This window comes from Methylobacter sp., assembly GCF_004322395.1.
GTDB lineage: Bacteria > Pseudomonadota > Gammaproteobacteria > Methylococcales > Methylomonadaceae > Methylobacter_A.
This window is the reverse complement of sequence record NZ_SCTW01000131.1, coordinates 1-45,307: the sequence shown is the minus strand read 5'-3', so window position 1 is coordinate 45,307 and position 45,307 is coordinate 1. Positions and strand designations below refer to the sequence as shown.

General features: G+C 46.8%; 49 protein-coding genes and 2 pseudogenes. 27 read left to right on the top strand and 24 right to left on the bottom strand.

Features of this window, described 5'->3' with window-relative positions; translation table 11 throughout:
- The 3 genes from ispE to EPO18_RS17470 all read right to left on the bottom strand — a co-directional run.
- Positions 1-418 (bottom strand): 4-(cytidine 5'-diphospho)-2-C-methyl-D-erythritol kinase (gene ispE, locus EPO18_RS17480; RefSeq protein WP_292435531.1); only part of this gene is annotated, 418 nt, incomplete at its 3' end.
- The gene (gene lolB, locus EPO18_RS17475; RefSeq protein WP_292435530.1) at positions 399-995 is read right to left on the bottom strand and encodes a lipoprotein insertase outer membrane protein LolB; all 597 of its coding nucleotides are present in this window, start codon (positions 993-995) and stop codon (positions 399-401) included. The genes lolB and ispE, both read right to left, overlap by 20 nt.
- The gene (locus EPO18_RS17470; protein ID WP_292435529.1) at positions 995-2,740 is read right to left on the bottom strand and encodes a tetratricopeptide repeat protein; all 1,746 of its coding nucleotides are present in this window, start codon (positions 2,738-2,740) and stop codon (positions 995-997) included. Before EPO18_RS17470 ends, lolB begins: the two co-directional genes overlap by 1 nt.
- Before the next feature lie 219 nt (positions 2,741-2,959).
- On the opposite strand from EPO18_RS17470, the gene hemA reads away from it, so the two are divergent.
- The 4 genes from hemA to EPO18_RS17450 all read left to right on the top strand — a co-directional run bounded on the left by hemA (position 2,960) and on the right by EPO18_RS17450 (position 6,648).
- On the top strand, positions 2,960-4,219 hold the full coding sequence (hemA, locus tag EPO18_RS17465; protein WP_292435528.1) for a glutamyl-tRNA reductase: 1,260 nt from the start codon (positions 2,960-2,962) through the stop codon (positions 4,217-4,219).
- Positions 4,216-5,301, top strand: coding sequence for a peptide chain release factor 1 (gene prfA / locus EPO18_RS17460; protein ID WP_292435527.1), 1,086 nt, complete (start codon positions 4,216-4,218; stop codon positions 5,299-5,301). Before hemA ends, prfA begins: the two co-directional genes overlap by 4 nt.
- A 6-nt stretch (positions 5,302-5,307) precedes the next feature.
- The gene (gene prmC, locus EPO18_RS17455; protein ID WP_292435525.1) at positions 5,308-6,153 is read left to right on the top strand and encodes a peptide chain release factor N(5)-glutamine methyltransferase; all 846 of its coding nucleotides are present in this window, start codon (positions 5,308-5,310) and stop codon (positions 6,151-6,153) included.
- 72 nt (positions 6,154-6,225) lie between these two features.
- Positions 6,226-6,648, top strand: a complete 423-nt coding sequence (locus EPO18_RS17450) for a M67 family metallopeptidase (protein ID WP_292435524.1) — start codon at positions 6,226-6,228, stop codon at positions 6,646-6,648.
- 434 nt (positions 6,649-7,082) lie between these two features.
- Here the strand turns inward: EPO18_RS17450 and EPO18_RS17445 are convergent, their stop codons facing one another.
- Complete coding sequence (locus EPO18_RS17445; protein WP_292435522.1) at positions 7,083-7,601, bottom strand: DUF1097 domain-containing protein; 519 nt, start codon at positions 7,599-7,601, stop codon at positions 7,083-7,085.
- Between the two features lie 602 nt (positions 7,602-8,203).
- Between EPO18_RS17445 and EPO18_RS17440 the strand changes: the two genes are divergently transcribed.
- Both EPO18_RS17440 and dhaK read left to right on the top strand, forming a co-directional pair.
- Complete coding sequence (locus EPO18_RS17440) at positions 8,204-9,031, top strand: HAD-IIA family hydrolase (protein WP_292435519.1); 828 nt, start codon at positions 8,204-8,206, stop codon at positions 9,029-9,031.
- A gap of 88 nt (positions 9,032-9,119) precedes the next feature.
- Positions 9,120-10,109: a dihydroxyacetone kinase subunit DhaK gene (gene dhaK, locus EPO18_RS17435; protein ID WP_292435517.1), complete on the top strand. Its 990-nt coding sequence runs from the start codon at positions 9,120-9,122 to the stop codon at positions 10,107-10,109.
- On the opposite strand, the gene dhaL is transcribed toward dhaK, so the two are convergent.
- Positions 10,092-10,739 carry a dihydroxyacetone kinase subunit DhaL gene (gene dhaL, locus EPO18_RS17430; protein ID WP_292435516.1) on the bottom strand — a complete coding sequence of 216 codons (648 nt, stop codon included), beginning with the start codon at positions 10,737-10,739 and terminating at the stop codon, positions 10,092-10,094. The genes dhaK and dhaL overlap by 18 nt on opposite strands.
- Before the next feature lie 171 nt (positions 10,740-10,910).
- On the opposite strand from dhaL, the gene lexA reads away from it, so the two are divergent.
- From lexA to EPO18_RS17415, 3 genes are all read left to right on the top strand, one after another.
- Positions 10,911-11,546 (top strand): transcriptional repressor LexA, encoded by a 636-nt coding sequence (lexA, locus tag EPO18_RS17425; RefSeq protein ID WP_292435515.1) that lies wholly within the window; start codon positions 10,911-10,913, stop codon positions 11,544-11,546.
- A gap of 10 nt (positions 11,547-11,556) precedes the next feature.
- Positions 11,557-11,709 (top strand): hypothetical protein, encoded by a 153-nt coding sequence (locus EPO18_RS17420; protein ID WP_292435513.1) that lies wholly within the window; start codon positions 11,557-11,559, stop codon positions 11,707-11,709.
- Between the two features lie 220 nt (positions 11,710-11,929).
- Entirely contained in the window at positions 11,930-12,694 is a 765-nt protein-coding gene (locus EPO18_RS17415; RefSeq protein ID WP_292435512.1) for an inositol monophosphatase family protein, read from the top strand.
- A gap of 178 nt (positions 12,695-12,872) precedes the next feature.
- Here EPO18_RS17415 and EPO18_RS17410 read toward each other — a convergent pair whose 3' ends face one another.
- Both EPO18_RS17410 and EPO18_RS17405 read right to left on the bottom strand, forming a co-directional pair.
- Complete coding sequence (locus EPO18_RS17410; RefSeq protein ID WP_292435510.1) at positions 12,873-14,252, bottom strand: tetratricopeptide repeat protein; 1,380 nt, start codon at positions 14,250-14,252, stop codon at positions 12,873-12,875.
- A gap of 495 nt (positions 14,253-14,747) precedes the next feature.
- Positions 14,748-15,206 (bottom strand): pilin, encoded by a 459-nt coding sequence (locus tag EPO18_RS17405; RefSeq protein WP_472850911.1) that lies wholly within the window; start codon positions 15,204-15,206, stop codon positions 14,748-14,750.
- Positions 15,207-15,459: 253 nt separating this feature from the next.
- Here EPO18_RS17405 and EPO18_RS17400 point away from each other — a divergent pair, with 253 nt between their 5' ends.
- Entirely contained in the window at positions 15,460-15,918 is a 459-nt protein-coding gene (locus EPO18_RS17400) for a tetratricopeptide repeat protein (RefSeq protein ID WP_292435507.1), read from the top strand.
- A gap of 108 nt (positions 15,919-16,026) precedes the next feature.
- Here the strand turns inward: EPO18_RS17400 and gatB are convergent, their stop codons facing one another.
- From gatB to gatC, 3 genes are read right to left on the bottom strand one after another with little or no spacing between them, the layout of a single operon-like run.
- Positions 16,027-17,463 carry an Asp-tRNA(Asn)/Glu-tRNA(Gln) amidotransferase subunit GatB gene (gene gatB, locus EPO18_RS17395; protein ID WP_292435506.1) on the bottom strand — a complete coding sequence of 479 codons (1,437 nt, stop codon included), beginning with the start codon at positions 17,461-17,463 and terminating at the stop codon, positions 16,027-16,029.
- An 11-nt stretch (positions 17,464-17,474) separates the two neighbouring features.
- Positions 17,475-18,926 carry an Asp-tRNA(Asn)/Glu-tRNA(Gln) amidotransferase subunit GatA gene (gene gatA / locus EPO18_RS17390; protein ID WP_292435504.1) on the bottom strand — a complete coding sequence of 484 codons (1,452 nt, stop codon included), beginning with the start codon at positions 18,924-18,926 and terminating at the stop codon, positions 17,475-17,477.
- A gap of 17 nt (positions 18,927-18,943) precedes the next feature.
- Positions 18,944-19,231, bottom strand: coding sequence for an Asp-tRNA(Asn)/Glu-tRNA(Gln) amidotransferase subunit GatC (gatC, locus tag EPO18_RS17385; RefSeq protein WP_292435503.1), 288 nt, complete (start codon positions 19,229-19,231; stop codon positions 18,944-18,946).
- Positions 19,232-19,361: 130 nt separating this feature from the next.
- Here gatC and EPO18_RS17380 point away from each other — a divergent pair, with 130 nt between their 5' ends.
- From EPO18_RS17380 to EPO18_RS17320, 13 genes are all read left to right on the top strand, one after another.
- Entirely contained in the window at positions 19,362-20,405 is a 1,044-nt protein-coding gene (locus EPO18_RS17380; protein ID WP_292435502.1) for a rod shape-determining protein, read from the top strand.
- A 350-nt stretch (positions 20,406-20,755) separates the two neighbouring features.
- Entirely contained in the window at positions 20,756-21,727 is a 972-nt protein-coding gene (gene mreC, locus EPO18_RS17375) for a rod shape-determining protein MreC (protein ID WP_472850910.1), read from the top strand.
- Positions 21,724-22,209 carry a rod shape-determining protein MreD gene (gene mreD / locus EPO18_RS17370; protein WP_292435500.1) on the top strand — a complete coding sequence of 162 codons (486 nt, stop codon included), beginning with the start codon at positions 21,724-21,726 and terminating at the stop codon, positions 22,207-22,209. The genes mreC and mreD overlap by 4 nt, the downstream gene beginning before the upstream one ends.
- Positions 22,210-22,226: 17 nt before the next feature.
- Positions 22,227-24,071, top strand: a complete 1,845-nt coding sequence (gene mrdA, locus EPO18_RS17365) for a penicillin-binding protein 2 (RefSeq protein WP_292435499.1) — start codon at positions 22,227-22,229, stop codon at positions 24,069-24,071.
- Positions 24,061-25,191: a rod shape-determining protein RodA gene (gene rodA, locus EPO18_RS17360; RefSeq protein ID WP_292435498.1), complete on the top strand. Its 1,131-nt coding sequence runs from the start codon at positions 24,061-24,063 to the stop codon at positions 25,189-25,191. The genes mrdA and rodA overlap by 11 nt, the downstream gene beginning before the upstream one ends.
- Positions 25,192-25,339: 148 nt before the next feature.
- Positions 25,340-26,368 (top strand): lytic murein transglycosylase B, encoded by a 1,029-nt coding sequence (gene mltB, locus EPO18_RS17355; RefSeq protein ID WP_292435497.1) that lies wholly within the window; start codon positions 25,340-25,342, stop codon positions 26,366-26,368.
- Positions 26,365-27,171, top strand: a complete 807-nt coding sequence (locus tag EPO18_RS17350; RefSeq protein ID WP_292435496.1) for a septal ring lytic transglycosylase RlpA family protein — start codon at positions 26,365-26,367, stop codon at positions 27,169-27,171. Before mltB ends, EPO18_RS17350 begins: the two co-directional genes overlap by 4 nt.
- A 37-nt stretch (positions 27,172-27,208) precedes the next feature.
- A complete protein-coding gene (locus tag EPO18_RS17345; protein ID WP_292435494.1) occupies positions 27,209-28,378 on the top strand; it encodes a D-alanyl-D-alanine carboxypeptidase family protein in 1,170 nt (389 codons plus the stop codon).
- Entirely contained in the window at positions 28,368-29,213 is an 846-nt protein-coding gene (locus EPO18_RS17340) for a D-amino acid aminotransferase (protein ID WP_292435491.1), read from the top strand. Before EPO18_RS17345 ends, EPO18_RS17340 begins: the two co-directional genes overlap by 11 nt.
- Complete coding sequence (locus tag EPO18_RS17335; protein ID WP_292435490.1) at positions 29,206-29,469, top strand: YbeD family protein; 264 nt, start codon at positions 29,206-29,208, stop codon at positions 29,467-29,469. The genes EPO18_RS17340 and EPO18_RS17335 overlap by 8 nt, the downstream gene beginning before the upstream one ends.
- Positions 29,470-29,735: 266 nt before the next feature.
- Entirely contained in the window at positions 29,736-30,341 is a 606-nt protein-coding gene (gene lipB, locus EPO18_RS17330; RefSeq protein ID WP_292435489.1) for a lipoyl(octanoyl) transferase LipB, read from the top strand.
- Complete coding sequence (gene lipA, locus EPO18_RS17325) at positions 30,338-31,348, top strand: lipoyl synthase (protein ID WP_292435488.1); 1,011 nt, start codon at positions 30,338-30,340, stop codon at positions 31,346-31,348. The genes lipB and lipA overlap by 4 nt, the downstream gene beginning before the upstream one ends.
- Before the next feature lie 259 nt (positions 31,349-31,607).
- Entirely contained in the window at positions 31,608-31,829 is a 222-nt protein-coding gene (locus EPO18_RS17320) for a group II intron maturase-specific domain-containing protein (protein ID WP_292435486.1), read from the top strand.
- Between the two features lie 97 nt (positions 31,830-31,926).
- On the opposite strand, the gene EPO18_RS17315 is transcribed toward EPO18_RS17320, so the two are convergent.
- The gene (locus EPO18_RS17315; protein ID WP_292435485.1) at positions 31,927-32,355 is read right to left on the bottom strand and encodes a hypothetical protein; all 429 of its coding nucleotides are present in this window, start codon (positions 32,353-32,355) and stop codon (positions 31,927-31,929) included.
- 405 nt (positions 32,356-32,760) lie between these two features.
- Here EPO18_RS17315 and EPO18_RS17310 point away from each other — a divergent pair.
- Positions 32,761-33,165: pseudogene (locus EPO18_RS17310) on the top strand (lipoyl synthase); the annotation flags it as partial.
- Between the two features lie 161 nt (positions 33,166-33,326).
- On the opposite strand, the gene EPO18_RS17305 reads toward EPO18_RS17310, so the two are convergent.
- The 12 genes and pseudogenes from EPO18_RS17305 to EPO18_RS20840 all read right to left on the bottom strand — a co-directional run.
- A complete protein-coding gene (locus tag EPO18_RS17305) occupies positions 33,327-33,617 on the bottom strand; it encodes a type II toxin-antitoxin system Phd/YefM family antitoxin (protein ID WP_292435483.1) in 291 nt (96 codons plus the stop codon).
- A 25-nt stretch (positions 33,618-33,642) separates the two neighbouring features.
- Entirely contained in the window at positions 33,643-33,885 is a 243-nt protein-coding gene (locus tag EPO18_RS17300) for a DUF2442 domain-containing protein (RefSeq protein WP_292435482.1), read from the bottom strand.
- A complete protein-coding gene (locus tag EPO18_RS17295; protein WP_292435481.1) occupies positions 33,875-34,144 on the bottom strand; it encodes a DUF4160 domain-containing protein in 270 nt (89 codons plus the stop codon). Before EPO18_RS17295 ends, EPO18_RS17300 begins: the two co-directional genes overlap by 11 nt.
- 187 nt (positions 34,145-34,331) lie before the next feature.
- Positions 34,332-35,282: a hypothetical protein gene (locus tag EPO18_RS17290; RefSeq protein WP_292435480.1), complete on the bottom strand. Its 951-nt coding sequence runs from the start codon at positions 35,280-35,282 to the stop codon at positions 34,332-34,334.
- A 1-nt stretch (position 35,283) separates the two neighbouring features.
- A complete protein-coding gene (locus EPO18_RS17285) occupies positions 35,284-36,423 on the bottom strand; it encodes an AAA family ATPase (protein WP_292435477.1) in 1,140 nt (379 codons plus the stop codon).
- Positions 36,407-37,507, bottom strand: a complete 1,101-nt coding sequence (locus EPO18_RS17280; RefSeq protein ID WP_292435476.1) for a DUF262 domain-containing protein — start codon at positions 37,505-37,507, stop codon at positions 36,407-36,409. The genes EPO18_RS17285 and EPO18_RS17280 overlap by 17 nt, the downstream gene beginning before the upstream one ends.
- Positions 37,508-37,639: 132 nt before the next feature.
- Positions 37,640-37,954: a helix-turn-helix domain-containing protein gene (locus EPO18_RS17275; protein ID WP_292435475.1), complete on the bottom strand. Its 315-nt coding sequence runs from the start codon at positions 37,952-37,954 to the stop codon at positions 37,640-37,642.
- Positions 37,926-38,321 carry a type II toxin-antitoxin system RelE/ParE family toxin gene (locus tag EPO18_RS17270; protein WP_292435474.1) on the bottom strand — a complete coding sequence of 132 codons (396 nt, stop codon included), beginning with the start codon at positions 38,319-38,321 and terminating at the stop codon, positions 37,926-37,928. The genes EPO18_RS17275 and EPO18_RS17270 overlap by 29 nt, the downstream gene beginning before the upstream one ends.
- A gap of 141 nt (positions 38,322-38,462) precedes the next feature.
- Positions 38,463-38,681 carry a ribbon-helix-helix protein, CopG family gene (locus EPO18_RS17265; protein WP_292435473.1) on the bottom strand — a complete coding sequence of 73 codons (219 nt, stop codon included), beginning with the start codon at positions 38,679-38,681 and terminating at the stop codon, positions 38,463-38,465.
- A gap of 85 nt (positions 38,682-38,766) precedes the next feature.
- Positions 38,767-39,963: a Fic family protein gene (locus EPO18_RS17260; protein ID WP_292435471.1), complete on the bottom strand. Its 1,197-nt coding sequence runs from the start codon at positions 39,961-39,963 to the stop codon at positions 38,767-38,769.
- Between the two features lie 296 nt (positions 39,964-40,259).
- The gene (locus EPO18_RS17255; protein ID WP_292435469.1) at positions 40,260-41,297 is read right to left on the bottom strand and encodes an SDR family oxidoreductase; all 1,038 of its coding nucleotides are present in this window, start codon (positions 41,295-41,297) and stop codon (positions 40,260-40,262) included.
- A gap of 527 nt (positions 41,298-41,824) precedes the next feature.
- Positions 41,825-42,589 (bottom strand): annotated as a pseudogene (locus EPO18_RS20840) (alcohol dehydrogenase catalytic domain-containing protein); the annotation flags it as partial.
- A gap of 276 nt (positions 42,590-42,865) precedes the next feature.
- Here EPO18_RS20840 and EPO18_RS17245 point away from each other — a divergent pair.
- The 3 genes from EPO18_RS17245 (at position 42,866) to EPO18_RS17235 (ending at position 44,202) form a co-directional block, all read left to right on the top strand.
- Positions 42,866-43,117 (top strand): DUF4160 domain-containing protein, encoded by a 252-nt coding sequence (locus EPO18_RS17245; protein ID WP_292435465.1) that lies wholly within the window; start codon positions 42,866-42,868, stop codon positions 43,115-43,117.
- On the top strand, positions 43,089-43,526 hold the full coding sequence (locus tag EPO18_RS17240; RefSeq protein WP_292435464.1) for a DUF2442 domain-containing protein: 438 nt from the start codon (positions 43,089-43,091) through the stop codon (positions 43,524-43,526). Before EPO18_RS17245 ends, EPO18_RS17240 begins: the two co-directional genes overlap by 29 nt.
- Before the next feature lie 295 nt (positions 43,527-43,821).
- Positions 43,822-44,202, top strand: coding sequence for a hypothetical protein (locus tag EPO18_RS17235; protein ID WP_292435461.1), 381 nt, complete (start codon positions 43,822-43,824; stop codon positions 44,200-44,202).
- A gap of 193 nt (positions 44,203-44,395) precedes the next feature.
- Here EPO18_RS17235 and EPO18_RS17230 read toward each other — a convergent pair whose 3' ends face one another.
- Complete coding sequence (locus EPO18_RS17230) at positions 44,396-44,743, bottom strand: phenylpyruvate tautomerase MIF-related protein (protein WP_292435458.1); 348 nt, start codon at positions 44,741-44,743, stop codon at positions 44,396-44,398.
- Positions 44,744-45,307: the final 564 nt, after the last annotated feature.

Here is a 45,307-nt window from a genome sequence, read left to right as displayed (position 1 = left end):
GCTCTTCCGATCTCAATTTTTCCGTTGATAACTTTAGCCCCCATAGCTCGTTGAGAACAACCAGTGTCGTTGCCGCATCGGAACTGCCGCCACCAAGCCCTCCTCCCATAGGTAGGTTTTTTTCAACCTCAATACATACCCCATGTTTACAGCCGGTTTCTGTTTGCAACAGCTTTGCCGCTCTAATCGTCAAATCATCGGCTTCCAACACACCAGGTATTGTTCTTTGCAAACTGACCTGCCCATCATCAATCGGATGAAATGTTATCCAATCACATAAGTCTATGAATTGAAACACCGTCTGCAACAAATGATAACCATCATCTCTTTGCCCGGTAATCCGTAACATCAGGTTCAACTTTGCTGGTGCCGGCCATCTTTCTGCCCATGCAGACTGATTAATTTGTTTTTGTATCATTTAAAACCCAGCGATCAATGATTAGCTTTAACTTAACCTGATTATTCATAACAGTCATTTTATGCGGCATAGCCCCATCATTGTTTACAAGTTGCATTTGTTTGTATTCACTCAGCCATCCGGACTGATTAAAACCGACACCGATGTCTGTATATGAATTAGATGGTTCCGGTAAACCTACTACCCAATATCGCAATGAATGCACAGGAACAAACATACCCAATTGTTGATTAATAAATTCTTCCGGTTGCGTTGATGACTGCACATCATCACCACCTCGATCTATAGTGACGACGTTTCCTGTTAATGAAATAACAACCGCTCCTTGTCCCATGGGGCCGGATAACCTTATTCGTTCCGATTCAGGACTATGCTCCCAGCTTATATTGGCTGACCATGAATCATTTTGACCCGTCAATGCCAACCGTCCTTCAAACGACCAATGATCCAACTCATAAAGATGAAGCATTGCAGCCCTTGAGTAATGCATATCAGGCTCAACCTGAACTACGGCACAAGCCGACAGTAAAAATATCAGGCAGCCTATGAACAATCGCTCTATTTTAAAACGTAACACTATTCTGCGCCGCTCAATATTCTTTTTTGAAAGTCCATTAAATATTCATCTTCAGGAGCTTTTTTGATAGCTTTATTAAATATCTTTTTGGCCTCTTCTTTTCTATCTAAAGCCCACAATACCTCAGCAAGATGAGCTGCTATTTCGCTTTCCTGTTGTTTTGCATACGCCCTCTCAAGGTAATCCAAAGCTTGCTCAAGCCTCCCCATCTTAAACTGTAGCCACCCAAAACTATCCATAATTACAGCCTCATTTGGCTGCAATTTAAGCGCACGCTGCAAATACGTTTCTGCCTCGGCATAACGATTAGCATTATCCAGCAAACTATAGCCTAATGCATTTAAAGCCTCGGCATCATCGGAATTCTTAGCTAATATCTTCTTCAGATCAGTCTCCAATACATCCGGCTTATTGATCCGCTCCGCCATCAACGCACGACTGTACAGCAGATCTCTTTGATCAGGCTGCTCAACTAATGCGTCAGTCAACAGATTAAAAGCTTTTTCATATTGTTCTTGCTGACCATAAAGTCCGGCCCGCATCAAAATAATGCGTAGCTTTTGTTTTGGAAATTGGCTTGATAATAGATTCAACTGCGAATCAGCTTCATCAAATCTCTTTTCTTTTACCAATAAAGAAACTGCTGAAATCGCCGACTCAAAAACCAAAGGCCCTTCAGTCACCTTTTCAAACCAGGCCAATGCTTTTTGGGTATGTCCACGCTTTTCTTCTATTTTGCCCAAATAAAAACTGGCTTGGTCTTTCCATTCTGGCTGGTCGAGCAACTGCTTAAAAATGTCTTCAGCTTTTCCGTCACGCTTTAATTGCAAGTGCACCAATGCCAACGCAATCTGACTCTCAACATCCTTCGGATTCGCCAACACAATATTCTTATAAATTTCACCAGCCGCTTCATATTCCGTTGCTTTAATTAAGACTTGCGCCAACAATTTTTTAAGCTTGTCATTTTCCGGATATTTTAGAGATGCATTTTTTAGCAAGGTTTTCGCCTTGTTCAAGTCCCCTGAGAATACCGCTATCTGAGCCTGAAATATTAATGCCTTGTCCCAATCAGGTTGAATAGCCAAAGCTTGCTGTACTTTCTTTTCAGCCAGTACATTATTTTTCATTTCCATAGCCAACAACGACTGCACAAAATAAACCACAGCCTGATTAGGATTTTTCACCGCTACAGCATCCAGCACCTCATAAAAAAATTCCGATTTACCATCCCTTTGCAGAACACTGGCCAGCTCAAGCGCTGTTTTTTCAAATCCAGCCGGATCAATCTTCAGTATTGTATCTAAATGCTCAACGGCCGCCTGCTTATTGCCGGTTCTCAATGCCGATAGCGCGGCAATTTTTCTTGCCGTCAGATTGTTAGGGTCTTGTTTTAACCACAAAGAAACGGCCTCATCCGTTTTATTGCTATCTTTCATATACATAGCAATCTTTGCTGCCCTTTCCGCAAACCGGGGGTCATTAACGCGCTTGGCAGCTTCCATATAACCTTCCAGCGCAATTGCATATTGCCCTCTTTGTCCCGCAATCTCTGCCGCCATCAACATATACATCACATCCGGATCTATTGCTGTTTTAGCTTCGCTTTGTTGCGTTTTTTCCTTGGGTTCAGCTATTTTAACAGGCTCAACCACTTCTTCCAGCGCACTCGGTTTTTCAAGCGAGCTGGCGCAACTATTAAGAAAAACAAGAATTATCACTGAAAATAATCTAATAATTAACACACAATCGTCCTATTTATTTCCTACAAATATTTTGTTATAGATTATCAGAAAAATCGATCGAATCAGACAGCCGATTTATTCCATTTGGATAAAGCCATTATATTTCTTAGAATACACTCACATAATACAGACGTTAAGGCTCAAGGTAAAAGGTTCGCGATTTAAAAAACATCCGGCCTACGTCTTGAACCTTGACCCTTTTACCTTGAACGTAAGCACATGACACTTCTTGCAGTTGGGATTAATTACAACACAGCGCCGGTCTTTATCCGCGAGCGCCTGTCATACCCTGCCGAAATTCTGGGCCCCTCTTTACAGGAGTTGTGGCGCATCAAAGAAATCAGTGAAGCCGCTATTCTGTCGACCTGTAATCGCACTGAATTTTACTGCACCTCAACAACAGCGAACAAACAAGTCCTGATTGACTGGGTCGCTCAAAGCAAACAAATCAGTGCCGCCGATTTTACGCCTTATCTTTATTGCCATACCGATAGCGATTTGATTCGCCACATGTTCCGCGTGGCTTGCGGCCTGGATTCCATGATTCTGGGCGAACCGCAAATTCTGGGGCAAATGAAAACGGCTTATCAAGCCGCCTATGAAGCAGGAACCTTGGGCAAGCGCCTGGGCAGACTTTTCCAGCATACTTTTACTGCCGCAAAAAAAGTGCGCACCGACACCGCCATCGGTTCCAGCCCAGTTTCGGTTGCTTTCGCTGCCGTACAATTAGCTCAGCAAATCTTCGATAAACTCAGCGAACAGACTGCCCTATTAATAGGTGCCGGCGAAACCATAGAATTGACCGCACGGCATTTGTCGCAACAAGGCATAGGCCGCATCATTATCGCCAACCGCACCTATGATAAAGCCCACGCGCTGGCCATGCAATTTAACGGCTATGCGATTGCCCTATCCGAGTTACATGCACATCTGGCCGAAGCCGACATCGTTATCTCGTCAACCGCCAGCCAGCTCCCGATATTAGGCAAGGGCCGCGTTGAAAGCGCTCTTAAAAAACGCAAACACAAACCGATGTTCATGGTAGACCTTGCGGTGCCTCGGGACATTGAAGCGGAAGTTGAGCAACTCAGAGATGTATACCTTTACACCATTGACGATCTGCAAAATACCATAAATCAAAACATGAATTCCCGCCGCCTCGCGGCAGAACAGGCCGAAGAGATAATCGACACTCAAGTTGATCATTTTTTAGCATGGTTACGCGCCCAAGGCGCTCAATCGACCATCCAGGATTATCGCCATAAAGCCGAACAAGCCCGTGACGAAGCCTTGCAAAAAGCCCTGGCTTTACTAAACAGCGGAGTCCCGGCAGAACTTGCCCTTAACCGGCTGGCCTACAGCCTAACCAACAAACTTATCCATACGCCTAGCACCCAAATCAGAGCCGCAGCCGAAAACGAACGCCACGATTTGATTGCCGCAGCCCGAGAAATTTTTAAATTAACCAACTCTCAATGAAACCATCCATACAACATAAACTCGAAAATCTGTGCGAACGCTATGACGAAATTGCCGCCTTACTTTCGGAACCTGAAGTACAAGGCAATCAAAACAAATTTCGCTCGTTAAGCCAGGAATACGCCCAAATCAACCCGCTGGTCGATTGCTACAAACGCTATCAACAAACCTTAGAAAATCTGGCTTCGGCCAAAGAAATGGCCAGTGACAGCGACCCCGAATTAAGGGAAATGGCTAAAGAAGAAGTCAGCGACGCAGAAAACCAGCTGGAAGCAATCGAGCATGACTTACAAGTGCTATTACTGCCCAAAGATCCCAACGATAATCGTAACATTTTTATCGAGATACGTGCCGGAACGGGCGGCGATGAAGCAGCCATTTTCTCCGGCGATCTTGCCCGCATGTACCAACGCTATACCGAACGCAAGGGCTGGCAAACCGAAATCATCAGCGAAAGCCACGGCGACCACGGCGGTTATAAAGAAGTTATCCTGCGCGTTACCGGTAAAGATGTTTATTCCCAGTTAAAATTCGAATCCGGCGCGCACCGTGTGCAGCGCGTGCCTGAAACCGAGTCGCAAGGCCGTATTCACACCTCGGCCTGTACCGTCGCAATCATGCCGGAAGTCGACGAGGTTGACGCCATAGACATAAATCCGGCAGACCTTAAAGTTGACACTTTTCGCTCATCAGGCGCCGGCGGACAGCATATCAACAAGACCGAATCGGCAATACGCATTACTCATATTCCGACCGGCGTTGTCGTGGAATGCCAGGACGAGCGCTCACAACACAAAAACCGCGCCAGAGCCATGTCTTTATTGGCATCGCGCCTGTTATCCGCCGAACAGGAAAAACACCAAGCAGAACAATCCGCGACTCGAAAACTGCAAGTCGGCAGCGGCGACCGTTCCGAACGCATCCGCACCTACAATTACCCGCAGGGACGATTGACCGATCACCGCATCAACCTGACCTTATACAAACTGGATGACATCATGCAAGGAGGGCTGGAACAGGTTCTACAACCGCTAATTAGCGAACATCAGGCCGAATTACTTACCCAGTTGGGCGAAGATTAACGTTAAATGCACAGCATAAAATCCGCGCTGGCAGAAGCCGTTGACACACTAACATCAGTCTCCGATTCCCCCTTACTGGATGCAGAAGTTTTATTATGCCAAGCGCTAAACAAACCACGCTCCCATCTTCGCGCTTGGCCGGATCAGCAGCTACAGCCCGAACAGCTGTCCGCTTTTAAGACGTTGCTCGAACAACGTCAAAAAGGCACACCTATCGCTTATATCACCGGCAACCGGGAGTTTTGGTCGCGGGATTTCCAGGTCACTCCAGACGTATTAATTCCCAGACCCGACACCGAACTGCTTATTGAACTCAGCTTAAAACTGATACCGGCAGATGAACCTGTCAATGTCATCGATCTGGGCACAGGCTCTGGCATTATTGCCATTACGCTGGCCGCTGAGCGCCCGCTAGCACAGATCAGCGCCACCGATTTTAGCTTAGCCGCGTTGCGCATCGCCCAACTTAATGCCGATAAACATCAGATCAACAACATTGAATTTTACCAAAGCGATTGGTTTGCCGATGTTCCCGATACCAAATTCAACCTGATTATCAGCAATCCGCCTTATATTGCAGAAGATGACAGCCATTTACAACAGGGCGATGTCCGGTTTGAACCGAAAACGGCCTTGAGCGCCGCAGAGCAAGGGCTTGGAGACATTAAAATCATCGCCGACATTGCGCGCCGCTACCTGAAACCATGCGGACATTTGTTGATTGAACATGGCTATAATCAACAGCAACAGATTCAAATTCTGTTTAAAGATTTGCATTATGAAAATGTACAAACTTATACAGACTTATCCGGACAGCCCCGTGTGACTTATGGACAATGGAATTCATGCTAAGCTATCCCTGCCTGACACTCTTCGATTTAATGCAAATCTGTTAGGACAGATTGTCAACCTGAGGCCTAATATATGACCCAAGACCATATCCAAATTCCCCGCAAAATCGCTAATCAACTACTGCATCTTGCGCAAATCTCGCCAAACTTTGAAGTATGCGGACTTATCGGCAGTAGAAACGGCCTACCGAGCAGTTGCTATCCCATTAAAAATACTGCCGAACAGCCTCAGCAGCGTTTTCAGCTTGATGCCGAACAGCAAATTTCAGCCATGGCTAAAATGCGCAATCAAGGAGAACAATTATTTGCAATCTATCATTCTCACCCGAGCGCACCGGCAACACCGTCAGCCATTGACCTAGAGCTGGCGTCCTATCCCGAAGCGCTTTACCTGATTATTTCCCTGAATACTAAAGGCATTTTGGAAATGCGCGGCTTTAAAATAGATCATAAATCGGCCCAGGAAATAGCGCTGTCCTTGAACGAAGATGTGTAGTTAGCGCTATTAACTTAGTGGTACGAGTCAAGAAGTTCACGTACGGTTCTGTGAGAAACTGAAAGGGCAGTTCCCCACCGTTTACTCGACCGGTTTCAGAAAGTTTTACATACCCTGAAAACCAAGCTAATAAGTCTAAAACTCGATCTGCGGCTAAACGGCGGTATGAATATATGAGATCTTATCTAAACGTGGGCGACTACACTCAGCTAATGAATATTGTCACCGTTAAACTACGAATCACACAGCACAAAGCTATTTAGACCATGTGCCCGGAAAAGTGCTGACACATCATTTTTAGGAGCATCTTGTTAAATAAAGCACAAGCATAAAAAGCGCCGGCCGCCTCCCATATTGTAAAATAAATACAATGATGAAAGACGTCCGGAAGTGAACAATACTATTGGAAAATCAACTTATAACCGCTGGTTATATTATTTGGTCAGCTTTGCACTCAGCTGTCCCGAAAACTGACCAAAGTAAGTCCCTACGACAATGGAAATGGATATTAAAATTAAAGGATTGTCCAAGGAAGCGCTCAACAGAACATCTTTAGTCAATTTATCGGGAGTCTGTAGCAAATAAGCAAAAGTAGATGAATATCCAAGTACGCTTGCTGGGATTGTTGCAAGTGCTGGAATATTAGCCGCAAGACACATAACCACAACGGAACAAGTTACAGTAACAGCCGCCCAAAGCGGGAAGCCAAGAATTACTGTGGATGGAATATTAGTAAGTTGAATTGCTGCTAACCAAGCCATAAAAACACCGAAAATTCCGCATATGATGGTATTTTTCAAAGCCTCTTGAGTAGCCCCAAGAAAAAAATAGGCTGCCCATGCAATAGTTGCGGCCCATATAAGAAAGATACCGCTAAGAGGTCCTACTGCCAAAAAGGTTGCAAACCCAGCCAGACCGGCAATACTTATTGAAAGCGCTGTAAGATTGTTCATAATATATTTCCATAATTCACCTCACTTATTGTTTAGTTAGATTCCGCATTGAGGTGGTTCTACGAAACTTAACGCTTTGGGTTAACCAAACAACCATACTTAAGTCAGTTGATTTTGGATATTAACAGATATTATTTTCACAATAAATACCAGCTTTCAAAACTATTAATCTCAGGTAATTTTAATTTACCCTATTATTTCAGTCTCATTCTAAAACCGTTCAACTTTAAAGCGTGTTGTAAAGTCGAGTAGCCTGTATTTGCAAATCAGTCATGGGCGAGCCCTGCGCTAATTGCTCCTAAATACGCTCAGCCTTTTCATGCACTGTTAATATAAAGGGTGCAGGAGTCCAGAAAAATTAAGCTTTTTATGTCAAGATTCAAACGAAATCCAGTATGATTAAATAAAGCTTGAATGTTCTATTTCTATTGCTTAAGTCGTCAAAAGATTCAAGAGTCGATAATCAAACCACTAATCCAGAGCTAATCAGACCACTTATAACCGACCCGCATATGTAAGCCAGAACTATGCCCAAGCTGAAGCCCATATAAATATTCGTCTTATACATTATAATAACAACCCCAAATAAGAGAGAAAAATCGATGGAACCTTTTATCAATATACGAGCACTCATCATCGACATGGATGGTGTTTTATGGCATGGGGATCAACCAGTGCCTGGACTGAATGACTTTTTTCAAACCTTACGCGATCAACAAATCCCATTTATTCTGGCCACTAACAACGCCAGACTGACTCAAGAGCAATATGTCGCCAAACTGGCACAGATGGGCGTAGAGGTAAGCCGCGATGAAATCCTGACCTCCAGCATGGCAACGGCACTGTATCTGAGCGAGCATACGAATCCTGCGGAGAGCCGCGTATATGTCATTGGGGAAGACGGGGCCAAACAGCCGCTCATTGAATGCGGCTTTACCTTGACCGGACTCTATGAACTGAATGATGACAAAGATAATCCAAACATGGGTGCCGACATTGTCGTCTGCGGAATGGATAGACATTTGTCGTGGGACAAGCTGGCAACAGCTACCTTGAATATCCGTGCCGGCGCCAAATTTATTGGTACAAATGCCGACACCACACTGCCAACAGAGCGCGGCCTCACCCATGGCAACGGCGCAGTCTTGGCAGCCTTACAAGCCGCCACCGGCGTAGTACCGACCATCATCGGTAAACCAGAACCCATTATCTACCAGCAAGCCCTCACGTTGCTAGGTATTGATCCAGCCCACACAGTGGCTATAGGCGACCGGCTGGAAACCGATATTCTCGGCGCCGTTCGCACCGGCATACGCAGCCTGATGGTTTTATCAGGAGTATCCACCGAAGAAGATTTTGAAACAACGGATTATCGGCCAACATGGGTTATGCAGGATATCCGCGACATTACACAAGCCCTTAAAAGCTAGCCCATGCGACTGCCACGCATTCAAGCTGATTGAACAAGCTGACCGTACCCGCTACCATTAAAACAATTGATCCACCGGAGCCGCTGCAATGAAAAAACTCATCAATAGCGTTGACACCTTGCTTGACGAAAGCCTAAGCGGCTTTGCCAAAGCCCATGCCGATATAGTTCAATTCAACGCCCAACCTCACTTTGTCAAGCGGCTTAAGCCCACCGCGCCGAACAAGGTTGCGTTGATCTCCGGTGGCGGCTCAGGACATGAGCCTTTACATACAGGTTTTGTCGGTTTCGGAATGCTTGATGCGGCCTGTCCAGGTCAAGTGTTCACATCCCCTACTCCCGATCAAATGCTGGCAGCATCTCAAGCCGTGGAAAATGGCGGCGGAGTTTTATTCATCGTCAAAAACTATGCGGGCGATGTAATGAATTTCGAAATCGCCGCCGAAATGCTTGATTGCCCGCACGAAACCGTACTGGTCTGCGATGACGTTTCTTTTCCAAAAACTCACAGCACCGGGCGACGCGGCGTTGCAGGCACGCTGATTGTAGAAAAAATCATCGGCGCAGCGGCAGAAGCGGGCGCTGATCTGACTGCCTGCAAAGCATTGGGCGATCGGGTCAATCTTGTCACTGCATCCATGGGCGTTGCTTTGAGCAGCTGCACCGTACCGGCTTTGGGCCAGCCCACTTTCGACATTGGAGATAACGAAATCGAAATGGGCGTGGGCATTCATGGCGAGCGCGGGCGCGAGCGTATTGCAATCAAAAGCGCGACTGAAATTGTCGACTATCTGGCCGAGATTATTGATGCAGACTTGAAACCGCAACAAGGCCAATCGGCGTTATTGCATATAAACGGCTTCGGCGCGACACCTTTGATGGAACTGCACCTGATTTATGAGCTGGCATCCCGGCACTGGGAAAAACGCGGCATTAACATCTGCCGCTCCTTAGTCGGCAACTATACCACTTCACTTGATATGGCAGGCTGCTCTATCACTCTGAGCTTGCTTGATGAAGAAATGCTCCGTCTATGGGATGCGCCCGTCCATACCGCAGCTTTACGCTGGGGCTGTTAAATGCTCCGTCAACACACCGGCCAGCGCACAAATCATTAACTGACTGGTTTTAGCCCCTGCATCGATATGCCCGCGACTGCGCTCCTCCAGAAAAGAAGCGCGTCCTTTGGTCGCCAGCATATCCCGGGTAGACTCCATTCCGGCTATTGCTGTCTGTGCGACATTTTCCAGAACTACAGGCAATGCAACCGAATCCGCTGCCGCTTGCCGCAAGCTTGCCGCCACCGGAATCAGAACATCCAACATAGTCTTTTCGCCCGCATCCGCCTTTCCCCGCTGCTTTACCGCATCCACACCGCAACTGAATATTTCGGCAAACGCTTGCAGATCCAAAGGCCGGTCGCGAGCAGCCTTGCTCATCGCAACAAACAAGGTGCCGTATAAAGACCCAGATGCGCCGCCTACCGCAGTCATCATGGTCATACCGATTTTCTGCCAGGCCGTTGTCCAGTCAAGTTGCGCCAATTCATCGCTTTGAACCGTCAGCGCCTTGATACCGCGTTGTAGATTAGTCACATGATCGCCGTCACCGATAGCCTGATCCAGAGCCGTCACTTCTTCGGCATTTTTCTCGATTACATGATCTATCGCCTGAATCAGGCTGGGTAATAATGCAGGTACAAGTTGCATGATATCGTCCTCCGGTTTTAATAGTCATTAAGGTGATATGCAATTCACCGATCTGGCGAATCATACCCCAAGCAACGCTCCATAAGGTAAGTTAAAAAATAACTTTAACTTTTTACTTGTTCTTTATTTGTTCTGCTGCTATATTTTTTAAAAACAAATTGAGAACACATTATGATTAAATCACTCACTCGGAAACAGCAGGAAATCTTCGATTTCTTATTGCAGCATCAAGATAGATTTTCACACCCTCCAACACTGGAAGAGCTTTGCGCAAGCATGGGCTTGAAGTCCCGCGGCTCGCTACATAATCACATTAAAGCCTTGATTAGCGAAGGCCTGATTGAAGCACCCGAACGCAAACAGCGCGGCATTCGCCTAACCGAGTACGCCAAACAAATGATCAACTCTTCCGATGATCAAAGTGCACTACCTTTTGTCGGATTTATTGCCGCCGGGAAACCTATCGAAGCCGTCGAAAATATCACTTACATGGCCATTCCTGAACAGCTGAAAACACAAAAGCCCTGTTACGTCCTTAAAGTAAAAGGCGATTCAATGCTTGAGCAAGGCATCTACGACGGCGACTGGGTGATCATTGAACAACGTTGTCATGCTCGTAATGGCGAGATTGTGGTGGCTTTGGTCAATAAATCCGAAGCCACATTGAAATTTATAGAGCAATACCCTCACGAAACATTACTTATTCCTGCTAATTCAACGATGGAAGCAATGCGCTACAATCCGGCGCAAGTGGAAATTCAAGGCGTTTTAGTGGGACAAATGCGTAGTTATACTAAAAATCATTAGGAGAAATATCATGTTACAACAACGAATCCACATGCGCGACCAAGTGACCAATCGAGTTGAAATAATCATGGGGAACGGCAAACCGCCGCTCACTGAACGGCTGGAAGAATTTGCGACTTCCCTGTTATTTGTAACCATCATTATTTTTCTTATTCGTATCTAAAACCGGCCGCAATTTGCTTGTCGGCCAATATAACTTGAAAAAATCATCGACAAAGAATTGGATAAATCGAGATAACAATATATTATTTAAACTTTCTTATCGACTGATCGCTGCATCTTAAACATCCCTGATTTTAGACCATTGATTTCTGGTGCGTGAAATCACTCACGCACCTGGTCTTTTCCAGCATATTTCGAACTTACCTACAAGATTATCTTAAATGCCCATTTCGCTAGCCGTTCTTGAAACGATTATCCGTGACGCCGGATCGATCGCCATGACCCATTTTAAAGACCTGAAAAATTTAGAAGTAACCAAAAAAAGTCCTCGCGACCTAGTCACCGATGCCGATGTAGCGATTGAAGCTTTCCTACAAGAATCTCTTGCCAAACAGTATCCGCAATTCGGTTTTTGGGGAGAAGAAAGCGGACAAAGCGCAAACCAAACCAGCCGTTGGGTCGTCGACCCGATTGATGGCACGCACTCATTTTCTAGAGGCCAGTATTTTTGGGGGATTAGCGTAGCACTTGAAATTAACCAGGAACTCGTATTCGGCGCCATCTATGCTCCCGCACTGGATGACTACTATGCAGCAGAGAAAGGCAAAGGAGCGCAGAAGAACGGCCAGCCGATTAACGTATCCAATGAAAGCAATCTTTCCGATGCAATGATTGCGACCGGATTCGCCTGCTTACGCTCGTACCTAAAAGAAAACAATCTGCAAAGGTTCTGCCGAATAGCCGAAGTAACAACCGGACAGCGCCGTTTTGGCTCTGCGGCAATAGATCTATGCCTCGTTGCGGACGGCCAAGTTGATGCGTATTGGGAACAGGAATTAAACCTGTATGACGTTGCTGCCGGCGCATTGATTGCCAGCGAAGCGGGCGCTACGGTTACCGACTTTCAAGGGAATAAAGGGCTCTTTCCAAAACAGATTCTAGTAACCAACGGGAAAATTCTTAACCAGCTGCTTCCTCTGATGTAAAGCCGGGTCAATGCTATTACATGATTGGATACTCAAAGAATTGGATACTCAAAGACCACACAGAAAAACCACCCAACCTAGTGAAGATTTGGAGGGCTCGCGTTGAGTACGATTTGACAAGTTTATCCATTGTGTGAATAAACAGAAAAGCGCTACCCCCTATTCAGCGCCTTTTTCTCTATGGGTGTAGAAGGTATTCGTTCAATAAATTGACCGGAGCTGCAGATTGTCCCGTTTTTTGGCAGGCAATTGGCAGCCCCAACAAACAAGCTTGCTTATAAGCCTGCATGGCAGCGGTAGAGTCGTTAAGTCCTTCCAAGGTACGCGCTTTACCTAGATAAAGTTTTGCTTTATTCGTCGGCACTAGCTCGATTCCCTTGTTAAAATCGCTTAGAGCTAGCTGATACTGTCGGCTTCCTAAATAGGCCGAGCCGCGGTTTTGATAAGCATATCCAACATAGAGCCCTTTTAGCTCGATTACCTTGCTTAAATCATCTATCGCTTCGGCATAGTGTTCTACTCCGATTAATTCTTTACCTCGATTGTAGAAAATTCTATCGATGCCTGGGCTCTTTCCTTCAACATTCTCGACCCGTCGAGCCGCATCATCCCAAAGTAACAACGGGTGAGAAAAGGTCGTCAAACGCATCCAAGATAAAGGCATCATCAATAGTGCAACAAAGGTCAGAGTAACGGCCGCCTGTTTTGCGCTTAGTTTTTGACATAAAAAAGGCAATGCGGAGAAAGTACCCGACATCCATAAATAACTGCGATAAAGTACAAAAGACTCTTGAATCCTAATAGTTGAAAGCTCAGTGGCAAATAACAGCCACGGACAAAGCAGCGCAAAACCCAGCAAACCTTTTATCCCTTTTTGCAGCAGCAAGCGAATAGCAACAATGGGGTAAAGTATAAACCCGATCAAACCAGCAACTTCCGGCCAAGACCATAGACTCCTTGCAAAGTGTTGAGGCATATCAACCGACATCCACGCAGGGCTTGGCACAATCCATACCCATAAATATTTAAAAAACAAGAACGACTGTGTCAGCATCGACATAGGATAAGCCAGATCATCATTGAATCCAGATCCCAGCAAGGACATATAACTTTCGGCTATTGGTTCATAAGCCTGCCCCAATATATGACTAGCTTTGATCTGGAGAACTACGAATCCACCAATCAAGCCATAGAGTACAAAGGTTGGCCAAACCATCATCAATCGTTGCCGGATCGGGTGGTTGTTGACTAGAAACAGCAGGGCTATGGTTACCGCTGGCGTCATGATCGCATGTTCTTTCGAGAATACAGCCAGAAAGTAAGTGATGGCCGATGCCAGCAGCCAGCGGCAGTTGTCTCTGATCAAACCTTCAAGAAACAAACGCCAAGTTAATAAGGCGAACAACGTTGCCATCAAAGTGGAACGCTGAATTAAATAGGCGGCCGCATAAACAGAGGCCGGGTGTAAGGCGAAAATCAATGCACCAAAAAAGGCCAACCAGTGTGGGGGCAAGGTCTTGCTGCTTTCAGCATTAGAAGGAAGAATTCGTTCAAACAATCGACGCAAGAATAGAAACAAAGTGATAGTCGTGGCAAGATGTAACGACAAGTTACCTAGTCGAAACCAGATCAGCTCAAAACCGAACAGCGCACGCGTCCATTCAAACGTAGCATAAGGTAACCAGCGCAAATCAAAGCTGAATACCTTACCTAGATATTGCTCATGTACCGAGCCGTCGAAAAAATGAATATCATCAAAGACGACAGGGTTCCAAAAAAACTGGCTGTAAAGCAAGGCAACCGGAAAACATAAGGCCAATATGGAAAAAAAAGTATTCATGCGTTACCTTAATTTTCAGTCAAGTGTATTACTACTGACTGTTAAAAAAGCTGTAATTGCGGCCGGGCAGCACGGTTTAATCCACCCAACCCGGACAGCATAAATAAAAAACCACCCAACCCAGCGAAGGATTGGATGGTTTGAACACGATTTGATAGCAAAGTAACGGGTAAGCAAAAAGCGTTATCTTCCCTACCTAGCTGAATAGGTCTATTATTTGTCTATTACCTGAGCAACAAGCGGCTCGGCAGATGCACCTGTACCGCCGATAGTCCATTTGACAGCTGTATTACCAAAACTTGGCGTCCATGTTACCGTTTTAGTATCAACCGTAGATTTAATGTTCTGCAATGTCGCTGTGATTACCCCGGATGTTGATACTGAAATACCAGTAACCTCATTAGTTGGTGTAGGAGCCCCTGGTAACCCCATCGAAGTCCAAGCATCGGCCGCTAAAAATGTTACCGAACCACCATGCTCTTGACCAAATTGAGCAATAGCAAGTTTGACTGGATCCGCTGCTGTGGCAACTTTACTTAACTTTGCCTTGACTACGTAATCCTGATAAGCCGGAATCGCAATCGCCGCTAGAATACCAATGATCGCAACCACGATCATTAATTCGATTAAGGTGAAACCTTGTTGTGCTTTTTTAATAGATAATGCATTCATGAATAAATCCTCTTTGAAGTAAAAATAAACTACAACATGAGCTATGCAGAAGCCATGCCAAATCACAAGTCCATTTTCAGAGCGGCCTATCACCGCGGTTAAAATAGGGAAATAGCCTCTATCCGGCAAAAATAAATCGTGTTAAAAAAGCTGACAGTAACAGAACTGCCCCCCCAAAAGCTCTGCCATGATAGAATGCCTTCTAAAAAACCCTGCCAAACACATTGTACTCATTTGAATTTAAGGGGATAACATGCAGCACGTCAGTCTTCAAGCCGCCACTACTTTAACTGAATGGAGCATGCGCACCATACGACGGCGCCTTGCCGACGGCACTTTACGGTGCGCTGCCGATAATGAAGCCTATCACAAGACAATGATCTGTTTCGATTCAATCAAACACGAAATATGCGTTGCGCTAGCTCCAGAGGATATTGAGCTGATTGAAAGCGCTGACGCCGGAAATGTAACCGCGCAAAATGATTTGGCACTGCTTTTTTTGGAACAAAACAAGCCTAAAAGCGCCGTTTATTGGCTGGAATTGGCAGCCAAGCAGCAAGCCGCCGATGCGATGCACTTGCTGGGCAATTGTTATTTAACTGGCAACGGCTTAGCCAAAGACGATAATCTCGCGATGATGTGGATTGCCAAAGCCGCTTCGCTGGGGCATTCGATTGCGCTCTCACAAATTCAGTCGATACATATGAATTAACTGAGAAAAAACTGAATAGTAACTAAAAACTCATTTACACTTTACGCAAAGGGCAACCGGCGAATTCCTTGGTTGCCCTTCACTCAAGTTATTTAGTTTTTAATCCGTTTACTTTAATTTTTCTTTAAGCATTTTATTTACTTCGCCGGGATTTGCCTTGCCCTGCATTTCTTTCATTACCTGCCCAACGAAAAAGCCGAAGACTTTATCTTTACCGCTACGGTATTGCTCAACCTGATCCTGGTTGTCGGCGATAATTTTATCGATGATAGCTTCAATCGCACCGGTATCGGTGATCTGTTTCAAGCCTTTGGCTTCGATAATTTCATCCGTTGTAGCGGTGCCCTGCCACAGCTCCTCGAACACCTGCTTACCGATTTTTCCGGAAATGGTGTCGTCGCTGATACGCTTTAACAGCCCTGCCAAACGCTCATGACTGATCGGCGAATCGGTAATTTCAAGGTCGGCTTTGTTAAGTGCGGCTAAAAGATCACCGGTCACCCAGTTGGCGCACATTTTTGCTTCGCAGCCCGACGCTTTGACTACCGTTTCAAAATAGTCCGCCAGCGAACGGGAGGATGTCAGTATCGTGGCACTCTCTTCATCCAGGGCATAGTCATCTTTAAAACGCTGTTTTTTCGCTTGAGGCAATTCAGGCAATTGAGCTTTTATTTGCGACTTAAAGCTTTCATCAATCAATACAGGCAGCAGGTCGGGATCAGGGAAATACCGGTAATCATTGGCTTCTTCCTTACTGCGCATCGAACGGGTTTCATCCTTGACCGAATCGTATAAGCGGGTTTCCTGAACCACCGTGCCGCCGCTTTCTATCAGCTCTATTTGCCGCTCGACTTCGTGATTGATAGCTTTTTCAACAAACTTGAACGAGTTGATATTTTTAAGCTCTGCTCGTGTGCCGAATTCTTTTTGGCCTTTGGGGCGCACCGATACGTTGGCGTCGCAGCGGAACGAGCCTTCCTGCATATTGCCGTCGCAAATCCCTAGGTAGCGCACCAGTTCATGCATTGTCTTCATATAGGCCACAGCTTCCTTGGCTGAACTCATTTCCGGCTCGGATACAATTTCCAGCAGCGGAGTACCGGCACGATTTAAATCAATCCCAGTCAAGCCGTGAAAATTCCCATGCAATGATTTACCCGCGTCTTCTTCCAGATGAGCACGAGTGATGCCGATACGCTTGCTGACTCCGTCAACATTAATATCCAAATGACCGTTACCGACAATCGGCAGGTCCATTTGGCTGATTTGATAGCCCTTAGGCAAGTCCGGGTAAAAATAGTTTTTTCTGGCGAACACCGAATACGGTGCAATATGCGCATCTATAGCCATGCCGAAGATGACCGCCATGCGCACGGCTTCTTCGTTCAATACCGGCAGTACGCCCGGCAAACCTAAATCGACGGCGCAGGCCTGAGTATTGGGTTCCGCACCGTAAGCGGTGGACGCCCCGGAAAATATCTTTGATTTGGTGGCGAGTTGGGCGTGAATTTCCAAGCCGATTACTGTTTCCCATTGTTGGCTCATCTGTTTGCTCCTTACTCAAAACCTTTAGGTGTATATGTATGCCAATCGGTAACTTGCTGATACTGATGGGCGATATTCAACAATTTGTCTTCCGCAAAATAATTGCCGATGATCTGCAAGCCTACGGGCATGCCTTTAGCAAACCCTGCCGGAACCGACATAGCCGGAACGCCGGCAAGATTTATCGCAATTGTATAAATATCGGATAGATACATTTCAATCGGATTGCCGATTTTCTCGCCGATACCGAACGCGGTTGACGGTGTTACCGGCCCCATAATCACATCGACTTCAGACAACGCTCTTTTAAAGTCTTCGCTGATCAGGCGGCGGATTTTTTGCGCCTTAATATAATAAGCGTCGTAATAACCTGCCGACAGCGCATAAGTTCCCATCAAAATGCGGCGCTTAACTTCTTTACCGAAACCTTCGCCTCGCGAACGTGTATATAAATCGGTCAAATCCACTGGATTTTCACAGCGGTAGCCAAAACGCACGCCGTCAAAGCGCGACAAGTTCGCTGAGCACTCGGCCGGAGCAATGACGTAATAAGCGGGAATGGCCAGCTTAAGCGTGGGCATGGAGACTTCCGTTACTATCGCGCCTAATTTCCGGTATTCGTTGATCGCGACTTCAAGCGTTGCCGCCACATCGCTGTTTAGCCCTTCGCCGAAAAACTCTTTGGGTAGACCGATTTTTAAACCTTCGAGGCTGTTGCTTAACCCGGCCGTATAATCGGGGACAGGCAAATCGACGCTGGTTGAATCTTTTTCATCAAAACCAGCCATAGTTTGCAGCATGATAGCCGCATCTTCGGCACTGCGGGTCATCGGGCCGCCTTGATCCAAACTGGATGCATAAGCAATCATGCCAAAACGGGATACCCGGCCATAAGTCGGCTTTAATCCGGTAATGCCGCAAAGGGCCGCAGGTTGACGGATCGAGCCGCCAGTATCGGTGCCAGTCGCACAAACCGCAAGCCGCGCCGCAACAGCCGCCGCCGTACCGCCTGACGATCCGCCCGGAACCGTATTAACATCCCAAGGATTTTTGACTGCGCCGTAATAGCTGGTTTCGTTGGATGAGCCCATTGCAAACTCGTCCATATTCAGCTTGCCCAGCATCACTGCACCGGCATTGTTAAACTTATCGACTACTGTTGCGTTGTAGGGCGCAATAAAGTTGTCCAACATTTTCGATCCACAGGTGGTTTTAACTCCCTCGGTGCAAAAAATATCTTTCTGCGCAACCGGAATACCGGTTAAAAGTTCCGCATCGCCCTTTGCCAGCCTTGAATCGGCTGCTTTGGCTTCCTGCAAAGCTAGCTCTTCGGTGACAGTGATGTAAGCATTAAGCGAATTGTGTTGTTTGATTCTGTCTAAATAAGCCGTGGTCAATTCTACGCTTGAAAATTCGCCGGAACGCAGTCCCTTAGCCAATTCCGCAATTGTTTTGTTATGCATAGTTGTTACTTTTCCCTTTACTCAATTACTTTGGGCACTAGATAGAGCCCGTCTTCTACTTGCGGCGCGATAGCCTGAAACTTTTCGCGATTGTCTTGTTCCGTGACCACATCGGCTCGTAATCTTTGCACCTGATCCATCGGGTGAGCCATAGGCTCGACGCCATCGGTATCAAGATCGCTCATCTGCGTCATCAAATCCAGCATCCCGGACAAATCTTTTGCATAAGAGGCAACATCCTGCTCCTCGATTCCCAGCCGCGCTAAATGCGCTATTTTCTTCACATCATCCGCCGTTAAAGACACGATTAACTCCCAATAAAAATTTCAGAGATTCTATATATTAATACGTTTATAATACTTTATATCTTGCTCAAACACTCGCTTGATTGATAAAGTAATACAATTTTTATTCCTCCAAAGGATACAGCTAAAAATGTTCAAAAGAATTCGCGGCCTTTTCTCCAACGATCTCGCTATTGACTTAGGAACCGCCAATACATTGATTTACATTCCCGGTCAAGGCATTGTGCTTAATGAACCTTCGGTCGTCGCCATCAAAGAAGACAGAATCCGTGGAGCAAAAACAATTGCCGCCGTCGGTCTTGATGCAAAACTGATGCTGGGACGCACACCGGGCAACATTACCGCAATCCGCCCGCTAAAAGACGGGGTAATCGCCGACTTTGCGGTCACCGAGCGGATGCTGAGATTTTTTATCGAAAAAGTTCATCAAAGCAAAATGCTGCGCCCAAGTCCTCGCATTTTAATCTGCGTACCTTGCGGCTCAACACAAGTTGAACGTCGCGCCATTCGGGAATCCGCAGCAATGGCCGGTGCGCGCGAAGTTTATTTGATTGAAGAGCCTATGTCGGCGGCTATCGGTGCAGGCTTACCTGTCGAGGAAGCATGCGGTTCGATGGTTTTGGATATTGGCGGCGGCACGTCTGAAGTAGCGGTCATATCAATAAACGGTATTGTCTATTCTTCATCTGTCCGTATCGGCGGCGACCGCTTTGACGAAGCCATCATCAATTATGTGCGCAGAAACTACGGCACGCTGATTGGTGAAGCAACCGCAGAAAGAATAAAACATGAAATCGGCACCGCTTATCCCGGCAGCGAAGTCAGGGAAATTGAAGTTAAAGGCCGCAATCTGGCAGAAGGCGTGCCACGCAGTTTCTCCTTAAATAGCAACGAAATCCTGGAAGCACTACAAGAGCCGCTATCCGGTATTGTCGGCGCTGTAAAATTAGCCTTGGAGCAAACACCGCCCGAACTCGGTTCGGATGTAGCAACCCGCGGCATATTCTTAACCGGCGGCGGCGCATTATTGAAAGATATAGACCGACTGATAGCCGAAGAAACAGGCTTGCCGGTGTATATCGCTGATGACCCGCTAACCTGCGTTGCCAGAGGCGGCGGCATGGTTCTGGAAATGTTGGATAAAAAAGGAGTTTCGACTTTTTCCTTAGAGTAAATCAAGAATAAATGGTTATCCTTTAAAGCGTTTATTTTGGCCAGCAAAAAGACGCGAAAACTTAGTGGAGTGCGTGATCGGCCTTCGATTGCAAGGGCAGATATTTGTTCTTGCAATCTTTCCACTCACCACATCCATCTGTATATTCAGGATCAGTATAACGGTGCACTGAGTGTTAATATCACTCGACAACAAACCCATGCAGCACCCGTTGGGGTTATGACTCCAAAATGTGCGCCTAACCCGACCGACAGCTTAGCGCTTCTATCATTTTTTAACTGGATAAAAAGAGGCATCCCGCTATAAAACTATTATTTGCTACCGGCCCTTCCATCAATACCCGTTTGCTTGTGGCGATAATTGCTTCAGTTGCTTTATTGATAACTGAGCATAGAAGCCATCGATTGGACTCGCTTCGAGCCACGTTATCCGTCGTTGTCGACCCGTTAAAATATCTGGTCGATTTACCGACAGTATTGATAGAACAAGCCGCCGACTCTGTTAGCTCTTATTCGACTTTAAAGCGCGAAAATATCCAATTGCGCGAAGAACAGTTCATCGACAAAACCCGATTGCTTAAATTCGACTCGTTGGAAAAAGAAAATATTCGTCTGCGGGCGTTATTGGAAAATTCGTTCAAACTCGGCGAACAATTATTGATCGCAGAATTATTGTCGATCAATACGGCGCCTTACGAAAATATAGTGGTGGTCAACAAAGGCACTCGTTTCGGCGTCCATCCCCAGCAGCCGGTACTGGATGCGAACGGCGTGGTTGGGCAAGTTTTTCGCGCCTTGCCGTTTAGTTCCGAAATCATGTTAATTACCGACCCGAACCACGCCATCCCCGTCCAAGTCAATCGTAACGGCCTTTTGACGATCGCAGTAGGCAGTGGGCAGCTGAACCGGCTTAACTTGCCTTTTTTACCTAATAATGCGGATATTCGCCCAGGCGACTTACTGATAACATCGGGTTTAGGCGGCACTTTCCCATCAGGCTACCCGGTTGGTGTTATCGACGATTTTACTCCGATAACCAACAAACCTTTCGTGAACATTACCGCCACTCCTAAAGCCATGCTGGACCGAAACAGGGAGCTACTGATAGTATGGAGCGATTCATCTCCTGTTTCGCTCAACGCGCAACCAACAGCATCAAAAGCCTCCGAGACTCACCCTCTTGACCAATCCACTAATAGCGAATCTGTAAACAAAACACCCGAAGGAGAACAAACCGGAACAGCTCATAACACTCAATCCGCCGGGAGCGGATTGGCACGCAAAGCGCCCGCAGGCGCGCGGGCAGGGACAAACTCGCGATGAATAGCCACTCCTCCAGCTTGGGCCGCATTATATTCACTATTATCATGGCGATGTGTTTAAGAATTGCGCCTTGGCCAGGTTTCTTATCCAACATAAATCCGGACTGGGTGCTTCTAGTACTTATCTATTGGGCACTAGCCGTGCCGGAACGCGTCGGTATCTTTCATGCCTGGACAGTTGGGTTGCTTACCGATGTATTGACTGGAAGAATGTTCGGTCAATATGCACTGGCCTATTCATTGATTATTTATTTTTGTCTGATGCTGCATAAGCGTTTGCGTCAATTCCCTTTGCCTCAACAAGGCTTGTTTATTTTCTCTTGCCTGTTGTTTAGCCAAGTACTGCTTTTTTGGTTAAAGAATATTCAGCACCCAGACCAACTGCATCTTTCTTTTTGGCTGCCTGTTTTTACCGGTACTCTATGCTGGCCGCTAATCTATACAGTGCTACGCCGTGTCCGTTTGTCACGACGCACTAAATAAAACACTCAATAGCTGTTATGTCCCGCGTCTATACTATTAAAAATAAGTTAGTAGAGAGCCGTCTATTTCTCAACCGTATTATCGCTTCGTTTATTGTCATACTGTTATTAACTTCAGGCCTGATCGTGCGCTTGGTTTATCTGCAAATTGTCGGACATGAACATTACTCAACACTGGCAAAAGACAACAGCATTAAAATCGAACCCCTTGTACCGACTAGGGGCATTATTTATGACCGTCGTGGCAGAGTCCTGGCCGACAACACACAATCTTTCAGCCTTGAGCTAATCCCAGAACAAATCAAAGATCTTGACGACACCCTGCTGCGCTTACAAAAACTGCTCAATATCTCCGACGAAAAAATCGACCAATACCAGAAACAACGTAAACGACAGAAACGCTTCGTCAGCACGCCCTTGTTAATCAGCATGAACGACGAGGAACTCGCCAAATTTGCGGTAGTCAGGCCTTATTTTCCCGGTGTTGATATTCAGGCTCGCTTGGTTCGCCATTACCCTTACGCAGAGCTAGCCTCTCATGTTGTCGGCTACGTCGGCCGCATCAACGAAACGGAAATGAAATCTCTGCCCATCGCCGAATATCGTGGCTCGACCCATGTCGGCAAGATAGGCATAGAAAACACCTATGAAACTGAGCTGCACGGCAAGACCGGCTATGCCGAAATAGAAACCAATGTACAGGCACGCGCGATCAATACGGTAAACTCAGTTCCTCCCGTACCGGGCGAAAATCTTTATTTGACGCTGGATATCGATTTACAAAAAACCGCTTACGATGCACTAGGCGACTTCAATGGTGCGGTGGTTGCTATTGAAGTTAAAACAGGCGGCGTACTGGTCTTTGCCAGCCGCCCCGGCTTTGATCCTAACCCTTTCGTTATCGGCATTGCCAACGACGCATATCAGGCTCTGCAATCCTCGGAGAACCAACCGCTTTATAATCGCGCCCTGCGCGGTTTATATCCGCCGGGATCGACATTTAAACCATTTATTGCATTGGCCGGGCTTGAATACAATGCTATCAGTACTGAACATAAGCTCTTTTGTCCCGGCTATTATCAATTACCCAATGTCAGCCACCATTATCGGGATTGGAAAAAAGGCGGCCATGGCTCGGTTAATATGACCGAAGCTATTACCCAATCCTGCGATGTGTATTTTTACAGTCTGGCATCAACTTTAGGCATAGACCGTATGCATAGTTTTTTACAACATTTTGGCTTTGGTGAAAAATCCGGCATTGACTTGGCCGGAGAAAAGCCGGGATTATTGCCGTCACGCGAGTGGAAGCGCAGTCAGCACAACCAATCCTGGTACCCAGGGGAAACACTCATCACAGGTATAGGCCAGGGATTTATACAAGTTACCCCATTACAGCTGGCTAGAGCCACCGCAACTTTGGCGAATAAAGGCAAAATTGTCACACCTTTTCTGGTTAAAAATGCCGCCGATCCAGATTCAGCCGACTTTGAGAGGGAAAACCATGTGGACGACATTGAACTTAAACCTGCAAATATCAATACCATCATCTCGGCCATGGTGAATGTTATTCATGATCCACACGGCACTGCCAAAAGCATCGGCAAAGACATTAACTACCAAATCGCCGGAAAAACCGGGACTGCTCAAGTATTTAACATTAAGCAGGATGCCAAATACAACGAAAATGACATCGACTTCAAACTACGCGATCATGCCTTGTTTATTTCTTTTGCCCCGGCTGATGATCCGAAAATTGCAGTTGCCGTTATTGCTGAGAATGGCGGGCATGGCGGCTCAGTCGCAGCCCCCATCGCTGGTCAGGTTATTAAGCAATATTTAGAGGGCGTTAATGAAAACTGAAACCCGGAGTGAGCAATTTCATCCACCGTCATTGATTGGCAATATTCTCAGAAAACTGCACATCGATATCCCTTTATTTATCGGCTTATTACTGATCTCCATATTGAGCTTCGTCATCCTTTATAGCGCGGGCAGTCAGGAAATGGATGTATTGGTACGACAAGCAGCGCGCGTCGGATTGGCTTTTCTTTTAATGACAGCACTGGCTCATGTCGATCCTTACCAGTTTAAACGCTATTCTGCAATGCTGTTTGGCTTTGGCATCATGTTGCTCGTTGCCGTATTGATTATGGGGCAATTCGGCAAAGGCGCGCAACGCTGGCTGGATCTTGGCGTTTTTCGTTTTCAGCCCTCGGAAATGATCAAGATCACCACGCCGATGATGATTGCCTGGTACTTGGCAGAACATGCATTGCCGCCAAGACCTAAACAATTGCTGATAGCCAGCGTGCTGATCATCATTCCAACCTTATTGATTGCCAAACAGCCCGATTTGGGTACCGCGTTACTGGTCGCCAGCTCCGGCGCTGCAGTACTTTTTTTTGCCGGCCTCTCTTGGAAGTTCATGTTGGCAATATGCACTACACTGGCAGGACTGACGCCGATACTCTGGCATTTTATGCGCCCCTATCAACGCGACCGGGTGCTCACCTTCTTAAACCCGGAAGCCGATCCCTTGGGCAGAGGTTACCATATTATCCAATCGAAAATCGCAATCGGCTCCGGCGGAATCTACGGCAAAGGCTGGTTGGGCAGTACTCAGTCGGAACTGGATTTTTTGCCCGAAAGCTCTACTGACTTTATTTTCGCGGTCTTTGCCGAAGAGTTTGGACTTTTTGGCTGTGTCGGCTTACTGTCCTTATACCTGCTTATCATCAGCCGCTGCCTGTATATTGCCTCTCAAGCCCAGGATACCTACAGTCGCTTATTAGCCAGCAGCTTGGCTTTTACCTTTTTTGTTTACGTTTTTGTTAACATCGGCATGGTCATCGGCGTACTTCCCGTGGTCGGGGTTCCGTTACCTTTAATCAGCTATGGCGGCACATCCATAGTAACGTTACTGGCCGGTTTCGGCATCCTTATGTCAATTCACACCCACAAAAAATTTATACCGCATTAAAAAAATAGGCAAAAGGCGAAGGGCGCAAGGCTAAATATGCGAAATATAACCTTTCGTTCTACTTTCGCCCTATAACATTCAATTCATACCTATCGCGCCCATGAAACCAAAACAAATTAAGATCACAAAATCACAGATGCAAAAGCTTATGCCCTGGCTCAGAAGCATAGCGCTTCTCCTTCGCCCTTCGCCCTTCGCCCTTCGCCTTACCCCCTTCACCTTGTGCCTGTTACTCATCGCCTGCACCACCACGAGCCCTATCAAAGACACCGAATCGGTAAATACATTTATCGGGCAAATGGCGACAAAACACGGGTTTGACGAATCCGAACTTGATGATTTGTTTAAAACGGTCGAGATTAAGCAAGATATACTCAAAAGAATTGCATCCCCCTCTGAAGGCTTGCCCTGGTATAAATATCGCAAAATATTCCTGACTGAAGCGCGTATCGACGCCGGTGTGCAATTCTGGCGGGACAATGCGCCGGCACTGGCCGCCGCGGAAAAACAATACGGCGTTCCGGCCGAGATTATTGTTGCCATTATCGGCGTTGAAACCCTGTTCGGAAAAAACACCGGCAACCACCGCGTGATCGACGCCTTGTCTACACTGGCTTTTGCCTATCCGCCACGCAGTAAGTTCTTTCTCAGCGAACTTGAAAACTTTCTGCTGCTCTGCCGGGATGAGCATATCAATCCTATCGACCCAACCGGCTCTTACGCCGGCGCGATGGGTCTGCCGCAATTCATGCCCAGCAGTTTTAGAACTTATGCCGTTGACTTCGATAACGACGATCGCCGCGACATTTGGCACAACAACAGCGATGCCATAGCCAGTGTCGCCAATTATTTTGCCAAACATCATTGGCATACTGGTAAAGCGATTGCCGTTCCCGTTACCGCTAAATATAAAAACTATGAACCACTTCTCAAAAATGACCTTAAGCCGGATTTAAGTCTTACCGAGTTAGAATCGCTCAACTTAATTATATCGAGGCAATTACCTTTCGACAGTAAAGTGAAACTGCTTAGCTTTGAACAGCAACAAGGCGAAGAACTCTGGGCGGCGTTGGACAATTTTTATGTCATTACCCGCTACAACCACAGTCCTTTATATGCCATGGCCGTTTATCAGTTAAGCCTATCTATTTTAAATAAAAAAGGCTCATTCCCATGAATAAAATAATCCCGATACTTTTAGTTGTTATTTTATGCAGTTGTAGTACTCAACAAATAAAAACCAGCGACATTTCAAGACCACCGGATACAACTGTCTCCATCATCAACCAAAAACTCAGACATCACTCAAAGTTGCACTTTGGCGATGCTGCCGCACAAAACACCGGCGAAGAAGAAAATCTGCTACCGCGCATTACCCGATACCTGAAACAAGGCATAGCTTCATGGTACGGCCCCGGGTTTCACGGCAAAAAGACTGCATCAGGCGAAATATACGACATGTATGCGATGACCGCCGCACATAATACACTGCCGATTCCCTCTTACGCTCGCGTCACCAACCTGGAAAATCAGCGTAGCGTTATCGTGCGCATCAATGACAGAGGACCTTTTCATGGGAACCGGGTTATGGACCTGTCATACGCTGCCGCTAAAAAACTGGATCTTCAACAGGCAGGAACAGGAACCGTTGAAATCAAAGCAATAGCGCCCGAACAAGCATTAACGCAACAGCAAAACACAGCTGAAAAACAAGAAAAAAGCGTCTATTTGCAAGTAGGCAGTTTCGATAACAAAAAGAAGGCGCTGAAATTGCAAAACAAAATTGCCGCTAATCATTTACCCCAATCTAAAATACTTCCATCGAAGCTCAAAGGATCTACTCTCTACAAAGTTCAAATGGGGCCGATTAAAACACCTGAAAGCGTCCACAAGCTAAACTTGCAACTGGCAAAACTAGGCATAACGGCGACTCAATTTGTTACTGGACCTGATCAAAGACAAATCTCCGTGATACAATAAACGCTTGTTTTATTGAGTCTACCCCCATTAAAGAGCAATGATCCTTTTAAAAAATTTTTACGTTTTTTTATTTTTTAGCTTATTGATTGCCGCGACCCCGGCAAACGCAGAAGATGCCGAACTCAGCATCCCGGCAGCACCCACAGTTGCTGCCAGCGGCTACATACTAGTGAGTCATGATACCGGCAAAGTGCTAGCGGAAAACAATGCCGACGTTAAGCTCGCTCCTGCCAGTCTCACCAAGATTATGTCTGTTTATGTGGTGTTTCGGGAGATCAGCAATGGTCATTTACATTTAGACGATTTGGTTACCATCAGCAAGAAAGCTTGGGAAACGCCCGGCTCTCGTATGTTTATCGAAGTCGGCAACCAAGTTAAAGTTGAAGACCTGTTAATGGGCGTTATCATTCAGTCCGGCAATGACGCCAGCGTTGCTTTAGCTGAACATATCGCCGGAGATGAAACTACTTTTGCCGCCATGATGAATCAACATGCCGAACGGCTAGGCATGAAAAACAGTCATTTTGAAGATAGCAATGGATTGCCTATCGAAAACCATTACACCACCGCCCGCGATCTGGCGATACTTACCCAAGCATTAATCAAAGAATTCCCCGACTATTACCGCTGGTTTTCGCAAAAGGAATTCACCTTTAACAACATCGTTCAACATAATCGCAACCAACTGCTTTCGCGCGATGAGACCGTGGATGGCGTTAAAACCGGATTTACCGACGCCGCCGGCTATTGTCTGGTCGCTTCTGCATTAAGAAACGACATGCGCCTAATTTCCGTAGTGATGGGCGCGAGCAGCCCTAACGCCAGAGCCAATGAAAACCAGACCTTGCTCAACTACGGCTTCCGCTTTTTTGAAGCGCACAAACTGTATCAAGGTAAAACCTCCTTAGCCGAAGCCAGAATCTGGAAGGGCGATACTAAAAACGTGCAACTAGGCTTGGCTGAAGATCTTTATGTCTCGATTCCTCGCAGCCGTTACTCCGATCTTAAAGCAGTAATTAATATTGATAAAAAAATTACCGCGCCTGTTAAAGAAGGCACAAAACTAGGTACCGTCAACGTCACGCTTAAAGATGAAGTTGTCGCCGTCAAAGACCTGATAGCGCTAAAATCGGTAGAACAAGGCAACTTTTTTCAGCGGCTCTACGACAGCGGAATGATGATGCTGGAGAAACAGGATGGACAATAAAACCGTCTATCTGAACGGTCAGTACCTGCCTCTTAATGAAGCCAAAATTTCGGTCATGGACCGCGGCTTTTTGTTTGGCGACGGAATTTATGAAGTCATTCCATCCTACTCAGGCAATTTGTTTCATTTTCAGGAACACATGGAACGGCTGGAAAACAGCCTGTCTTCGATTCGTATACCTAATCCGCATGACCGGGCGCAGTGGCTGGAAATTTTGACGCCTTTGCTGGATAAAAACCTGGATCAATATATCTACCTGCAAATTACCCGCGGCGTCTCAGACAAAAGAGATCACGCTTTTCCGGAAAACGTCACGCCGACAGTGTTCGCGATGTGTTCAAACATAGTGCCGCTTGAAAACCTGGAATCCGGCGTGAAAGCCATCAGCGTCGACGACAGCCGTTGGGAACTGTGCAATGTTAAAGCCACCACGCTACTGGCCAATATTCTGCTCAGACAACAAGCCGTAGAAAAAGGTTGCGCCGAAGCCATCCTCGTTAAAGACGGCTATGTAACCGAGGGTGCAGCAAGCAATATATTTGCGGTCATTGACGGCGTCTTGATTACGCCACCGCAAGGCTGCGAAATATTGCCGGGCATAACCCGCAATGTCATTCTGGAGCTCGCCGAGAAAAACAACATCCCTCACAGCGAAGACATCATCTCACTGGATGCTTTACAAACAGCCAGCGAAATCTGGCTAACCAGTTCTACAAGGGAAATCGTGCCGGTTGTTCAACTTGATAATGAAACCATTGCAAACGGCAAACCCGGCCCCATATGGCAAAACATGCATCAATTATTCCAGGCTTACAAGCAATCTTGCCATGAGTGAAGAAACCCTTTTAGAATTTCCCTGCCAATTTCCGATCAAGGCAATGGGCAAAACCGATCTTGAACTTGACCTGCTGGTGATAGAAATCGTGCGTCGCCATGTCCCCGACATTCATGAAGGCGCTGTTACGACCCGCCCCAGTAAAGACGGCAATTACATCGCCGTGACGGTCATTGTAGAAGCCTCCAGCAAACAACAACTGGACGCCATTTACCAGGATCTAACCGATCATCCGCATGTTTTAATGGCTTTGTAGGGAGGGATTGTCTACAACACGGTAATCGTAAATATTTGATTAACCCAATAACTATTAAAATAGAACGCAGATAACGCTGATAGTTATGATTAAGTAAGATTTTTTTAATTATCTGCGCTCATCATAACTATCAGCGTTATCTGCGTTCCATTGTGTTTATATTTAATTACTCATCCTTTGAGTAAGTATCTACAGTTTGGCATCTCTCTGAATATTTTCGTGCTTTTTGTGGACGCGAAATAATTTTTCCAGGATAAATCACCTTAATGGCAGTAATACGCAACCTAGGATTGCAAGATTATGAATCCACTTGGCAAGCCATGCAGCGGTTCACCCAAAATCGCGATGCCGAAACCGAAGATGAAATCTGGATCACCGAGCACCCTGCCGTTTACACGCTGGGCTTAAACGGCAAACGCGAACACTTACTCAACACCGGCGACATTCCCGTCGTCAATTCCGACCGGGGCGGACAAGTCACTTACCACGGCCCCGGCCAATTGATTATTTACACACTGATCGACATTAAACGACTGAATCTCGGTGTCCGCCAACTGGTCACCGCACTGGAACAAGCCATGATCTACGCTTTGGCCCAGCACAGTATTACCGCCGTCGCCCGAGCCGACGCCCCCGGCGTTTATGTCGATCACAAAAAAATCGGGTCGATTGGTCTACGCATAAAAAGAAATTGCAGTTATCATGGCCTCAGTATTAACAACCATATGGATTTACGCCCATTCGCCCATATCAACACCTGCGGTTATCCGGGACTTGCAGTAACCCAACTGGCCGACCTGGGCGTAACCGTCAGCAATGCTGAACTCGCCAACCCTGTTACCGAAGCTATCATAACGGCAGTATCGAAATGACCTATCAAGCGCCTTCCCGTTCCACCCCCGACTCTCATCAGCGCAACAGCGAAAAACTAGCCAGAATCCCGATCAAAGTGGAGCCTGCCGAAACCACTTTACGTAAACCCGAGTGGATACGGATCAAAGTACCGGGCGGCAATGAAGTTACCCGAATCAAACAACTGCTGCGCGAAAACAACCTGCATACCGTTTGCGAAGAAGCCGCCTGCCCCAACCTCGGCGAATGTTTTCAGCACGGCACCGCCACATTCATGATCATGGGCGACTTATGCACCCGCCGCTGCCCTTTTTGCGACGTAGCACACGGCAAACCGCTGCCGCTGGATAAAGACGAACCCCAACACCTGGCCGATGCGATACAGGCCATGGCCTTGAAATACGTCGTCATCACCTCGGTAGACCGCGACGATTTAAGAGACGGTGGAGCCGGACATTTTGCCGACTGCATTAAAAAAATCCGCCGGCAAACGCCGACTACCAAAATAGAAATCCTGGTGCCCGACTTTCGCGGACGCATCGAAAAAGCCGTAGCCATATTATCCGAACAGCCCTGCGACGTATTCAACCACAACCTGGAAACCGTGCCCCGGCTGTACAAACAAGTCCGCCCCGGTGCCGATTACCAAGGCTCACTGGACTTGCTGAAACAATTCCACAAAGCCCAGCCGCAAGTGCCGACTAAATCCGGCCTTATGCTAGGCGTCGGCGAACAGCCGGACGAAGTTCATCAAGTCATGGAAGATTTATTGGCCCACGGCTGCTCGATGCTGACCATCGGCCAATACCTGCAACCCAGCAAAGCCCACTTGCCGGTGCAAAGCTACATCACTCCGGAACAATTTGCCGAGTACGGCGAATTTGCCAAAGCCTTGGGATTTAAACAGGTCGCCAGCGCGCCGATGGTCAGATCGTCTTATCATGCCGATCTTCAGGCTCATGGAGTGATGCCGGACGCTCTCGATTTCGGCGACCAGTCGCTGGAATCAAACTACCCTGCGGCATAAGTCAAAAGCCTTTGTCGTGAGCGACAGGGAAAAGGCGGCCATTGAGCCGTCAGATTGTCTATTGTAAGAGCTGGAAAAACCAAGCGGATTACGCACAGATCAGCTTTGACTTTCTGGGATTTACGTTTCGTCCCCAATTGACAAATGCCGGGATGGAATCCTATTAGTTTGCTTTCTTCCGGCCATTAGTCGGAAAGCCGCCAAAAGGATACGTTCCGAGATTAATGCATGGCCCTGGCTAAAATGGCCGCAAGACGAGATGAAAGACATCATCGCTTATAGCCAAAGCAAGTTGCGCGGTTGGGAGAGGTATTATGGAAAATATGGACGTGGCAAACTTAACCACGTTTTATTTCATGTTGACAAGAAGCTGAGCCGTTGGGCAAAGCGAAAATACAAGAAGCTTAAAACGATTACCCAAGCACTGAGGCGATTAAACGCCTTTAAGTCAAGAAATCCAAGAACGTTTGCTCATTGGTAGGGTTAAGCTTGAAGATATGAGCCGGATGAAGCGAGAGTTTCACGTCCGGTTCTGTGAGAGCCTCAAGGGGCAGTTCCTTTGGGCTACTCGACCTTGCTCACTCGCATACGTCCAAGTGAAGCATGGCGGTTTCAAAATCGCTTTCGTCATCGGGGTTTTTCATCATGGCGGATTTTAAAATTTTTAGTTTGTCTTCCGTCGGTTTGAGGCGTTTGTTAATGGCATCGAGATCGGGGCTTAAGGCTTGTAGTTTGGCTTGGTCGTGATGCTGGTGGGCTATCAGAAGTTCCTTCTTGATTCTAATTTTTTCGCATTGCTCCGTATGCGATTGCTTCATCAAATCAATGGCGGCTTCCACGTCCTTGCTGATGGCGGCAACCGATGCGGAGAAAAAAAATCCAATGGCGACGGCAAAAGTAAAAAACAACTGTTTGTGCAACACAGCCTTCTTGTGAAACACAGGATCTTGCAAATCTTTACTGCGTGGAATAACAAACACTTTAGATTCGGCATTTTTATATTTCATAGTGATTTCCCTTGCTTCAACATTAAAGCTGAGTTGAGCAGCTTGTCTGCTCAAACGAAACTTATGCCCTTTGGGTATAAGGATTTTTTCATGATCAACTGCCCAGATTGGCTAGTGGCTAACGATGATGACTTGCTCGCTAGGGGCGATGGCACTTCACCATGGCAATTGTTGGCCTTTAAAATTAAGAAAACTGCCACTGTTTTCCAAATCAAAACTTTCATTAAGTTCCGCATCCTTTTCAACTTGGGAGTGGCGGATTGTATTCATTTATATTGGTTTTAACCCAATTTGGATGCAAAATCAACACGGCGACTTGCTGCAGATAGAGTCCATAGGATGTGCTGACGACAGATCGTAGCTTCGAAGTCCCGGATTCCGCAACGCTTCATCCAGGCTACTTGCTGCGACGTATTCAACCACAACCTGGAAACAGTACCCAGACTGTACAAACAAGCCCGCCCCGGCGTCGACTACCAAGGTTCGCTGGACCTATTAAAACAATTCCACCAAGCCCAACCGCAAGTTCCGACCAAATCCGGCCTAATGCTCGGCGTCGGCGAACAGCCGGAAGAAGTTCATCAAGTCATGAAAGATTTATTAGCCCACGGCTGCTCAATGCTGACCATAGGCCAATACCTGCAACCCAGCAAAGCCCATTTGCCGGTGCAAAGCTATATCACGCCCGAACAGTTCGATGAATACGGCACAGTTGCCAAAGCTTTAGGGTTTAAACAAGTCGCCAGCGCGCCGATGGTTCGATCTTCGTACCATGCTGATCTTCAGGCTCAGGGAGTAATGCCCGACTAAATATTTGATGATGCTAAAAATCGCAGTTGAGCATTCCCGAATCCCGTTCGTCCTGAGCTTGTCGAAGGATGATCGGGATTCGGGAATGCTCACAAAATGGGCGGGGGGCTATTGAGCGTTACGGTGGATTTTTTGCTATACCCAAATCCACGCTCATCGAATTAAGTCTTACGATGAATTTTCAAGCGCTGGATAGTTTCACGGGCATCTTGTACACGCCCAGCCGAAATATCATCCATCCCTTTGCCAGCTTCGTCGATCAGCAGCAAATGAATACGGTCACGCTCCAGTTGGCGATAATAATCAAGACGACTCACGCCAATCAATGCGACATAGCTTTCGCCATCTTTGGTAATAATCTTCTCGGCACCCGCTCTCACTTGCTCAGCCAGTTCAAAAAGATTGGCGAGAGCTTGAGAGAACGGCACCACATCGCTTGCGGAAATCTTCATAACGGACATCCTACTATTTTTAGGATTATGCGACCTCTTTATAACGGCCGCCTGTTACATACCTATATAACGTCTTAGGTTCTATATCCACCCGGCCGTCATTAAATTCCAGGCATCCCCATTCTGGATCGATACGGGCAGTATTTAAAGCGTCCAGAGAAACATGCTGCCCGATCAAATCGGCTAGATCAGCCTCTTTGACCTCGCCATTTTCAAAAGTCAGCAAAAAACGGTAACCGTCGTAATGTTCAAAATGCTTAAGTTTCATTTTCTTTACTCCAAAGGGGCAATAGTATGAAATTTTTGAATATCCCCATCTCGATTAATTCATCCTGGTGCAGTTCCGTCCATTCCCTGACCAACTGGCGGCACTTTTTGGGTAAACTTCCGTCTATGATATTCAGATTTATCAACTCCATCACCGCCTCATGCTCACCATACTTGATATGAATATGGCGCGGCGGATGCTCACGGTCAATCAAAAACATCCTGATGAGAATTCCGTAAAATCGACAAATGTCTGGCACTTTCAATTCCTACAAACACTGCTTCAAGATGTTTTGCTTTTACTGAACGCTTCGTCAACAACTTTTGTGCAAGGTGAAGCCTATTTCATGGACTGATATTTCATTAATGCGTTATTGTATGATGAGGTCTTAGAGCGGATTCGCCTTTAGATACTTTACAGCATTATTACCTTGCGCTCTTGCGCAATTACCGTTTAGTAATTTTTGGACCGACATAAACCACATACAAAGACTCGTCCGACCGCACAGGCCAAGAAAAATGGATGCGTATTTTTGGTGTGTTCACCTTACCATGCCAAGAACAAAATAAAAATTTGCCATCTAATTCGGGATGCTTAAAAGTCAACTCGGCGTTAAATTCGTTTTTTTCCGATGATGAAGAATCAGTAAACCAAGCTTCATTACCTGTGAAATGATTCTGATAAATTTGATCTCCCTCTTCTGTCCTCACGCCATTACCATCAAAACAACACTTGAATCGATTTAAAGTTTCTAACAGAGTAAGTATTTGACGTGAAGCACTTGGAACAAAAGGATGTCCATAGAGAAGTTCAAAGCTATCGATAGAAAATGTCAGATCAGTAAAACGTTTTCTTGCAACCTCCTCTAATTGCTTCCACGATGAAATTGGTGCGGATGCTGCTCGTAGACTGGATTTCAGTTCCTCCTCTTCCCAATAGTTAACAACAGCAAAACTTCGAATTTTGCCATCACTAACCCAATCGACAGTTATGGGTGAAAATTCCCATGAAGATGGCGTCATGCTTATAAGGTGACGTTGAACTCCATGATGAGAACAGAAAGCAGCCTCGCCTACCGCAGTTTCTGTGACAATCTCCCCATTACATTCCAAATAATCATCGGGGCTATGAAGCCGAGACTCTTCCCAAAAAGGCCCATGTCTTGTAAGCCATTGCATAATGGCTTGCTGCTTATTCCTTTCAAAAGCCTGAATAGCTTGGGGCATCGATAAATTTTGCGTCACTTGCGCACGAGCGATATTCTTGTGGCAATATAATTCATGACCAAATTGTTTTGCGATCACACGCATAGCCATTACCCGATCAATTGCTCCTTGAAAAGTAGCAAGATCAGCAAACTGCCCCGCTATAGAGAGGTCGTTCACAAGTAGTTCCACGCTATTCTCCCCAACCGGCGAAATAGTTTGTGTCTTTATCGAATTGATCAAAAAAACCGTCCGGCCAAGTATCGATATTGCCGGAATTATCTATTGAAGGACTGGTGATCTGAGCTATTTCCTCCGAACGCGACCTAAAAAAATGAATGGCAATTTGTTCCGGCTTAATCCGTTCAGCCTTAACTGAACGGCGAATCCCGTTAAGAACATGGTCGCTGTGAGTTTCAACAATAACCTGAACCCCAGCCTGAGCGACATCAGCCAAAAACTGTCCCATGAGTGCCTGCCCAGCGGGGTGCAGATGAACTTCCGGATTTTCAATCAGAAGAATATCCCCTTTCACTGATGAAAGTGCTGCAATGACAATGGGTAAAACTTGAGTCAGGCCAAAGCCAACATGTATCGGACGATGAAAATCAGTATCCTCCGAATTGCGTAGCCCTAGAGTCACTGCATTTGCTTGCGGAACCTGTTGTACCGATAGAGCGCAGCCAGGAAAGAACATTCGCATACGCTCTTCAACCTGGCGCAACAATGTATTTGCAACTTCAGGAATCACAATCTCTTTAAGAACAGGATTGTCCCGCCCCCAATGTAGTACGCTAACTGCATGTTCACCGGCAGGCCCTACAACGGAAGCAATCTGACGATCCTCAAGGGCATAAACTTCTCTAGGTCCTATTCGTTCAGCAGTAATATAGGTAAGGCCACATAAACGTTCAGCCAACGATGACTTAATTCCGTTTTCATTGGGAGGAAGAAGATAACGCAAAGATTTCGGCTGTTCATTTGACGCTTGACCAACACTAACACAATCAACGGCCATGGACATTTCGGACCGTTCTCCAAAAAAATGCCACCAATAACTTTGTTCGTGATCTATCAAACCGATTCCGAATGTTCTTCTACCATGCACTTTATCGATTACGTCAGACACAGTACCTAATTTGATGGAATCTCCATTCAGCATCAATCGTGTCGACCATTCGTGCTCACGTATGGTTTGATGCAGTAACACAAGTGATTGAATAACCGATGATTTGCCAGAGGCATTAGTGCCAGACAATAATGTTAACTCGGCTAGCGGGAGCTTAAGTTGCTTAAAGCATTTGAAGTATTGAAGATCAAGACGAGTGAGCATTAAAGACCTCCGCAAACATTTCTTGGGTTACTTTGAAACGATACTTCACCCGATCAGGACTGTTTGGGCCATAAGTAATCGCCCAGACGAATTTCTCTTCTTTAATCAACGCATAAAAACGATGCTTAAGTTCTTCAGCGTGATTAACAACCTGTTCATGAGAAAATTGCGCAAGTCCTATAATCATGACATCCCATAGAGACGCGTTTAGAACCCCACGGCGATCTTGTCTCGGAGAATGCTTACGAAAAGAATGTTCGCCAAAAAGAGAGTAATTGTTTTGTAGCGAGCTTTGAAATTCATTGGATAGTTTGATTAGAGCCTCGTCATCCAAGCTATTCATTTTTTTTAGCGCTAATGCAAGCCATTCATCCATATCTTTATAGGAATCAAGAGACAATAATCGAAATGCACAAAATCGATTAACAAATTCCCTGTCGCGCATCGATTGAATGTTAAGACTGCCTCCGGTTACCGATTTGAAAAGCGTTGTCGCTGCCTCCTCCTTAAGAAATTTAGTCGCTTTACCATTGAACAAACAGTTGCGCATTTGCTGACGACTCAGCGCAATCCCACCATTAACTCGTTCGAAAATATCCAAACGTGCTCGCTCAGGTACTTTCGCATCAATGACATACAGTATTAAATTACAGTCTTCGATACGGTTTTGAAACTTAGGCGAAAGGTCTTTAAATACTTTTTTATCCAGTTCAGATTGATTGGGCAGTTTTAATTTGAGTTCGTTATTCACAAAGCGATTAAAGGTTGATAACCGCTGTAAGCCGTCCACAACAATCATTCGACCGTGATCATCTTCCCCAAGATAGAACACGGGTAATGGAATCCGCATCAGCACTGATTCGATAAGCTTACTCTGTTTATCATCAGGCCATATAAAATCACGCTGAAAGTCTGGATCCATAACAAAAGCACCAGCCTTGATTCGACGCAGCACATCATGAACTGTTCGTGTCTCATTTCTGATCAACAGAGTGTCGATCGGGTAATCACCCAATGAGGCATCTTCATCTTTATCAAGACCTTCAATTTCCTCGCTGTCAGTGTTTATGTCTTCAGTGTTCATTTTTAAATTCTCATTTACTAAGTTTTAGACTTAAATTATGGCTTTTAATTTCTGATGATTGTTATTCAGCTACGGATTCATTGGACCCATTTATGAACTTTTAAATGAGCCTTCAACTCGGCCAAAGCAGCTTTAAATAATGACTTCCAAGCCCTTTTTCTGCACCAAATGCAGCAGCTTGAGCGCGATTCCAGTCGGTCTTTTCTGGCCGATTTCCCACTTTTGCACGGTTGATACGCTGGTGTTTAACAACGCGGCAAATACCGCTTGGCTTACGTGCGAAGCCTCGCGGATTTGTTTGATTTCCTCCGGCCGCAATTGCTCTATCGGCGGCAGGCACATCCGGTCAAATTCCCGCATCGTGACTTGATCCATAACACCGGCATTATGAAGCCCCTTGGCTGTTTCATGAACGGCGTCAAGTATCGCTGACTTTGTTTTTCTCATTACAATTTACCTCTATCAATTCATTTGCACTCTGCGCTATTTCAATGGCTTGCGGCGAGAGCGATAACAGGTGCGCGGCAAGATTTTTCAAAGCCTCTTCCTCGTCTTTGTCGATGTTGCTACGGGCATTTTTTGAGAAACCGAAGACAAAAATCCATCGGCTTCCCTTGTTGGTAGCAACAAGGGTCCGAAAGCCGCTGCTTTTGCCTTGACCTTGGCGTGCAACCCGCTTTTTAAAAAGCCCGCCACCTAAATCAGCTTCAAAAAGGCCATCGCTCATTTCACGTACAGCCTTGCAAAGTGCCTGTGTGCTTAAGCCCTGCTTTTTTGCCCAACGATCAAACCAATGAGTTTTATAGATTGCCACACCGCCCTCTTTTTTGATTATTTATAGCACTTAGTGCTATGCATAACAAGCCAAAAATTAGCACCAGAACTTCGACTGATTGTAATCGGCGTTGTAAGTTGATTGGCGGTTTGCTATTTCGAAATGGCTCTTTCCGAACTTTCAAAGCCCCAACGCATCCAGCTCATCCAACAATTGCGCTGCCCGCTTGGGATTGCCGCGCAATTGCGCTGCCAGGAATCGCTGCTTCGCTTCCTCTTCCGCCAAGGCTTGTATGGATAACTCAAACATCAGCTTGTTTAAACTAATGCCGCGCGCTTTGGCAATGTCCTTGAGTCTTTCCGCCATATCATCGGGTAATCGGATGGATATAGTTGTCATGATCTTAGTAACCTCGCTATCTGTTCCAGTGTAATGACTTCATAACCCAAGCACTTAAGTCCAGCATATTATTGATAGCCAAAACCTAATTTTCCGCAAACAATCTCGGAAACAAAAACTCAACCGACTCACTGCCAAAATGCAACGATACCGGCCCTTTAGGCGTTTCAGACTTTAATATTCCGTCATTGATCAAGCTTGAAAGAACCATGCGGGCACTGCGCTCTTTCAAGCCGGTAACGCGTTCGGCATCGCCTCTTGGCATCTCGCCCTGAATCAGCACTCTTTCCAAAATATAAAAAGCCTCCGGTTTTAAGGCCCGGCTTTCCACGTAGGCTTTAAGACGCCCGGCCAATCGGTCGAATTCGAATAGGCCCGCCATAAAACCCACCTGGTCAAGGCATATCTCTAAAAACCAGCGAATGAATTCAATCAATGCCTTTTGGGATAAATTCCCACGGCCGTCCAAATCGCCTTGTCTCGGCATATCGGCATAATCCATTTTGTTTTTGTAATCCTGCCGGCTTTCCAGGCCGCGAGCGAGTCCGCGCGATACCGACCAAAGCCCTGATGCGCCAATGCCGGCTGCCAATCCCATTGCATGACTCATTAACCGGCTGACGCGACCGTTGCCGTCCGGAAATGGATGAATATAGGCCAGGCGATGATGCGATGCGGCCATGGCGATAATCCGCTCGCCCTTGCCCATATTAGCCAAGCGATAGCGTTGCTCGAAATAACGCATAAACTCGGCGACACGGTCACTGCTGGGCGGAAGATGCCTTCCGACCGAAACATTGTGTTCGGGCAAGGAACGGAACGCCCCCGGCTCCATTCGAAAACCATGATCCCCATTGTCTACCCAAAGCATAGCTTCCGGGGCATCACGGTAAAATTCACGGTGCAACCGGCATAAGAACTCGGTCGATGCCGGTTCCGGCATATTCCCTGCCGCATAGAGCCGGTCAATCGTCTGTTGTACGCTGACATGGGCACGCGCTTCGATTTGAAAGTTACGGCGCACTTGATCTTTTTCCAGGTCATCCGCCAAGGCCCGTTCAATATCCCTTGGTTTGGTATGATGTCCTTCGATAAGGTTCGAGTAATAGCAATTCATAATCCGAACCAGCTCAGCCAGACTGGCGGCTGTACGCGGATGTAATCGGCCGCCGAGTCTTTCCGACGACGCTGTTAGATTCGCGATCAGGTCTGTAATTGCAATCGGGATGTTTTCAAGCAGGCAGGGCTCGATTCGGTAAGGTGTTTCGATAGATAGTGGCATGCCGATCTTATAATTACGCAAGATGTTGTTTTTATAAGATGAAGTATACTATTTTCTGCGGATTTTGCCGATTTTCTTGCCGATTATAGAGCTTAACCTAGCCTTTTGTTTTAATTAATGTTTATTGATTAATTGCATATGATGCGTGCCGATTTCAATTGATGTCGCCATGCAAAGCTCGCGCACCTTTTTATAGACAACCCACCTTCGTGCCCCTCAATACCGGTCTTTGAATAAGTTGTTCTGCTTGATATGCAGGACAAGTACTACCTAGCCGGAAGCAGCTTATGCACGGTTTAAGGATTTCCGCTACCGCCCGACACGCCATACACCTGCCCGCTGGCGTAACTGGATTCTTGTGAAGCCAGCGTTACATAAACAGCGGCGAGCTCTGCCGGTTGGCCGGGGCGTCCCATCGGCGTATTTTCACCGAAACTCTCCAAAGCACTTGGCGGTTGGCCTCCGCTGACCTGAAGCGGCGTCCAGACCGGCCCGGGCGCGACTGCGTTGACGCGGATGCCTTTCTCGCCAAGCTGCTTAGCGAGGGATTTAGTAAACGACACGATTGCCGCTTTGGTCTGGGCGTAGTCGAGCAGGTTCTCGGACGGATTATAAGCCTGAACCGATGAGGTGTTGATGATGCTCGCACCTGCGGTGAAATGCGGCAGCGCGGCTTTAGTGATCCAAAACATTGCGTAGAGATTGGTCTTAAAAGTCGCATCGAACTGCTCGGTGGTAAGATCAAGGATCGAATTGACGGAATGCTGTTTAGCCGCATTGTTGACCAGAATATCGAGGCCGCCGAGTTCGCGCACCGCATCGGCGACCAGTTGCTTGCAAAAGTTTTCGTCGCGTATATCGCCCGGAAGCGCGACTGCTTTGCGCTCTGCCTCACGTATCAGCTGGATCACCTCAATAGCATCCGGCTCTTCGGCGGGCAAATAGTTAATCGCGACATCGGCTCCCTCGCGAGCATAGGCAATAGCTGCCGCACGCCCGATGCCGGAGTCGCCGCCGGTGATCAACGCCTTACGGCCTGCAAGCCGTCCGTTGCCCTCGTAACTTGTCTCGCCATGGTCCGGGCGCGGAGTCATTTTGCCTGCAAGACCGGGCCAATCCTGAGATTGCCGCCGGAAAGGCGGCCTCGGATACTGAGTCACCGGATTCTGTTTGGCCGTTTGGTCGAGCGTCTGCCGCGAGTTCCCTTGCTGCCCGAGAACCGGCGTTGCAGAAGCTGCGATAATACCTGTAGCCATACCGCCGACGAACCGGCGTCGTGAGCATAGGTTAGTATGCTCACGTTCGATGTCATTGGGTTTAATGTCTGGTTTCATAGTTTGATCTCCTGGCGTTAAACCTTCCAGGTTTTTAAAACCTGGAAGGTTTGCTTTTAGACTCAAGCTGCTTTCCGGCGAGCAGCTTGCGCGCCCGGCTTGAGTTCGACCTTGACCCAACCTGGTTGCCGTGTGTCGAATGCCTTGTAAGCGTCGAGCACGTTCGTCAAAGGTTCGCATTGCGTCAGAACTTTTTCAGGATCGACCGTGTTGTTTTTCACGAGATCAATAAGATGCGGTATGTAGTGCCGGTGATTGGCGTTGCCCATCCGCATCGTCAGGTTTTTACTCATCGCCTTGCCGATGGGGAACGACTGAGCAGTTGGCGGATAGACGCCGATGATCGAGAGCGTGCCAGCCTTTGCCAAACCCTCGACCGCCCATCTTAAGGCTTGCGACGGCGCATCGCCCGGTACCCAGTTGGCGCCTTGGGGATGCTGCTCCGGCGCGACTTGCTGAAGCTCCCGCTCGAACTGCTCTTTGTCCTGCTTAGCCACCGGTGCAGCATGCCCGGTCACAGCATCAACTCCGACAGCATCTATTGCGCGATCGGCTCCTATACCGCCAGTCATTCGCTTGATGACTTCGGTCGGGTCTTCCTCATCGAAATTGATAATCTCCGCACCTTGCGCCTGAGCCATATTAAGACGCGATGCTTCACGGTCAATCGCAAAGATACGCCCAGCCCCCATTAACTTCGCGCTGGTAATCGTAAACTGCCCGACAGGACCGCAACCGAAGATTGCCACCGTGTCGCCGTCCTCGATCTCGGCCAGTTCGGCACCGAAGTACCCGGTCGGGAAGATGTCGCTGCACATAATGGCCTGATCGTCGGTGACCTCTTCAGGCAGCTTGACCAGCCCGGCGTGTGCAAACGGGATACGGGCATATTCGGCTTGCAAACCCTGAATAGGTCCCGATGCCTTGGGCCCGCCGAAAAATGACGTGCCCGCACTTGGGCCATTCGGATTAGTATTGTCGCACTGCGCTTGATAGCCCGCACGGCAGTAAGAACAATATCCGCAGCAGATCGTCGAAGGGATTACAACCCGGTCTCCCGGCCGCAAGTTGCGCACATCCTTGCCAACCTCTTCGACGATGCCGACGCCTTCATGACCGAGGATCGTGCCGGGCACCATGCCTGAGAACGTGCCCCGGATCATGTGCAAATCTGTACCGCAGATCGCCGATGAAGTCAGGCGTACAAGCGCATCCGTTCGGTCTTGTATTTTCGGTTCAGGAACGTCATCTAATCGTATGTCGCCGATGGCGTGAAACACTACTGCTTTCATATCTAATCTCCTTGTTTTTGCTGCCCCTTAGCGCCGTTCATTCAAGGCGATGGACATCAAAATTGAGTAACAGGGCGCTCAGGCTATCAAAGCAGATAAAAATATCTGTTCGTTATCCAACGTTTCGACACCAGCAACGCTGGGCTGGCACAAAACGATTGGCAAACTGCAAGCCGATTTTAAATCCAAGGGGAATAAAATAGCTTTACGTATTTTTAATCGTTCCTCTCACGACAACGCAATTGACATATTCGAATTATTCCCTAACATTGCAATATGGCTACGAAGCATCGCTTTCGCAACAAATACCGACTTGAGATAAGAGAAGACGACTCTCCGCCGGCGCATGCGCACTTGGTCGGAGGCAATTTTGATGTAGTGATTAACCTGGAGACCCTGAACTGCACCGGCACCTTCCCGCGCGGATTGCGCAAAGAGGTAATGGCGTGGGTTACGGAAAACCGTGATAAATTGATTGAGGAATGGAATAGTGGTATCAATGAAACGCCCCCGCTTAGCAGCGGTTGAACCTTTACCGAATTATCAGCTAAAGATGACCTTTATTAACGGCAGCGTAATGACTGTAGATAAAGGTGAAGCCATATTCGCCAAACCTGGCCTCTCGCCTCTGCGCGACCCGGATGCTTTCTCCAAAGTTCGGCTTACCAACAGCGTAGGTTGGACGGTTGAATGGACAGACCACGATATTCAAATCGGAGCCGATACTTTATGGCTGGAAGCTATGTATCAAGCCGCCGCCGACGAAGACACCCGTACTTTCCTAGCCTGGCGGCTGCGTAACGGCCTGTCGTTAGCCGAGGCGGCACGAGCATTGGGCATGACGACACGCACCATGAGCTCATACGGAACCGGCGCCCGTCCCGTTCCGCACCACATTGCCTTGGCCTGCAAGGGTTGGGAAGTCGAAAATCGTTAAAACTGGATTATGAAGCAGTTTTCGCTCAACAGACCGCCAATCAACCAATGCACTCAGCCTAAAACTTTCGAGTTTAACTATCATCCGGCGGACGGTCGGAGAACTAACGTTGAATATCCGATTCAGCAGGCGGCTACCGTTTACCTTGGTGTAGTAAATAATAGATGATAAATATTGACCTTTGTTTTCAGCAATTCTTCCAACCATTGAACTTATTGGATTTGAACATAAATTGTTTTAATGTAATGATGCAGAAATTATGGGTAAAACCACTACAACACGATGAGGCATGATAATGAAAATATTTAATTGTTTATGGTTTTTTGTATTGATGATTGTGACTAACAATTCGTGGGCTTACGGTAGCAGCAGTAGTTCAAAAGCCTGTGCCAAACCTGAATTTACCAATTTCGTTCCAGCTGAAAATACTGAAGTTGCTGCGGGGGCATCCTTTTCTTTTTCAGCTTCTGCAAACACCTTTCCCAATACCATCAAGGTTGCAGTAAAAGGAATGCCAACTGCACTCAAGGTTACTCCAAGAAATGAAGGGGGTTTTCAAGTAAGTGGAACGCTACCAAAATCCTTAAAAGGTGTATATGCCAGAATTGCGATTACTGCAGACGGTCAAAGTAATTGTAAGGGTAACGGCGGCTGGTTGATAAAAATTGCCGAATAAGTCTCAAAAGTCCCAGTATCAAAAATAGCCCTACTACCGCCTAAAGCCCGGCACACTGAATTTTCTTAACTCAATAACTACTAAAATTTATGAACTATTTGGAAAATGGGTGGCATTCAGAATAATCATCACTGATTATTCACCATTCACGCACTATACCATTATTGATGGATAGTAGACGTTGCCCACCGGCTTATCCAAAGGTAGAACCATTCCAGCCCCAAAAATTACCTGGACAGTTGCTAAACTCTATATAAACACGCTCCGCTGAAATCAGTAAGCTACTTGCCAACAATTGGGGGATGGAAGCCGAAAGCGACTTAGCTTGTTGAGTGCTGAGACCGATACTCTTACACTCAACATAAGCTAATGGTTCATTGCTGCCTCCAAATAGCATGTCTTTGCCGCCCTCCAGTTCAACCATAACATAACGCTCAGGTTTACCGGTTTCTTTGACAAGCAGCTGCGAAAATTGAGTTAATAGTTTTGGCGACTGTTCTTTGCTAATTGCAATATTGGTTGTTAATTTTAAATATGGCATAAAGTCCTCTTTAATTTATAACTGATAGTGTTACGAATAAACGCCGCTTCATTTTTGCGGATGCGGGTTATACCTGTGATAAATACAGGCATGGAGTCCAACGTTTGGGTATGCGCTGGTATGATAACAAACGCCAATCCGTCAATAACTTATCGTCCGGCCAGAAAAGCGCAACCGCAAACAGTCCTCGGTCGAGCCCGTGTTCCGGATTATCAAATAACAATTCGACTTTGAAAAGACCCGCTATGGCAGTCTGGAGAAAAATGCATCGCAGGTCAACTTGTCTCAGTGGGCTCGGCAAATCTTTACCTGCTCAGGCGGCAGCTGAGGGCAAAATGCGCCTGTTGTTCTTCAAAAACAACAGATTATTGAGTGCTGACAAACAGCGATTTTAAAAAATTAACTTGCCCGGCAGTTTATGGCTTGAATGCGATTTGTTCATTGCTTCCCTAGAAAAATAGCTCAATTTTGTTTGCCATTGACAGCCTTACCTCAACCGTTCAATATTGTCCATTATCATACCGATGATTAAAGAGTCTACGAGCGTCACACGACACGGGAATC

Bases quoted from the DNA above. Each gene is read 5' to 3' on its own strand.
- EPO18_RS17260 (WP_292435471.1), bottom strand. From the start codon at position 39,963: ATGCCACTATCTATCGAAACACCTTACCGAATCGAGCCCTGCCTGCTT.
- gatB (WP_292435506.1), bottom strand. From the start codon at position 17,463: ATGAGCCAACAATGGGAAACAGTAATCGGCTTGGAAATTCACGCCCAA.
- lexA (WP_292435515.1), top strand. From the start codon at position 10,911: ATGATTAAATCACTCACTCGGAAACAGCAGGAAATCTTCGATTTCTTA.
- EPO18_RS17235 (WP_292435461.1), top strand. From the start codon at position 43,822: ATGAAAATATTTAATTGTTTATGGTTTTTTGTATTGATGATTGTGACT.
- dhaL (WP_292435516.1), bottom strand. From the start codon at position 10,739: ATGCAACTTGTACCTGCATTATTACCCAGCCTGATTCAGGCGATAGAT.
- EPO18_RS17255 (WP_292435469.1), bottom strand. From the start codon at position 41,297: ATGAAACCAGACATTAAACCCAATGACATCGAACGTGAGCATACTAAC.
- EPO18_RS17340 (WP_292435491.1), top strand. From the start codon at position 28,368: ATGGACAATAAAACCGTCTATCTGAACGGTCAGTACCTGCCTCTTAAT.
- EPO18_RS17345 (WP_292435494.1), top strand. From the start codon at position 27,209: ATGATCCTTTTAAAAAATTTTTACGTTTTTTTATTTTTTAGCTTATTG.
- EPO18_RS17275 (WP_292435475.1), bottom strand. From the start codon at position 37,954: ATGAGAAAAACAAAGTCAGCGATACTTGACGCCGTTCATGAAACAGCC.
- EPO18_RS17265 (WP_292435473.1), bottom strand. From the start codon at position 38,681: ATGACAACTATATCCATCCGATTACCCGATGATATGGCGGAAAGACTC.
- EPO18_RS17440 (WP_292435519.1), top strand. From the start codon at position 8,204: ATGGAACCTTTTATCAATATACGAGCACTCATCATCGACATGGATGGT.
- EPO18_RS17300 (WP_292435482.1), bottom strand. From the start codon at position 33,885: ATGAAACTTAAGCATTTTGAACATTACGACGGTTACCGTTTTTTGCTG.
- rodA (WP_292435498.1), top strand. From the start codon at position 24,061: ATGAAAACTGAAACCCGGAGTGAGCAATTTCATCCACCGTCATTGATT.
- EPO18_RS17380 (WP_292435502.1), top strand. From the start codon at position 19,362: ATGTTCAAAAGAATTCGCGGCCTTTTCTCCAACGATCTCGCTATTGAC.
- prmC (WP_292435525.1), top strand. From the start codon at position 5,308: ATGCACAGCATAAAATCCGCGCTGGCAGAAGCCGTTGACACACTAACA.
- EPO18_RS17320 (WP_292435486.1), top strand. From the start codon at position 31,608: ATGAAAGACATCATCGCTTATAGCCAAAGCAAGTTGCGCGGTTGGGAG.
- EPO18_RS17230 (WP_292435458.1), bottom strand. From the start codon at position 44,743: ATGCCATATTTAAAATTAACAACCAATATTGCAATTAGCAAAGAACAG.
- EPO18_RS17445 (WP_292435522.1), bottom strand. From the start codon at position 7,601: ATGAACAATCTTACAGCGCTTTCAATAAGTATTGCCGGTCTGGCTGGG.
- EPO18_RS17415 (WP_292435512.1), top strand. From the start codon at position 11,930: ATGCCCATTTCGCTAGCCGTTCTTGAAACGATTATCCGTGACGCCGGA.
- hemA (WP_292435528.1), top strand. From the start codon at position 2,960: ATGACACTTCTTGCAGTTGGGATTAATTACAACACAGCGCCGGTCTTT.
- EPO18_RS17240 (WP_292435464.1), top strand. From the start codon at position 43,089: ATGAAACGCCCCCGCTTAGCAGCGGTTGAACCTTTACCGAATTATCAG.
- EPO18_RS17245 (WP_292435465.1), top strand. From the start codon at position 42,866: ATGGCTACGAAGCATCGCTTTCGCAACAAATACCGACTTGAGATAAGA.
- EPO18_RS17305 (WP_292435483.1), bottom strand. From the start codon at position 33,617: ATGAAGATTTCCGCAAGCGATGTGGTGCCGTTCTCTCAAGCTCTCGCC.
- EPO18_RS17285 (WP_292435477.1), bottom strand. From the start codon at position 36,423: ATGCTCACTCGTCTTGATCTTCAATACTTCAAATGCTTTAAGCAACTT.
- lipA (WP_292435488.1), top strand. From the start codon at position 30,338: ATGACCTATCAAGCGCCTTCCCGTTCCACCCCCGACTCTCATCAGCGC.
- EPO18_RS17335 (WP_292435490.1), top strand. From the start codon at position 29,206: ATGAGTGAAGAAACCCTTTTAGAATTTCCCTGCCAATTTCCGATCAAG.
- mrdA (WP_292435499.1), top strand. From the start codon at position 22,227: ATGTCCCGCGTCTATACTATTAAAAATAAGTTAGTAGAGAGCCGTCTA.
- lipB (WP_292435489.1), top strand. From the start codon at position 29,736: ATGGCAGTAATACGCAACCTAGGATTGCAAGATTATGAATCCACTTGG.
- EPO18_RS17280 (WP_292435476.1), bottom strand. From the start codon at position 37,507: ATGAACACTGAAGACATAAACACTGACAGCGAGGAAATTGAAGGTCTT.
- EPO18_RS17420 (WP_292435513.1), top strand. From the start codon at position 11,557: ATGTTACAACAACGAATCCACATGCGCGACCAAGTGACCAATCGAGTT.
- EPO18_RS17400 (WP_292435507.1), top strand. From the start codon at position 15,460: ATGCAGCACGTCAGTCTTCAAGCCGCCACTACTTTAACTGAATGGAGC.
- EPO18_RS17315 (WP_292435485.1), bottom strand. From the start codon at position 32,355: ATGAAATATAAAAATGCCGAATCTAAAGTGTTTGTTATTCCACGCAGT.
- mltB (WP_292435497.1), top strand. From the start codon at position 25,340: ATGCCCTGGCTCAGAAGCATAGCGCTTCTCCTTCGCCCTTCGCCCTTC.
- dhaK (WP_292435517.1), top strand. From the start codon at position 9,120: ATGAAAAAACTCATCAATAGCGTTGACACCTTGCTTGACGAAAGCCTA.
- EPO18_RS17450 (WP_292435524.1), top strand. From the start codon at position 6,226: ATGACCCAAGACCATATCCAAATTCCCCGCAAAATCGCTAATCAACTA.
- EPO18_RS17350 (WP_292435496.1), top strand. From the start codon at position 26,365: ATGAATAAAATAATCCCGATACTTTTAGTTGTTATTTTATGCAGTTGT.
- prfA (WP_292435527.1), top strand. From the start codon at position 4,216: ATGAAACCATCCATACAACATAAACTCGAAAATCTGTGCGAACGCTAT.
- gatA (WP_292435504.1), bottom strand. From the start codon at position 18,926: ATGCATAACAAAACAATTGCGGAATTGGCTAAGGGACTGCGTTCCGGC.
- mreD (WP_292435500.1), top strand. From the start codon at position 21,724: ATGAATAGCCACTCCTCCAGCTTGGGCCGCATTATATTCACTATTATC.
- EPO18_RS17405 (WP_472850911.1), bottom strand. From the start codon at position 15,206: ATGAATGCATTATCTATTAAAAAAGCACAACAAGGTTTCACCTTAATC.